The sequence below is a fragment of the Sphingorhabdus sp. genome, from assembly GCF_044239045.1.
Classification (GTDB): domain Bacteria; phylum Pseudomonadota; class Alphaproteobacteria; order Sphingomonadales; family Sphingomonadaceae; genus Sphingorhabdus_B.
This window is the reverse complement of record NZ_JBIICD010000003.1, coordinates 1-57,671: the sequence shown is the minus strand read 5'-3', so window position 1 is coordinate 57,671 and position 57,671 is coordinate 1. Positions and strand designations below refer to the sequence as shown.

The 57,671-nt window shown below is 55.6% G+C and carries 54 protein-coding genes and 3 tRNA genes (1 of these 57 running past the window's edge); 31 read left to right on the top strand and 26 right to left on the bottom strand.

Annotated features, from left to right (window positions below; translation table 11 throughout):
- A protein-coding gene (locus ACILP4_RS01985) for an MBL fold metallo-hydrolase (RefSeq protein WP_395619077.1) crosses the window boundary here: on the bottom strand, positions 1-559 show its 5' portion. The gene continues 500 nt to the left of window position 1, outside the view; 559 of the gene's 1,059 nt are visible here — the first part of the coding sequence; it begins with the start codon at positions 557-559; its stop codon lies beyond the left edge, outside the window.
- 183 nt (positions 560-742) lie between these two features.
- On the opposite strand from ACILP4_RS01985, the gene crtY reads away from it, so the two are divergent.
- The 4 genes from crtY (at position 743) to ACILP4_RS01965 (ending at position 5,036) form a co-directional block, all read left to right on the top strand.
- A complete protein-coding gene (crtY, locus tag ACILP4_RS01980; protein ID WP_395619076.1) occupies positions 743-1,909 on the top strand; it encodes a lycopene beta-cyclase CrtY in 1,167 nt (388 codons plus the stop codon).
- A 109-nt stretch (positions 1,910-2,018) separates the two neighbouring features.
- Positions 2,019-3,506: a phytoene desaturase gene (locus ACILP4_RS01975; protein WP_395619075.1), complete on the top strand. Its 1,488-nt coding sequence runs from the start codon at positions 2,019-2,021 to the stop codon at positions 3,504-3,506.
- The gene (locus ACILP4_RS01970; RefSeq protein WP_395619074.1) at positions 3,503-4,084 is read left to right on the top strand and encodes a TIGR00730 family Rossman fold protein; all 582 of its coding nucleotides are present in this window, start codon (positions 3,503-3,505) and stop codon (positions 4,082-4,084) included. Before ACILP4_RS01975 ends, ACILP4_RS01970 begins: the two co-directional genes overlap by 4 nt.
- Before the next feature lie 28 nt (positions 4,085-4,112).
- A complete protein-coding gene (locus ACILP4_RS01965) occupies positions 4,113-5,036 on the top strand; it encodes a phytoene/squalene synthase family protein (protein WP_395619073.1) in 924 nt (307 codons plus the stop codon).
- Between the two features lie 52 nt (positions 5,037-5,088).
- On the opposite strand, the gene ACILP4_RS01960 is transcribed toward ACILP4_RS01965, so the two are convergent.
- From ACILP4_RS01960 to ACILP4_RS01905, 12 genes are all read right to left on the bottom strand, one after another.
- Positions 5,089-5,889 carry a 3'(2'),5'-bisphosphate nucleotidase CysQ gene (locus tag ACILP4_RS01960; protein WP_395619072.1) on the bottom strand — a complete coding sequence of 267 codons (801 nt, stop codon included), beginning with the start codon at positions 5,887-5,889 and terminating at the stop codon, positions 5,089-5,091.
- The gene (locus ACILP4_RS01955; protein WP_395619071.1) at positions 5,882-7,228 is read right to left on the bottom strand and encodes a TldD/PmbA family protein; all 1,347 of its coding nucleotides are present in this window, start codon (positions 7,226-7,228) and stop codon (positions 5,882-5,884) included. Before ACILP4_RS01955 ends, ACILP4_RS01960 begins: the two co-directional genes overlap by 8 nt.
- 46 nt (positions 7,229-7,274) lie before the next feature.
- On the bottom strand, positions 7,275-7,622 hold the full coding sequence (locus ACILP4_RS01950; protein WP_395619070.1) for a hypothetical protein: 348 nt from the start codon (positions 7,620-7,622) through the stop codon (positions 7,275-7,277).
- 70 nt (positions 7,623-7,692) lie between these two features.
- On the bottom strand, positions 7,693-8,331 hold the full coding sequence (gene queE, locus ACILP4_RS01945; RefSeq protein ID WP_395619069.1) for a 7-carboxy-7-deazaguanine synthase: 639 nt from the start codon (positions 8,329-8,331) through the stop codon (positions 7,693-7,695).
- Positions 8,328-9,011, bottom strand: coding sequence for a 7-cyano-7-deazaguanine synthase QueC (gene queC / locus ACILP4_RS01940; RefSeq protein ID WP_395619068.1), 684 nt, complete (start codon positions 9,009-9,011; stop codon positions 8,328-8,330). Before queC ends, queE begins: the two co-directional genes overlap by 4 nt.
- A 34-nt stretch (positions 9,012-9,045) precedes the next feature.
- Positions 9,046-9,122 (bottom strand) — tRNA-Arg (locus tag ACILP4_RS01935).
- A 56-nt stretch (positions 9,123-9,178) separates the two neighbouring features.
- Positions 9,179-9,697 carry a DUF1254 domain-containing protein gene (locus tag ACILP4_RS01930; protein WP_395619067.1) on the bottom strand — a complete coding sequence of 173 codons (519 nt, stop codon included), beginning with the start codon at positions 9,695-9,697 and terminating at the stop codon, positions 9,179-9,181.
- On the bottom strand, positions 9,694-10,269 hold the full coding sequence (locus ACILP4_RS01925) for a DUF1214 domain-containing protein (RefSeq protein WP_395619066.1): 576 nt from the start codon (positions 10,267-10,269) through the stop codon (positions 9,694-9,696). Before ACILP4_RS01925 ends, ACILP4_RS01930 begins: the two co-directional genes overlap by 4 nt.
- A 35-nt stretch (positions 10,270-10,304) precedes the next feature.
- Entirely contained in the window at positions 10,305-12,965 is a 2,661-nt protein-coding gene (gene ppdK / locus ACILP4_RS01920) for a pyruvate, phosphate dikinase (RefSeq protein ID WP_395619065.1), read from the bottom strand.
- Positions 12,966-13,048: 83 nt separating this feature from the next.
- Positions 13,049-13,576 (bottom strand): cytochrome b/b6 domain-containing protein, encoded by a 528-nt coding sequence (locus ACILP4_RS01915; protein WP_395619064.1) that lies wholly within the window; start codon positions 13,574-13,576, stop codon positions 13,049-13,051.
- A gap of 111 nt (positions 13,577-13,687) precedes the next feature.
- Positions 13,688-15,796, bottom strand: a complete 2,109-nt coding sequence (gene glyS, locus ACILP4_RS01910; RefSeq protein WP_395619131.1) for a glycine--tRNA ligase subunit beta — start codon at positions 15,794-15,796, stop codon at positions 13,688-13,690.
- Positions 15,793-16,680: a glycine--tRNA ligase subunit alpha gene (locus tag ACILP4_RS01905; RefSeq protein WP_395619063.1), complete on the bottom strand. Its 888-nt coding sequence runs from the start codon at positions 16,678-16,680 to the stop codon at positions 15,793-15,795. The genes glyS and ACILP4_RS01905 overlap by 4 nt, the downstream gene beginning before the upstream one ends.
- A 155-nt stretch (positions 16,681-16,835) precedes the next feature.
- Here ACILP4_RS01905 and ACILP4_RS01900 point away from each other — a divergent pair, with 155 nt between their 5' ends.
- The 4 genes from ACILP4_RS01900 to ACILP4_RS01885 all read left to right on the top strand — a co-directional run bounded on the left by ACILP4_RS01900 (position 16,836) and on the right by ACILP4_RS01885 (position 19,498).
- Positions 16,836-17,048: a helix-turn-helix transcriptional regulator gene (locus ACILP4_RS01900; RefSeq protein WP_395619062.1), complete on the top strand. Its 213-nt coding sequence runs from the start codon at positions 16,836-16,838 to the stop codon at positions 17,046-17,048.
- Positions 17,041-17,691 (top strand): hypothetical protein, encoded by a 651-nt coding sequence (locus ACILP4_RS01895; RefSeq protein WP_395619061.1) that lies wholly within the window; start codon positions 17,041-17,043, stop codon positions 17,689-17,691. Before ACILP4_RS01900 ends, ACILP4_RS01895 begins: the two co-directional genes overlap by 8 nt.
- A gap of 55 nt (positions 17,692-17,746) precedes the next feature.
- Complete coding sequence (locus ACILP4_RS01890) at positions 17,747-18,697, top strand: TraB/GumN family protein (protein WP_395619060.1); 951 nt, start codon at positions 17,747-17,749, stop codon at positions 18,695-18,697.
- Between the two features lie 78 nt (positions 18,698-18,775).
- Positions 18,776-19,498, top strand: a complete 723-nt coding sequence (locus ACILP4_RS01885) for a lysostaphin resistance A-like protein (protein WP_395619059.1) — start codon at positions 18,776-18,778, stop codon at positions 19,496-19,498.
- Here ACILP4_RS01885 and ACILP4_RS01880 read toward each other — a convergent pair.
- Both ACILP4_RS01880 and ACILP4_RS01875 read right to left on the bottom strand, forming a co-directional pair.
- A complete protein-coding gene (locus ACILP4_RS01880; protein WP_395619130.1) occupies positions 19,495-20,541 on the bottom strand; it encodes an LD-carboxypeptidase in 1,047 nt (348 codons plus the stop codon). The genes ACILP4_RS01885 and ACILP4_RS01880 overlap by 4 nt on opposite strands.
- A 24-nt stretch (positions 20,542-20,565) precedes the next feature.
- Positions 20,566-23,574 carry a TonB-dependent receptor domain-containing protein gene (locus tag ACILP4_RS01875; protein ID WP_395619058.1) on the bottom strand — a complete coding sequence of 1,003 codons (3,009 nt, stop codon included), beginning with the start codon at positions 23,572-23,574 and terminating at the stop codon, positions 20,566-20,568.
- Positions 23,575-23,760: 186 nt separating this feature from the next.
- On the opposite strand from ACILP4_RS01875, the gene ACILP4_RS01870 reads away from it, so the two are divergent.
- The 5 genes from ACILP4_RS01870 to ychF all read left to right on the top strand — a co-directional run bounded on the left by ACILP4_RS01870 (position 23,761) and on the right by ychF (position 27,669).
- A complete protein-coding gene (locus ACILP4_RS01870; RefSeq protein ID WP_395619057.1) occupies positions 23,761-24,198 on the top strand; it encodes an RrF2 family transcriptional regulator in 438 nt (145 codons plus the stop codon).
- A 143-nt stretch (positions 24,199-24,341) separates the two neighbouring features.
- Positions 24,342-25,118 (top strand): sulfite exporter TauE/SafE family protein, encoded by a 777-nt coding sequence (locus tag ACILP4_RS01865; RefSeq protein ID WP_395619056.1) that lies wholly within the window; start codon positions 24,342-24,344, stop codon positions 25,116-25,118.
- A 109-nt stretch (positions 25,119-25,227) separates the two neighbouring features.
- Positions 25,228-25,845: a 50S ribosomal protein L25/general stress protein Ctc gene (locus ACILP4_RS01860; RefSeq protein ID WP_395619055.1), complete on the top strand. Its 618-nt coding sequence runs from the start codon at positions 25,228-25,230 to the stop codon at positions 25,843-25,845.
- Positions 25,846-25,904: 59 nt separating this feature from the next.
- Entirely contained in the window at positions 25,905-26,477 is a 573-nt protein-coding gene (gene pth / locus ACILP4_RS01855) for an aminoacyl-tRNA hydrolase (RefSeq protein WP_395619129.1), read from the top strand.
- Between the two features lie 91 nt (positions 26,478-26,568).
- A complete protein-coding gene (ychF, locus tag ACILP4_RS01850; protein WP_395619054.1) occupies positions 26,569-27,669 on the top strand; it encodes a redox-regulated ATPase YchF in 1,101 nt (366 codons plus the stop codon).
- Between the two features lie 185 nt (positions 27,670-27,854).
- On the opposite strand, the gene mutL is transcribed toward ychF, so the two are convergent.
- A complete protein-coding gene (mutL, locus tag ACILP4_RS01845) occupies positions 27,855-29,687 on the bottom strand; it encodes a DNA mismatch repair endonuclease MutL (protein WP_395619053.1) in 1,833 nt (610 codons plus the stop codon).
- A gap of 160 nt (positions 29,688-29,847) precedes the next feature.
- Between mutL and ACILP4_RS01840 the strand changes: the two genes are divergently transcribed.
- The 6 genes from ACILP4_RS01840 (at position 29,848) to ACILP4_RS01815 (ending at position 35,531) form a co-directional block, all read left to right on the top strand.
- The gene (locus tag ACILP4_RS01840; RefSeq protein ID WP_395619052.1) at positions 29,848-30,888 is read left to right on the top strand and encodes a rod shape-determining protein; all 1,041 of its coding nucleotides are present in this window, start codon (positions 29,848-29,850) and stop codon (positions 30,886-30,888) included.
- Between the two features lie 12 nt (positions 30,889-30,900).
- Positions 30,901-31,803 (top strand): rod shape-determining protein MreC, encoded by a 903-nt coding sequence (gene mreC / locus ACILP4_RS01835; protein WP_395619051.1) that lies wholly within the window; start codon positions 30,901-30,903, stop codon positions 31,801-31,803.
- On the top strand, positions 31,800-32,354 hold the full coding sequence (mreD, locus tag ACILP4_RS01830; protein WP_395619050.1) for a rod shape-determining protein MreD: 555 nt from the start codon (positions 31,800-31,802) through the stop codon (positions 32,352-32,354). Before mreC ends, mreD begins: the two co-directional genes overlap by 4 nt.
- The gene (mrdA, locus tag ACILP4_RS01825) at positions 32,351-34,258 is read left to right on the top strand and encodes a penicillin-binding protein 2 (RefSeq protein ID WP_395619049.1); all 1,908 of its coding nucleotides are present in this window, start codon (positions 32,351-32,353) and stop codon (positions 34,256-34,258) included. Before mreD ends, mrdA begins: the two co-directional genes overlap by 4 nt.
- Entirely contained in the window at positions 34,255-35,367 is a 1,113-nt protein-coding gene (gene rodA, locus ACILP4_RS01820; RefSeq protein WP_395619048.1) for a rod shape-determining protein RodA, read from the top strand. The genes mrdA and rodA overlap by 4 nt, the downstream gene beginning before the upstream one ends.
- Before the next feature lie 88 nt (positions 35,368-35,455).
- Positions 35,456-35,531 (top strand) — tRNA-Lys (locus tag ACILP4_RS01815).
- Positions 35,532-35,569: 38 nt separating this feature from the next.
- Here ACILP4_RS01815 and ACILP4_RS01810 read toward each other — a convergent pair.
- On the bottom strand, positions 35,570-36,787 hold the full coding sequence (locus ACILP4_RS01810; RefSeq protein ID WP_395619047.1) for a saccharopine dehydrogenase family protein: 1,218 nt from the start codon (positions 36,785-36,787) through the stop codon (positions 35,570-35,572).
- 211 nt (positions 36,788-36,998) lie between these two features.
- Between ACILP4_RS01810 and ACILP4_RS01805 the strand changes: the two genes are divergently transcribed.
- Positions 36,999-37,895 (top strand): homocysteine S-methyltransferase family protein, encoded by an 897-nt coding sequence (locus ACILP4_RS01805; RefSeq protein ID WP_395619046.1) that lies wholly within the window; start codon positions 36,999-37,001, stop codon positions 37,893-37,895.
- Here ACILP4_RS01805 and ACILP4_RS01800 read toward each other — a convergent pair.
- The 4 genes from ACILP4_RS01800 to ACILP4_RS01785 all read right to left on the bottom strand — a co-directional run bounded on the left by ACILP4_RS01800 (position 37,892) and on the right by ACILP4_RS01785 (position 41,352).
- Positions 37,892-38,443, bottom strand: a complete 552-nt coding sequence (locus ACILP4_RS01800) for a VOC family protein (protein WP_395619045.1) — start codon at positions 38,441-38,443, stop codon at positions 37,892-37,894. The genes ACILP4_RS01805 and ACILP4_RS01800 overlap by 4 nt on opposite strands.
- Positions 38,440-39,528: a 4-hydroxyphenylpyruvate dioxygenase gene (hppD, locus tag ACILP4_RS01795; RefSeq protein ID WP_395619044.1), complete on the bottom strand. Its 1,089-nt coding sequence runs from the start codon at positions 39,526-39,528 to the stop codon at positions 38,440-38,442. The genes ACILP4_RS01800 and hppD overlap by 4 nt, the downstream gene beginning before the upstream one ends.
- 75 nt (positions 39,529-39,603) lie before the next feature.
- Positions 39,604-40,839, bottom strand: coding sequence for an alpha/beta fold hydrolase (locus ACILP4_RS01790; RefSeq protein ID WP_395619043.1), 1,236 nt, complete (start codon positions 40,837-40,839; stop codon positions 39,604-39,606).
- A 78-nt stretch (positions 40,840-40,917) separates the two neighbouring features.
- The gene (locus ACILP4_RS01785) at positions 40,918-41,352 is read right to left on the bottom strand and encodes a hotdog fold thioesterase (RefSeq protein ID WP_395619042.1); all 435 of its coding nucleotides are present in this window, start codon (positions 41,350-41,352) and stop codon (positions 40,918-40,920) included.
- Positions 41,353-41,508: 156 nt separating this feature from the next.
- Between ACILP4_RS01785 and ACILP4_RS01780 the strand changes: the two genes are divergently transcribed.
- Both ACILP4_RS01780 and ACILP4_RS01775 read left to right on the top strand, forming a co-directional pair.
- Positions 41,509-43,707: an RNA degradosome polyphosphate kinase gene (locus ACILP4_RS01780; RefSeq protein WP_395619041.1), complete on the top strand. Its 2,199-nt coding sequence runs from the start codon at positions 41,509-41,511 to the stop codon at positions 43,705-43,707.
- Between the two features lie 5 nt (positions 43,708-43,712).
- A complete protein-coding gene (locus ACILP4_RS01775; RefSeq protein WP_395619040.1) occupies positions 43,713-45,167 on the top strand; it encodes a Ppx/GppA family phosphatase in 1,455 nt (484 codons plus the stop codon).
- Between the two features lie 157 nt (positions 45,168-45,324).
- Here ACILP4_RS01775 and ACILP4_RS01770 read toward each other — a convergent pair whose 3' ends face one another.
- Together ACILP4_RS01770 and ubiA are read right to left on the bottom strand one after the other, a co-directional pair.
- Entirely contained in the window at positions 45,325-46,344 is a 1,020-nt protein-coding gene (locus ACILP4_RS01770; protein ID WP_395619039.1) for an aldo/keto reductase, read from the bottom strand.
- 12 nt (positions 46,345-46,356) lie between these two features.
- On the bottom strand, positions 46,357-47,268 hold the full coding sequence (gene ubiA / locus ACILP4_RS01765) for a 4-hydroxybenzoate octaprenyltransferase (RefSeq protein WP_395619038.1): 912 nt from the start codon (positions 47,266-47,268) through the stop codon (positions 46,357-46,359).
- A 102-nt stretch (positions 47,269-47,370) separates the two neighbouring features.
- On the opposite strand from ubiA, the gene ACILP4_RS01760 reads away from it, so the two are divergent.
- From ACILP4_RS01760 to ACILP4_RS01750, 3 genes are all read left to right on the top strand, one after another.
- Complete coding sequence (locus ACILP4_RS01760; protein WP_395619037.1) at positions 47,371-48,114, top strand: 16S rRNA (uracil(1498)-N(3))-methyltransferase; 744 nt, start codon at positions 47,371-47,373, stop codon at positions 48,112-48,114.
- 89 nt (positions 48,115-48,203) lie between these two features.
- Entirely contained in the window at positions 48,204-49,577 is a 1,374-nt protein-coding gene (locus ACILP4_RS01755) for a glutamate--cysteine ligase (RefSeq protein WP_395619036.1), read from the top strand.
- 79 nt (positions 49,578-49,656) lie between these two features.
- Positions 49,657-49,732 (top strand) — tRNA-Trp (locus ACILP4_RS01750).
- A 37-nt stretch (positions 49,733-49,769) separates the two neighbouring features.
- On the opposite strand, the gene ACILP4_RS01745 is transcribed toward ACILP4_RS01750, so the two are convergent.
- The gene (locus ACILP4_RS01745) at positions 49,770-50,675 is read right to left on the bottom strand and encodes a DUF808 domain-containing protein (RefSeq protein ID WP_395619128.1); all 906 of its coding nucleotides are present in this window, start codon (positions 50,673-50,675) and stop codon (positions 49,770-49,772) included.
- Between the two features lie 230 nt (positions 50,676-50,905).
- Between ACILP4_RS01745 and secE the strand changes: the two genes are divergently transcribed.
- From secE to ACILP4_RS01720, 5 genes are all read left to right on the top strand, one after another.
- Positions 50,906-51,106 carry a preprotein translocase subunit SecE gene (secE, locus tag ACILP4_RS01740; protein ID WP_125229785.1) on the top strand — a complete coding sequence of 67 codons (201 nt, stop codon included), beginning with the start codon at positions 50,906-50,908 and terminating at the stop codon, positions 51,104-51,106.
- 40 nt (positions 51,107-51,146) lie between these two features.
- The gene (gene nusG, locus ACILP4_RS01735) at positions 51,147-51,683 is read left to right on the top strand and encodes a transcription termination/antitermination protein NusG (protein WP_395619035.1); all 537 of its coding nucleotides are present in this window, start codon (positions 51,147-51,149) and stop codon (positions 51,681-51,683) included.
- Positions 51,684-51,915: 232 nt separating this feature from the next.
- Positions 51,916-52,347, top strand: coding sequence for a 50S ribosomal protein L11 (rplK, locus tag ACILP4_RS01730; protein WP_395619034.1), 432 nt, complete (start codon positions 51,916-51,918; stop codon positions 52,345-52,347).
- Between the two features lie 4 nt (positions 52,348-52,351).
- Positions 52,352-53,047 carry a 50S ribosomal protein L1 gene (rplA, locus tag ACILP4_RS01725; protein ID WP_395619033.1) on the top strand — a complete coding sequence of 232 codons (696 nt, stop codon included), beginning with the start codon at positions 52,352-52,354 and terminating at the stop codon, positions 53,045-53,047.
- A 105-nt stretch (positions 53,048-53,152) separates the two neighbouring features.
- Complete coding sequence (locus tag ACILP4_RS01720) at positions 53,153-54,406, top strand: exo-beta-N-acetylmuramidase NamZ domain-containing protein (RefSeq protein WP_395619032.1); 1,254 nt, start codon at positions 53,153-53,155, stop codon at positions 54,404-54,406.
- Here the strand turns inward: ACILP4_RS01720 and ACILP4_RS01715 are convergent.
- Together ACILP4_RS01715 and ACILP4_RS01710 are read right to left on the bottom strand one after the other, a co-directional pair.
- Positions 54,369-55,931, bottom strand: a complete 1,563-nt coding sequence (locus ACILP4_RS01715) for a sodium:solute symporter (protein WP_395619031.1) — start codon at positions 55,929-55,931, stop codon at positions 54,369-54,371. The two genes, ACILP4_RS01720 and ACILP4_RS01715, sit on opposite strands and share 38 nt — an antisense overlap.
- Positions 55,932-55,986: 55 nt before the next feature.
- On the bottom strand, positions 55,987-57,348 hold the full coding sequence (locus ACILP4_RS01710) for an SRPBCC family protein (RefSeq protein WP_395619030.1): 1,362 nt from the start codon (positions 57,346-57,348) through the stop codon (positions 55,987-55,989).
- 55 nt (positions 57,349-57,403) lie between these two features.
- Between ACILP4_RS01710 and ACILP4_RS01705 the strand changes: the two genes are divergently transcribed.
- On the top strand, positions 57,404-57,671 hold a 268-nt coding region (locus ACILP4_RS01705; RefSeq protein WP_395619029.1), incomplete at its 3' end, for a DUF3237 domain-containing protein.

Here is a 57,671-nt window from a genome sequence, read left to right as displayed (position 1 = left end):
GCTCAATAGCCGCCCCTGTCATGCCAAAGCCGGACGGGGACACCACGGCTTCGCCATGATGCGCAATACGGTAGGTGGAATCAATGCGATAGGCCGCGTTCAACCCTTCTGTAATTTCGGTGACGCCAGTGGGGCCGGATACCTTCAAAGGCGTTTTGGCGCTCGTTCCAGCCCAGCGTTGTAAGGTAAATGGTCCAAGGCCTTCGAAATGGTCGCTGTGCAAATGCGTCAGCCATACGCCTTGTACTTTATCGAGCGGCATCCCCATCAGCGCCAACGTTTCGCCGGAACCTTCACCCATGTCGAACACGAACAGCTTACCGTCGGCTATAACCACAGTGCAGGCGGCAGCGCGATCGCGGCTTGGTAAAGGGGATCCCGTACCACAGAAACCGACATGCAGTTGGTCAGCGGGCAAATCCGCCATAACGTTGCGCGCCATGGCGCCATCTGCGGCACGACTAATAAGCGCCATCGCGATTGTGTCGCGCTGCGTATACACAATTGCACCAACAAGCCCGACCAACCCAAGCGCCACCAAAAGCCATTTTTTCCGCATGTTCATTCCCCCTATACAGCACATTCGCTGCGCGCTGCGGCTCAGTTCTACCCGTCTTATGCCCGAATAGCATGTAGAAAATTTGGAGCGATCCCGCTGCGGAATGAAATGATGGCTTAGAAAGCTGTGCATTACGGTGGCAGGCCCCTTTCCCTTGCAAAATGCCTGCGCTAGGGCGGTGGTGTGACTGTCAAAAACATCAAATGCGACGTTGCCATCGTTGGCGGCGGTCTTGCCGGCGGGCTGATCGCGCTGGCACTTGCCAAGATGCGACCCGAGTTAAACATTGTTCTCATCGAACGAGGTCAAAGCTTTGGTGGCAATCATATCTGGAGTTATTTCGCGAGCGACATTTTGCCGGAGCATCGCTGGCTGACTGCGCCTTTGGTCACTTATGGTTGGTCGGGTTATGACGTGAAATTTCCCGCGCACAGCCGGTCGCTTGATAATATTTACTACAGCATCGAATCTGAACGCCTGGATCAGGTCTTGCGCAAGGAGCTTCCCGCATCGTCCCTACTGCTTGGCCGTGAAGTGAAAGCCGTTTCCCCGCGCCTCGTAGTACTCGACGGCGCGCAGCGGATTAACGCTGGCGGTGTTATCGATGCCCGCGGTGCTGGCGATTTAAACCATCTCGACTGCGGTTGGCAAAAATTCACTGGGCAGTTGATGCAATTGTCCGAGCCACACAACCTCACCAAGCCAATCGTCATGGACGCCACAGTGGATCAACATGATGGCTATCGTTTCGTCTACGTCCTGCCCTTTGGCATGGACAAGCTATTTATCGAAGACACGTATTATAGCGACAAGCCGCACCTTGACCCGCGCATTTTGCGGCAACGACTTGCGGCCTATGCTGACGAAAAAGGTTGGCAAGTCGAACGCATTCTGCGGGAGGAAAATGGCGTTCTGCCGGTTGTCATGGGCGGCAATCTCGAAAGCTATTGGAATAGCGGCAGTGGCCGGACCGCAAAGGCCGGCGCGCGGGGTGCCTTTTTCCAACCCGTCACCAGCTACTCGCTGCCCGATGCCGTGCGCAACGCGATTTTCATTGCCGAGCAGCCTGATTTAGACGGCGACAAGCTGAACCTCGCGCTGCGGCAACGGGCGGAGAAACATTGGCGTAAGGGCACATTCTTCCGCATGCTGAACCGCATGCTCTTCCGCGGCGCGGATGGTGCCGAACGGTATAAGATATTGGAACGTTTCTACAGGCTTGACCCCGGTTTGATCGAACGTTTTTACGCTGGGAATACGACGATGGGGGATATGGCGCGGATCCTATCCGGCAAGCCACCCATTTCCATAAGACGAGCGATCAAAGCGATTTGGAGCAAGAAAAAGTGAACACGACTCCACCCCGTTTCGTCATCCCGAACTGGTTTCGGAATAACGCAGCAACATCGCCTGTTATCCTGAAACCATTTCAGGATAACGACTTTTTGGGGCGATGGGGATGACACAAAAAGCAGTGGTCATCGGTGCTGGGTTTGGCGGCCTGGCTCTCGCCATACGCCTCCAATCGTCCGGTATATCAACCACCATAGTCGAAGCGCGGGACAAGCCCGGTGGCCGGGCTTATTATTGGGAGAAGGATGGCTTTACCTTTGATGGTGGCCCCACCGTGATCACGGACCCACCCTGCCTCGAAGAATTATGGGCGCTGTCCGGCCATAAAATGGCGGACGACATCGAATTGATGCCCGTATTCCCTTTTTACCGCCTCAACTGGCCAGATGGCACGAATTTCGATTATTCCAACGATGCGCCAGGGCTAAAGACAGAGATCGAGAAATTAAACCCCGCTGATGTTGAGGGCTATCGCAAGTTCCTCGAATATTCGAAGGGCGTATACAAACAAGGCTATCAAAAGCTTGGCTCCGTCGCGTTTCTCGACTTTGCCTCCATGATAAAGGCCGCGCCTGCGTTAATGAAATATCAGGCATGGCGCTCGGTCTATTCGATTGTCTCGTCCTACGTCAAAGATGAAAAATTGCGCGAAGCTTTGTCGTTTCACACCTTGCTCGTCGGTGGCAACCCCATGAGCACCAGCGCAATCTATGCGCTTATCCACACAATCGAAAAAGAAGGCGGCGTATGGTTTGCCAAGGGCGGCACGAACCGCCTCGTCAATGCCATGGTAACGCATTTCGAACGGCTCGGCGGTACCGTTCGTTTGGACGATGCAGTCGAAGAAATTGAAACACGCGGTGACAAGGTCATAGGCGTACGCACGAAGTCCGGTTGGCGCATGGATTGCGACATGTGTGCATCAAATGGCGATTTGATGCACACATATAAGGACTTGTTGACTGGCAACAAGCGCGGCGAACGGGCAACCAATGCCTTGCGTCGTAAAAGCTGGTCGCCGTCTTTGTTCGTGCTGCATTTGGGCATTAAGGGCACATGGCCGGGGATCCCACACCACATGATATTGTTTGGCCCGCGCTATAAGGGGCTGCTGGACGATATCTTCAAAAACGGTGTCGTGCCAAAGGACTTCTCGCTTTATTTGCATCACCCGACCGTCACCGACCCAAGTCTTGCGCCCGAAGGTTGCTCGACCTTTTACGTGCTCGCGCCCGTCGCCCATTTGGGCAAAGCGCCGCATGATTGGGATGGCGACGTGGGTGAGGCGATGAAGGAACGGATATTGGATGAACTGGAACGTCGCCTGATTCCCGATATCCGTAGCCGAATTATGACCCAGTTTCATTATACACCCGCCGATTTTGGCCGCGACTTATCCGCGCATTTGGGTAGCGCGTTCAGTCTTGAACCCGTCCTCTGGCAATCGGCCTATTTGCGCGCGCACAACCGCGATGACGCGATTTCAAACCTGTATTTTGTTGGCGCAGGTACGCACCCCGGCGCGGGCATACCCGGTGTTGTGGGGAGCGCAAAAGCAACGGCGGCATTAATGTTAGAGGACGCAAAATCATGAAACGCCTTGCGGTCTATTGCGGGTCAGCGACGCCTGAAAACCCGATCTATATCGAAGCTGCGCGCAGCGTCGGAAAGGCGTTGGCCGAACGCGGCATTGGTGTTGTGTATGGTGGCGGACGGCTCGGCCTGATGGGTGCAGTCGCCGATAGCGCGCTGGAAACGGGCGGCGAAGTCATCGGTATCATCCCTGATGCTTTGGTTGGCGCAGAAGTCGCGCATCAGGGCTGCACCGAACTGCATGTGGTATCGGGTATGCACGAGCGTAAGCAACGCTTCACGGACTTGTCCGACGGTTTTATCACAATTCCCGGCGGCGTGGGCACGATGGATGAATTGTGGGAAGCCATTAGCTGGTCGCAACTTGGCTATCATCAAAAGCCCGTTGGCCTGTTGAACGTGGCCGGGTTTTACGACCAGTTGATCGCGTTTAACCAGAATATGATCGACGTTGGTTTCATTCGGCCGCAACATGCCGGGATTATGATCGTAGATAATAATCTGGATGGCTTGTTGGACAAGATGGCCGACTATGTGCCGCACAAAACGATTTTTCAGATGAAAGCGGACGACCTGTGACTGGCATTCGCACAAGCGGAATGGGATAATGGACCGCCCCGCACTCGTCGCCTTTGCGCAAGACAGCATCTCGCGCGGGTCGAAATCCTTTCGCTTTGCCAGCCGCTTGTTCGACAGGACAACCCGCGAACGGGTGTGGCTATTGTATGCTTGGTGCCGCAAATGTGACGACATGGCCGATGGGCAGGACCATGGCGGCGCGATGGAAGCGGTCACGGACCCGCAGGCGCGGTTGCAAGCGATCCGCGAACTGACGGCCATGGCGCTCGCTGGAACGCCCACAGGCGAACCAGCCTTTGACTGCTTGGGCGTTGTGGCGCGCGAATGTGGCCTCACGCATCGTATGGCAGAGGATGTGATCGAAGGTTTCGCCCTCGATGCCGCAGACTGGCACCCACGCCGTGAAAACGACCTGTATCAATATTGCTACCATGTCGCAGGCGCCGTTGGCGTTATGATGGCGGTGGTCATGGGCGTGCCCGCCGATGACGATGCCACGCTTGACAGGGCCTGCGACCTTGGCCTTGCGTTTCAGCTCGCCAATATCGCCCGCGACATATCGGAGGATGACGCGGCAGGCCGGTGCTATTTGCCCGACGATTGGCTCGCGATGCTCGATATCGGACCCGGCGAGCACATGAAGCCGCATAACCGCAAAAAATTGGCGCTTGCGGGCCGCTGGCTCGCCGATGAGGCGGAACAATATGAGGCATCGGCGCGCGTTGGTGCCAAACATTTGCCATTGCGTGCCCGCTGGGCGGTTTTGTCAGCCGCTGGGATTTACGGCGAAATCGCCCGCAAGGTGCGCGCCTCCGGTGCGCAGGCTTGGGACCAGCGGATTTTCACCAGCCGGCCGGAGAAATTTCGATGGGTCCGCAAGGCATTTGTCGACGCTGTCATCAACAATCCCCGAGATATGAACCGCGATGCCCTGTGGACGCGGACACGCTAGTCCTTGCGGTGTCGTTATCCTGAACTTGTTTCAGGATGACGAGCTATAGGGGTTAGGATGAAGCGAGCAGTTGTGCCGCCCGCGCCGAAAGCCTTGCAACCGCCGCTTGGTGAATCCCCGGCGCACAGCAGATTAGTCCAAAATCGAGCGGCGCAACTTTGTTATAGCGAATAGGTTGCCCCAAGGCGTCGGTGACAACACCACCTGCCTCCTGCGCCACCAGATGCGCCGCCGCGATGTCCCATTCATGACCCCATCGCAATGTCGCGACCAGATCCGCACGGTCGCAGGCGACCATCGTCATACGCATAGCGATGCTGTTGGGCTTGGTCACAGTCACCAGATCTGCATCCAGTTTTGGCAAATCATCCGCAGGCACGCGTGATCCGGTGAAGTCTAAACGGGTGCTGCCCGCAAGCCGCTCTCCATTGCACGTCACGCCTTCGCCGTGCGCCGCAACCCAGACTTTGCCTTGCGCCGGCGCGGCCATCACAGCGAATACCGGCAAGCCATCGGCCACTAAGGCCACAGATACGCACCATCCGCTGCGCCCGCGGACATAATCACGAGTGCCGTCAATGGGATCGACCAACCACAATAATCGCGCATTCAACCTTGACGGGTCATCAACGGTTTCCTCCGACAACCACGCGGCTTCAGGCAAAATGGCCCGCAACTTTGTGGTGAGAAAGGCGTCAACCGCCATATCGATGTCGCTGACGGGATTATTCTTGCCCTTGTCCCACACTTTGGTGTCGGCCGCCGCGCCTTCACGCCAACTGGCAAAGGCCAATGCCGCTGCCTCTTGCGTGGCGGCTACAACGGCGGCGCGGTCAAGCTGTCGCTCAGGCACCTGCGATCATCATGCCGTCGATACGCAATGTCGGCACGTTCATGCTGCGTATGAATTCGAGGTCATTGGCCGCCGTCATGGCTGCAAACATGTCCTTCAAATTGCCCGCAATCGTAAATTCGCTAACGGGCCCGGCAATTTCGCCGTTGATAATGAGAAAGCCCGCGGCACCCCGGCTATAATCGCCCGTGACGGGATTCACGCCCTGCCCTGCGAGCTCATGGATATACACGCCATGCTTGATATCGGCGATCAGTTCCGTGACGCTAACGCTGCCGCCCTCCAGATGCACATTGGATGGGCTGACGCCCGGGGCACCGCTAATCCCGCGACTGGCGTGGCCCGTGGGTTCCAGCCCCAATTGCCGCGCCGATGCGCTTTCCATCAACCAACCCGTCAATACGCCCTTGTCTATGATCGAACGGCGCGCGGTGGGTAGGCCTTCACCATCAAAGGCGCGTGAACCAAGGCCGCGCATCCGGTGCGGGTCATCGATAATGGAAATGCTGCTGTCTAACAATTGCGCGCCAAGCGATTCCAGCAAGAAGCTGGTCTTGCGCGCGATGGCCGATCCGCTGATACCACCGAGCAAATGGCCCACAAAGGACCCACCGACGCGCGGGTCAAACACAACGGGCATCTGGCCGCTTTTGACCGTGCCGGGGTTCAACCGTTTGACCGCGCGCTCCCCTGCGCGGGTGCCAATGTTGGATGCGTTGTCGAGGTCGGCAAGATGCCGTGCCGAATGCCAGTCATAATCGCGTTCCTTAGCATCGCCATCTCCAGACAGCACGCTGGCCGATATGCTATAGCCAGAGCCGGATTTGACGCCGGCAAAGCCATGGCTGGTGGCCAGCGCAAAAATACTGCGTCCGGCGCTAGCGCCCGCGCCTTCGCTGTTGGAGACACCCGGCACAGCGCGTGCTGCATCTTCACATTCCAACGCAGCCGCACGCAATAGGGCTGGGTCAGGGTCAAGGCCGTCATCGCCATCAAAGTCCGGGATTGCCCCCGTCAGCAAACGATCCTGCGGCGCGAGACCTGCATATTGGTCCTCCGGCGCTTCTTTGGCCATATCGATCGCGCGCGTGACCAGCCCTGCCAGAATGTCGGGGTTCATGTTGGACGATGAAATCGTAGCAGAGCGTTGGCCGACAAACACACGCAGGCCAATATCTTCGCCTTCAGAGCGGGCCACATCTTCCAAATGACCGAGCCGCACTTGGACTTCCGTAGAGGCATCGCAGACATAGACAGCGTCCGCCGCGTCAGCGCCTGCCTTCATGGCTTGGGAAACAAGATTTTGCGCACGATCAAGCGCGTGTTGTGGTGTCAGCATGATTCCCGCTTAGGCGCGGGCCGTTACAGCGTCAATCAAGCGGCCTTCAAAAAACCGTGAATAGCACCGCCAGAACAGCCGGAATGGCAATAGCAGCGACCCACAGTTTCAATCGGTCAACCGAATATTGCGTTTCCAAAACGTCGTCTGGATGAGCCGTCGCACTAAGCGCCTGCCAACGTCGCTCGAGATTTCGGCACAATGGAATGACGGCAGCAACCAAAAGGACCAAGACAAAATAAGGAAAAATAGATGTGCCAGTCGATTCAATCGTCGGCGTCACCAAAAAAATCAAAGCTAATGTGTAAACAACCAGCGCAAGGGCCACATGGTCAGACATGCGTTTCGAACAGCTTTTATAGGCGCGCAAGGGCGCTTTTTGGGCTTTTGCCATTTTCTCTCTCCTCTTCCCTGTCACAAGACTGTCACTTTCGGGAAAAGGTTTCAAGCAAATTTATATGCGCCTAAGGTAGCCCAAGAATCTTGTGGTTTTGCAAGGATAGCCGCCATTTTGGTCGCTCCATAACTAAGCGGGTTGCCTCCGCGACATGGGCGGCATTTACGCCTGCGTCGCCGGCATCCATAGGCTGAATAAGGAAATGGGCAAATTGCCATTGCTCCATGGCGTCAAGGTCACTTGTGGGTTGTGGCCAGACCAATTTCAATTCGTCGCCTGTGAGTTGGACGATGTCCGACCCGGCCTTGGGGCTGATACACACCCAATCAATACCGGGATGCACCTCTATTGTGCCATTGCTTTCAATCGCGATCTGGAAAGCTTGGGCGTGGAGCGCGTCAACAATCCCGTCATCCACCTGCAACATGGGTTCGCCGCCGGTTATCACGACATAGCGATTGTCAGTGCCATCGCCCCATAATGCAGCGACCTTCGCCGCCAGCGTCTCAGCATCATAGCGCCCGCCATTTTCGCCATCCGTGCCTACAAAGTCGGTATCGCAAAACTGGCAAATCGCACTGGCGCGGTCGACCTCTCGCCCGGTCCATAAATTGCAGCCGGAAAAGCGCAGGAACACCGCACGGCGGCCCGCATGTACGCCCTCCCCCTGCAACGTCAGGAATATCTCTTTAACCGCGTAGCTCATGCGTAAATCGTAGGGTCAGGCAGACCGGCATCGGCAAAGCCTTTTGCGCGAAGGCGGCAGGCATCGCACTGACCACAGGCTTTATTGTCCGGACTTGGGTCATAGCAGGACCAGCTCATACCCGCATCGAGGCTCAACCTTGCGGCTTCGCGCGCAATGTCCGCCTTGGTCATATGCAACAACGGCGTGTGGATAGTGAAAGGATCGCCCTCAACACCCGCCTTGGTGGCCAAATTGGCCATGCCTTCAAAGGCGCGGATGAATTCCGGGCGGCAGTCGGGATAGCCTGAATAATCAAGCGCATTCACGCCAATCCACAAATCCCGTGCGCCGCGTGCTTCGGCAAGGCCAAGGCATAAGGAGAGGAATATGGTGTTGCGCGCAGGCACATAGGTGATCGGTATGGCGTTTTCTTCAACACCCTCTTTGGGAACATCAATATCCGCCGTCAGCGCCGACCCGCCAAAGCGCGTCAGGTCCAGCGGCAACAGGATATGCTCCTTCGTCCCCAAATGCGCGGCGATTGTCGCGGCACTATCGAGCTCAATTCTGTGGCGCTGGTTATAGTCAATGGTCAGCGCGATGACGTCATAGCCCGCCTCTCGCGCCAAGCCTGCAACAACCATCGAATCGAGGCCACCGGACAACAGAACGATGGCAGATTTGGATTTTGCGGTCATTGCGAGATGTCTCTGTATTCAGAGAGAAGAAAAGTGGTGCACCCGGAGCGATTCGAACGCCCGGCCCTCAGATTCGTAGTCTGATGCTCTATCCAGCTGAGCTACGGGTGCACTGGAGCGCCGCTATTAGGGACGCTGGCAAAGTTGTGCAATAGCTAATTTGAACCTTAAAGCTGCTTGCAGGTCGATTTTCTGCGGATGGCATCAATCGTTGGAAAGTCTGCCGCGTCCGTCATCAGAATGCGAATGAGAGCTAATCCTTTATCATAACGCAACGCCACGGGTTCATAGCCCTTTGGGACAGCCATACCCTTTCGAATCAAGGCAAGGCGCGCCGATTTACCGCCGGTATCACGATCACTGCGGACAGCCGCGACATCGGTGCGGGCGTCGAATATACTGATCGACCAATAATGGTCAGGCACGGGTTCAATGTCGAGCAACACGGGGCCATTGGCCAAATCAAAAACGCATGTTGAATAGGATAAATCCGGACTGGGCCGGACGATAGGTTGATTATCGGCTGTCGAAGGCTGGGTAAAAACGAATGTGTTTACCCGCCCAGTGGCGATTTTGTCCAAAGCGGCTGACATCAGCGCATAGGGTGTCGCGACCAGAGTGCCGTGCCATGCTGCGCCGGCAGTTATTAGTCCCACTAAAATGGGAAGCAGCCAGTTTCTTTTCATGCGCAGCTCTCCTTTTTTATCGTGGGTAATGTCGCATTTGCGGGATCAGTGAGCAAATTTCCTTTTGCATGATACAACCGCAGGGTCAGATCGAAACCGTCTATGCTACCGGTCGGCAACCATACACCATTGGCTATTTTAGGCGATACGGTGAATGACCAGTTGCCATCGCTATCGCGGACTGGTTTATTTCCTGGCACCGACCAGCGGTTGGCCTCATTTTTTACGAGCCAGCCCTCGCCATGATACAGCGTTACACTCCACCAACGCGCGTCCAATGGCCCGCCACGCACGGTGTAAGTGCATTTGCCGTTGAGAGGCGCACCGTCGCTGTCCGTATTGGCGATATAATACATCGCTTCTTTTGCGGGCAGAGCCATGATTCCGTGCAATGCCACTTTGGCGCGAATCAACGCGGTCGCTTTCTCCGTCCCCTGAATGGTATTGGCGTTCCAGGGGCCATTACTGATCTGCTTAGCGGTGTAATCACCGCGCACTTGCGAAATGGCATATCCCGCGCCGCCGACTAAGCCCAATGCGATACAGATGCCGTATCGTTGCCACCTTTTCATAATGCTCTCCCTCAGTGGAGGGTTAGAACAAATGATTATGTGCTGGCAAGTGCCGCCTGCGCTGCTGCCAATCGCGCGATCGGTACGCGATAGGGGGAGGCGCTGACATAATCGAGGCCAACCTGTTCGCAGAAAGTGATCGATGCCGGGTCGCCGCCATGTTCGCCGCAAATGCCAAGCTTGATCTCGGGACGCGTTGCGCGACCTTTGTTGGCGGCAATCTCAATCAACTGGCCAACGCCTTCAACATCGAGGCTGACGAAGGGGTCGCGGGCGTAAATGCCCTTGTCGACATAATGCGTCAGGAAGCGGGCCGCGTCATCGCGGCTGACGCCCAAGGTGGTTTGCGTCAGGTCGTTGGTGCCAAAGCTGAAGAAGCTACCGACTTCAGCAATTTCATCCGCCATCAACGCCGCGCGGGGTAATTCGATCATCGTACCGACAAGATACTCAATCCGCTTGCCCTTTTCGGCAAAGACCGCTTCGGCAGCCTTGTCGACGACATCCTTCATCAATTCCAGTTCACGGCGCGTGCCGACCAGCGGGATCATGATTTCGGGCACGGGCGCTACGGCAAGGCTGCACGCGGCCTCAAAAATAGCCCGCGCCTGCATCTCGTAAATTTCGGGATAGGTCACGCCCAAACGGCATCCGCGATGGCCAAGCATCGGGTTGAATTCGTGCAATTCGGACGCGCGTTGTTTCAACACTTCAATGCCTACACCTGCCGCTTCGGCAACCTCGGCAAATTCGCTTTCCTGATGCGGTAGGAATTCATGCAAGGGCGGGTCGAGCAAGCGAATAGTAACGGGAAGGCCAGCCATCACTTCGAAAATCGCGGCAAAATCCTTACGCTGTTCGGGCAGTAATTTGTCAAGCGCGACCCGGCGGCCCTTTTCATCATCGGCCAAGATCATTTGGCGCACGGCAGTGATACGGGCGGCGTCAAAGAACATATGCTCCGTCCGGCACAGGCCAATGCCTTCTGCACCGAAATCGCGCGCAGTTTGCGCGTCGGACGGGGTTTCGGCATTGGCGCGGACCTTCATCCGGCGACCCGCATCTGCCCACACCATCAATGTCCCGAAATCACCGACCAATTCGGGCTGGATCGTCGGCACTTCCCCCGCCATTACCTCGCCGGTGGAACCATCGAGCGTAATGATATCGCCCTCTTTCAGCATACGCCCCGCGATACGCAAAACTTTGGCCGTGGCATCGATTTGCAAGCTGCCTGCGCCCGATACGCAAGGACGGCCCATGCCGCGTGCAACAACAGCAGCATGGCTGGTCATCCCGCCGCGCGCGGTCAATATGCCCTTGGCCGCGTGCATGCCGTGAATATCCTCGGGACTGGTTTCGATACGGACCAATATAACCGCTTTGCCTAATTCGTTGAACCGTTCGGCGGTATCGGCATCAAAGACAATCTCACCCGATGCCGCACCCGGTGACGCTGGCAGGCCAGAAGTCAGAACGTCGCGCGACGCTTGCGGATCAAGCGTCGGGTGCAGCAATTGATCGAGCGCCATCGGATCAATGCGCAAAACCGCCTCATCGGTTGTAATCATGCCCGCTTGCGCCATATCGACGGCAATTTTCAAGGCGGCCTTGGCGGTGCGCTTGCCCGAACGGGTTTGCAGCATCCACAATTTTTCCCGCTCAACGGTGAATTCAATATCCTGCATATCGCGATAATGTGTTTCCAGGATTTCAAACACGCGCGCCAACTCAGCATATACCGTCGGCATGGCTTCTTCCATCGACAGCGGCTTTGCGCCAGCGCGTTCGCGGGCCGCCTTGGTCAGATATTGCGGCGTGCGGATCCCTGCGACAACATCTTCACCTTGCGCGTTGATCAGATATTCGCCGTAAAAGGCGTTCTCGCCCGTTGCCGGATCACGGGTGAAGGCAACCCCTGTCGCCGACGTTTCACCCATATTGCCAAAGACCATCGCCTGCACATTGACCGCCGTGCCCCAGTCGCCCGGAATATTATTCAGGCGGCGATAGACTTTTGCCCGGTCCGATTCCCATGACCCAAACACCGCGCCGACCGCACCCCATAATTGGTCGTGCACATCTTGCGGAAATGGCTTGCCCCATTCGGCGGCGACAAGGCGCTTATATTCGGCAACCAAAGCCTTCAAATCATCGGCAGACAGCTCTGTATCGAGATAGAATCCGCGATCTTCTTTGGCGATTTCCAACGCCTCTTCAAACGCGCCATGATCGAGCTCCAGCACCACATCGGCATACATTTGGATGAAACGGCGATAGCTATCCCATGCAAAGCGGGCGTCGCCTGACGAAGCGGCAAGCCCTTCGACTGTCTGGTCATTCAGCCCCAGATTTAACACGGTATCCATCATCCCCGGCATCGACACCCGGGCGCCCGAACGCACTGACACCAGCAACGGATTGACCGGATCGCCAAAGGATTTGCCCGTTACCTGCTCAATATGCGCGAGGCCATTGGCGACTTCGGCGCGGACACTGTCAGGGAAGCTTTGGCCATTGGCATAATATGCCGTGCACATTTCGGTCGTAATCGTGAAGCCCGGGGGGACTGGCAGGCCAATCGAGGCCATGCCATCCAAATTCGCGCCTTTGCCGCCAAGAATGTTTTTATTGCCGCGAACGGTTTCGTCGCCATCCGAAACACCGCCACCGAACCGATATACATATTGGGTCATCCCGCAGCCATTCCTTTTACTTGGCTTTATTGCTTGGCCGCCGTTGTGCAGTGCAGCGCATCGGAGTCAAGTCTGGAGGGCAGTTATTTTCCGGATTTGTTGGCGAATAACATAAAGCGCGCCAAGGGCAGCTTGAAAGACAGCAGATACAAGACATGGAGCACGACAAGCGCAATCGCCAGATTTGCTAGATATTCATGCGCTTCTTCGTTAAATTCGCCGAATTCATCTTCGCGGCGCTCGCGTCCATTTTCGTCCGAGAGGGAAAAAGAACTAAGCGCGCTGGGCTGCAACGCGCGTCCCTTGTCCATCATGATACCCGTGCCCGTGGCACCAATCACCGAAAGGGCGATTCCCGCCAGCAGAACTTGGCTGATGGCCGGATGGGTCATGATACCCTTTAGATGCAAATCCTTGAACGAGGGGTGGAAACGCGCAAGCCCCAATTGCGGCGCGCCGCTCAAGGCCCAAATCAGCCGGAACAATATGAGGGCAGCGACACCATAGCCAAGCCAGGCATGAACAAGGCCCATTTCCGCCGAAAAATAAGCGGCCAATACGCTCAGCGCGAGGAAGCTGTGAAAAATACGGATTCGGTGCATGACGGCCATGGGGATGTTCCTTTGAACAGGAAACAACCCAAACGCCCATTCGGCCCCGCCAGCAATGATTTAGATCAAGCGCCGCCATGCTGAACATGTTGTTCAGCGTGCCGTCCGCCTCTATCCCTCAATCTTCGAAAAATCGGCCACGCGGCAGACCGCATCGCGGAACCGCGCAAGTAAGCTTAAACGAAACGCCCGTTTGGCCGGATCCGGATCATTGACCATCACGCCTTCAAAAAAGGCATCAATAGGCGCGCGTAAAGTCGCCAATGCCGCCATGGCACCTTCGAAATCTTCGACAGACAAAGCGGCGGTGGCCTTAGGTTCCGCGGTGTCGAGCGCAGAGCGGAGGGCGCTCTCCTCGCTACCCAAATCCCCGTCGCTCCAGCGTAGGCTGGAGCCTATCGCGTCTGTCGTTCCAGACTGAGATACGTGATGGGCCCCAGCCTGCGTTGGGGCGACGGACGATTTTTCACCACCGTCGGTCTGCTTCAATATATTCGCCGCACGCTTATACGCCGCCAACAGGTTCGCACCCTCAGCGGTCATGATATAGGCCTGCAACGCCTTCACCCGCGCTAGCAGCCGGACAAGATCATCCTCACCGCCAAGGCTAAACACCGCGTCGATGAGATCGTGCCGCACACCCGCTTCGCGTTGCTGGACTTTGAGGCGGTCTATCAAAAATTCTTCAAGCGTATCGAAGCTGGCTCCTGCTTCGCTCGCAATAAGCATGTCCTTCAGCGAACAGCGTAAATCGTTCTGAAGTAGCAGAGATAAGAACCCAATCGCAGCGCGGCGTAACGCAAACGGATCCTTCGAACCCGTAGGCGGCATTCCGGCCGCGAAAAACTGCGCCAGCGTATCCAACTTATCCGCCAAACTCACCGCAACCGTGACCGGCGCAGTGGGAACATCATCCCCCTGCCCGACGGGTTTATAATGGTCGCGGATAGCGTCGGCGACGGCCTCGCTCTCGCCTTGCGCGCGGGCGTAATAGCCGCCCATGATGCCCTGCAATTCAGGGAATTCACCCACCATGCCGGTGACAAGATCCGCCTTACACAAACGCGCCGCGCGTTCGGCTTGGTCTGCAGTCGCGCCCGTGACGATGCCTTCGGTTACCAACCAACGCGCAATCTTCGCAACCCGCTCAACCTTATCGGCAACGCTGCCCAATTTTTCATGGAATGTAATCTGCGCCAATTTCTGCGCTTGGCTATCCAGCGCAACCTTTAGGTCCTGTTCCCAGAAGAATTTCGCATCAGACAGACGCGCGGCCAATACCTTTTCATTACCCGCAACAATCGCCGCCCCTTTGTCATGCGCATCGATATTCGCGGTGCAAACAAAGGCGTTTGCCAGCTTGCCCGATGCATCATGGCAGACAAAATATTTCTGGTTCACGCGCGCGGTCAACTGAATGACCTCTTGCGGCACATCCAAAAATGCAGGGTCGAAGCGGCCAAGCATCGGTACGGGCCATTCGGTCAGACCCGCATTTTCAATCACTAGACCTTCATCTTCTACCAAATGCAGGCCAGCCGCCTCCGCTGCCGCCTTTGCGCCGTCCCGGATGATGCGGCAACGTTCGGAAAAATGGACGAGGACATGGGCCGCGCGCAGCTTTTCAATGTAATCTCCGGCATTACCGATAGTAATGGCGCCGCTGTGATGGAAACGATGCCCCATCGTCTCTGCACCGCTAACGATGCCTTCAATGTCACAGGGCACGACGTCATCGCCGAGCAACGCGACGATGCCCTGCAACGGGCGTACCCAGCGCAGGCTCTCGGTCGAGACCGAGGCCGCGCCCCAGCGTTGCGATTTCGGCCATGGGAAGGCGCGGATGATCGCGGGGATAGCCTCTGCCAAAACATCAGCCGTCTGACGCCCTGCCTTTTCAACTACCGCATAATAGACGCCATCGCGTTCGACCAACTGGTCTTGCGACAGGCCAGCTTTACGCAGAAAGCCTTCCATCGCCTGCGGCGACGCGCCGACTTTTGGGCCTTTGGTTTCTTCGGAAACCGCGTCTGTCGCCAGCGGCAGCCCCGTAGCAATCAACGCCAAGCGGCGCGGTGTGGCAAAGGTTTCAACCGAAGCCGCAGCCAGCCCGGCCTTGGCCAGCGCATCGTTGAACAAGCGCGCCAAATCTTCCTTGGCCTTCACCTGCATCCGCGCAGGGATTTCTTCGGAGCGCAATTCAAGCAGGAAGTCGGTCATGCCGTCCATCCGTTCTTTTCCATCCATGCCTGGCAACTGCCTTTGGCAAGGTCGCGGACGCGGCCCATATAGCTTGCGCGTTCCTGCACAGAAATAACGCCGCGCGCTTGCAATATGTTAAAGATATGGCTCGCCTTAATTGCTTGCTCATAAGCGGGAATGGGCAAAGCATGTTGCAGGCAGCTTTCGCATTCTGCCGTCGCTTTTTTGAAGGCGTCAAACAACATGTCGGTGTCGGCAATTTCGAAATGATAGGTGCTCATCTGCCGTTCGTTTTCGCGGAATATGTCGCCATAGGTCACCGCCGGACGATCAGCGGTGGCATTGTTGTACGCGAGGTCAAAAATGCTGTCCTTGTTCTGAATATACATCGCCAGACGTTCCAGACCATAAGTCAACTCGCCCGAAACGGGTTTGCAGTCAAAACCGCCCATCTGCTGAAAATAGGTGAACTGCGTCACCTCCATGCCGTCGCACCAGACTTCCCAGCCCAGGCCCCATGCGCCCAGCGTCGGGCTTTCCCAATCGTCTTCGACGAAACGGATGTCGTGCAACAGAGGATCAATGCCAATGGCTTTCAGCGAGCCGAGATATAGCTCCTGCAAATTGGGCGGACTTGGTTTCAAGATGACTTGATATTGATAATAAGCGCCCAGCCGGTTGGGGTTTTCGCCATAGCGGCCATCGGTTGGTCGGCGCGATGGCTGGACAAAGGCGGCGTTCCATGGGTCAGGCCCCAGCGCGCGCAAGGTTGTGGCCGTGTGGAAGGTGCCTGCGCCCATTTCCATATCATAAGGCTGCAAAATGGCGCAGCCTTGCTTTCCCCAATAATCATGAAGCGTGAGGATCAGATCCTGAAAACTAAGTGGAGCAACGTCAGACATGGCCAGCCATTGGCGGAGATAGGCGGCTAAATCAAGGTTATGAATAAGTGCGCCGGTTTTTGTCAGTGGTGCATAGCATTATGTAAGGTATAGTTGACATTATCAGCGAATCAGATTAGTAAGGTTTACATGACACAAAGACACCGAAACCTGACATGAAAAATCAGCTCAAAGTGCTGCGTGCGATGCGCAACTGGAGTCAGGCCGATTTGGGCGAGCATCTCGATGTCTCGCGCCAAGCGGTGAATGCGATTGAAACGGGCAAATATGACCCCTCGCTGCCACTGGCGTTCAAGATTTCACGGTTGTTCGACTTACCCATCGAGCAGATTTTTGATGACGAATTTGAAGGAGTGGGCGATGTTTAATGCGGATGAAGATACTGGCCGTAATGCCCTTCGAATTTTGGGGATGATATTGTGCGGCTTTGGCATAATCATGCTCTTAGGCGCCATTACGGGCTTCCTGTCTGCACATATGGAGGAAGACGGTAGCGCGCTAAATACGACTGATTATGCTATCTTAGCGGCGTTCATAAGCGTCACCCTCGTGCTTGCATTCGCCATCTGGAGATTGTTTCGCCAAATGAAGCGGAGCGACCAAAAAGTGCCGCAACGTGAAAAGGTCTACAATCGTTTCTTAATAGGCAGCTTTTTATTTGGCGGCGTCACCGGCCTTATCCTCGCAATGACCGGTAGTTTTGACGAAACAGAAGCCGGTCTGATTTCCAATGATGCCATGTCACCCATGCTCGCGATCATCCTTTCGATCGCCCTCGGCGTCATTGTCCCTGCCATCACTTTCTACTGGCATAAAAATCTTGTCGATGAACAAGAAGAGGCTGCCTACCGATTTGGCGCGCTCATCGCGATGTACGCCTTTTGGTTCATCGCGCCGGTTTGGTGGCTTCTGTGGCGCGGGGGCATGTTGCCCGAGATAGACGGCATAGCACTGTATTTTATAACAATATTTGTGGCTCTGATTGTCTGGTTCTGGAAAAAATACCTATAACGACTGGTCCATTATCGCCAAACACTTCCCTCTCTTGCGTAAAAGGAAAATATCGATGCGTATTACTTTAAAGTCCTTATTGGCCGCAACCGCGACATGCGCCTTGGCATGGGCAGCCCCCGTCGCGGCACAAAACACACCTACTGAGGCTCCGGCATCGGTGGAGGCGCTTGATCCCGTCAAGGCACCGCCTGCCGTCAAGGATGTCGATCCCGCCTTGTGGGTGATCAAGGATGAAGACACGACAATTTACCTGTTCGGCAGTGTCCATATCTTAAAGCCAGGCCTTGGTTGGTTTGATGATGGTGTAAAGACAGCTTTCGACAGTTCGGACCAATTGGTTCTGGAACTGGTCGAGCCGCCCGCAGCAGAGGCCCAAGCTTTGTTTGGCAAGCTGGCGATGGACCAGCAAGGTAAGACCCTGCGTTCCAAAATGAATGACACGGACCGTGCGGTGTATGATGCGGCGATGGGCAAGCTTGGCATTCCAGCGCCCGCTTTCGACCCGTTTGAGCCATGGGCGGCGGGGATCACCATGTCCGTGTTAGCAATGCAGAAGGCAGGCTTTGATCCCAATAGCGGCGTTGAAAAGCAACTGACCGCGGCGGCGAAGGTCAACAATAAGCCTATCGCTGGACTTGAAACCATGGAGTTTCAGCTTGGCATTTTTGATACCCTGCCAGAGGCCGATCAAATCGCCTTCTTGGTCGAAACGGCAAAAATGATTGATGATACCAACACTATGATGGATAAAATGGTCAACATGTGGGGATCGGCGGACACCGAAAGCCTTGCCCAACTTATGAACGAAGGGATGACCAGCCGGACATTATACGACGCCCTGCTGACCAAGAGGAATGCCAATTGGGCGAAATGGATTTCTGCGCAAATGAAAAAGCCGGGCGTGACGTTCATGGCGGTTGGCGCAGGGCATCTGGCCGGCACGACAAGCGTTCAGACCTTGCTTCCGGCCTATGGTCTTACCGCAACACGGGTGGCCTATTAATCTGTAATGTGTAAGATAAGCGAAGGTCGGGCCGAGAACGCCCGGCCTTCACTTTTGCGCAGGATAGATCGGGAAGACATGCAACGTGACGAACCTGCCCTTTCAGTGATTTCCGCACGATCCTTTTATCCCGGTCTGCTGACCAGCTTTGCATTCATACTGCTGTACTTCGCCCTGCAAGGGGTGTGCACGGCCGTCATTATCGCCGCGACGCAAAGCAAATCGGCCACACCAGAGCCTATTTCAATTATCTGGGGACTATTTGTATCTGCCGTCATTCAATTGTCGCTGATGGGGCACTATCTGCGCAAAGACGGGCGAGCGGCGGCATTGGGCCTGCATGATTTTGGTAAGATCCCGCTGCACAAGGCGACAGGGCTTGCTATATTATTGGTGGCCGCCGCGATGGCCTTCAACTTTGTATATGCGACTTACGTTATTCCGGGCGTAGACATGCAAGCAGACATGGCCAAAATCCTTGCCGGCATAGCCCGGACGCCGCTCAACATGGCGGCTATGTTCATTGCCATCGCCATTGCCGCGCCAGTGGTGGAGGAACTGCTGTTTCGTGGTTTGCTACAAAATGCACTGACGAAATATGTGCCCGTTTGGGGCGCGATAATATTATCTTCATTCCTGTTCGCATTGGTGCATTTGCAACCTTATGCGATCCCCGGCCTAATGTCGCTCAGCATTGCCTTTGGCTATCTATATCACCGCACGGGGTCGCTGCGCACCAACATCATCCTGCACATGGCCAACAACGCCTTTGCATTGGTGATGACGCAGTTCACGGCCTAAACGACAACAGGCTCCAACAAGCGCAGCGTCCCTGCGTCGGCATCGATTTCCGCCATGCCGCCGACAGGCAGCGTAAACTGGTCCGTAATATGCCCGAAAAACGCACCTTGATAGGCGGGGATGCCCAAGCCACCCAAATGCTGCGTCAGCACATCGTTCAACGTAAATGCGCCGTAGCTGGTGCCTTTGTTCACGCAGTCTGTGCATTGCCCAAACACAACGCCCTTCAGGTTTTTCAGCACACCCGCCTGCCCCAATTGCGTGAGCATGCGGTCAATGCGATATTCCGCCTCGTCTACATCCTCGAGGAACAGGATCGCGCCGTCAAAACAGGGCAGATAGGGCGTGCCGACCAGCGCAGTCAGCACCGTCAGGTTTCCGCCGAGTAATTTGCCCTGTGCCTTGCCCTTGCCCGAGCCCAACACCCGCGTGCGCCAGCGACGCTGCGCCATGCGGTCTTCGTCGCCTACGGGGTTCGTAAACAACGGCGTCCCTGCATCAAACGCAATCTCGCGATATATGTCCCATGATGCCTTGCCCCATGCGCTGCCCGCGTTTGGGCCGTGCAAAGTCACAAAACCGCCTTTGGCCGCAATCGCCATATGCAAGGCGGTGATATCGCTGAAACCCGTCAATAATTTGGGATTTGCGCGAATGATGTTCCAGTCGAGAAAAGGCAAAAGTCGCGCGCTGCCCCACCCGCCACGCACGGCAAAAATGGCCTTCACATCTTTGTCCGCGAACATAGCGTTGATGTCAGATGCTCGGTCTTTGTCTTGGCCAGCCAGATAGCCATAACGGTCGAGCAAATGCGCAGCGCGTTTGGGTTTGAGGCCCATGGCGACAATCGCTTCTTCGACCAATTGGATTTGAAAGGGATCGTCGCTGGCGGACGCTGGCTCAATCAAACCAACGGTATCGCCGACACGCAGCCGCGAAGGCTTCCGCGCGGCCTTATCTTCAGAGCCGCTTGCTGCGAAAAGCGGCGGGGCCGACAGCATAGCTGCCAGCCCCGCCATAATCTGACGCCGAGTTGCATTCATATCCATACCCGGCAATCCTTTAGCTTAGAACTTCGCTTCCACCGACAGCGTGAACGACCGTCCACGTGGATCAGCCACGCGTGGCTCCCAGCTTGAACCCGAACCGGTGTTGCTGTCATAAGTGATCGCAAATGGCGGATCGGTATCGAACACGTTGCGCACGCCTGCGGTCAGGCGCAGTTTATCGTTCATGTCCATAGCGGCCGACAGGTTATATGTGACATAAGCCTTTACCCGCTCATTATAATCAGGCCGGCTTGAAGACGCCGGAAGCGCATTATTCTTGTAGCCGTTGCGATAGATCTGCGAGAAGCTGAGCATCACATCATCGACAGCATAATTGATAAACGCGCTGTGCTTCCATTTCAGACCAAGATCGCCCGCATAAGTAAACACACCGATCAGGCTCGAACCAAATGGCGCAGTCGGCAAGAATTTCTCCCGCTTTTTGACCAGATATGTACCGTCAAGTCCGGCCGTGAATACGCCACCCAAGGCGTCAAGGCCGCCACGCAGCGAGACCTCAAGTCCTTGCGTGCGCCGTGAACCGATATTGTCCGCCCGCAAATCCAACTGCGTAATCACGTTGCTTGTCCGGATCACACGGTCTGGAAAGAAGGATTGGTTCGCCAATAGTTGGGCAATAGTGAGCGCACCGATGGTGTTGTCGACGGCGATGGACCAAAAATCGACAGACGCACTAAATTGTGGCGCGGGCGTGAACACAATACCGGCCGAATATTGCTCGGACGTTTCAGGCCCCAGATTCAAGTTACCGCCGCTCAATGACGTTGGCGTGATAGCACCGCAGCCTGCTGTGACATTCACAACTCCACCGGCTGGACATGTGCTTGGGTCGGTCAGGTTGTTTCCAGGATTGGGCGATTCAGTAACGCCGTTAAAAATCTGATTGAAGCTCGGGACGCGGAACCCTGTGTTATAGGACGCCCGAAGCATGACCCAGTCAGTCGGCGAAAATCTTGCTGTAAACTTTGGATTAACCGTTGATCCAAAGCCTGTATAATCGTCAAGCCGAACAGCACCGGTCAGTTCGAGCATATCCAGCACCGGCACCGACATTTCGGCATAGACCGCCTTCACATTACGGTTTTTCGGCGTCAGCGCATTCACATTGTCGAACGCGACGTTAAAAATTTCAGCCTGCCCTGTGACAGCTGCCGCGGAACCGTTGAAGCTGTAAGTTTCACGGCGATAATCCGCGCCAAGCGCGACTTGCACTGCCCCTGCCGGCAAATCAAACAAGGAACCGGAAACCGAGGCGTCAAATTGCTTCACCTCATATTGACCGCCATATAATGTCGTGCCTTCTGCCGAAATAGCATCAAGTCCGGCAAGAGCGGCATCCGATTGAGTCACCGAGAACGGGTTCAGGATACCACTGTTCAACAGACCAACAATGCCCGGACGCGTTGCGCCTGGTGCGATAGGCGCACGTGGATCAATGCCGCCACTTACCGCCCCTGCCACGCCCGACGCCGTTGCGTTGGCTGCGGAACGGAATATCCCTGCATAATGGTAGCCTGTACCGAGCACCGAGGATGCCTCGCTCTTTGCATAAGACGCACCTGCGCGGTAATCCCATGTTCCACCAAGCGGGCCTTCGGCGGTTAAGCCGCCACGGATTGTCTTGGTGTTCGTTACATATTCCCGATTACCGCCGGGGATGTTCCGCCAGCGATAGGCAATGGGCTTGCCGTAATTGCCAACGGTATCAACAGTCCGATCACCCACCGCGCCTACCGCTGGGAATGTACCTGCAATCGCGTCATACACGCTGTTATAGGTTGCCGCGGTCGTTGCGTTCAACGGATAATAAAGCGGCATGGTGGTTGCGTTGATGGAGTATTGGTTGTGTGAAAACCGCTTCTTCGAATCCGCATCCGAACCTGTAATTTCTGCTGCCAAGCGATGGTCGCCTAATGCGAGCGTCGCCTTCCCATAAAAAGTCAATGTTTGCAGCGGCTGTTGAAGCACAGCGGCACGGCCTGTATCCCATGAACAGGCAAACTTTGCGCCCGGTACGGACCAGAGCACTTCGTCATACGCCATGCCGCCATCGACAGAATCACAGCCCGCGCCACCTGCTAAATCAAGTGGGTTGATACCGCCATCGGCACGCGTCGTCGTTCCGGGGATTAGCAGTCCGGGCAAGTAAAAATTTGCTGTGCTATTCGTGGTTCCGCCAAGTAACGACCCGTTGGGTGCGAACAAGCTATTTGTGTTGGCTGGGAACGCGGTTGCAATTGGCGTACCACGGGTATCGACCGAAAGTCCGCGTTCGGGTTGGTTGCCGTTCACAAAATCGCGATCTTGACCAAGCAGGGCAGAGTTCCAGCTTTTGCTTACTGCGCCCATGATGTTGAAACCTTGCTCATCAAGGTCACCATAGCCAGCGGTCCCAGACAGGCGATAAATCGCGCTGTCATTACGTTGGGTAATGTCGGTGAAGCCGTTGATCACCACACCTTGAAAATTTGATTTCGTGATAAAGTTGATGACGCCGCCAATCGCGTCGGTACCGTAAATGGCGGACGCGCCATCTTTCAACACTTCAACACGCTCAAGCGCAGCAAACGGAACCTGGTTCACGTCAACAGCGCCACCGGTCAGGCCATGAGCTGCCACCCGGCGACCGTTCAGCAAGACGAGCGTTGCGGCCGCACCCTGGCCACGCAAGTTTGCGGCCGACAAGCCGTTCGTGCCGCGTTGCGCGCCTGTTGTTACGTCACTATTCGACGCCAGATTGTCTGCACCATTACCGTTGGTGGAAAGGAATGAAATCAACTGTTCTGGGCCATTGATGCCCTCACGCGACAAATCAGAAGGCGTAATAACCTGCAATGGCGCTGCACTTTTCGTTGGGTCCTGCTTGATACGCGATCCGGTAACGATAATCGCAGCACCTGAATCTTCAGCCGTTTCGGCAGAGGCGGGCGGCGAAGCATCTTGCGCAAACGCAGGCGCGGTCAGGCATGTAGCGAGCAACAATATCGCCGTTTTTGAAGTTTTCATAAAATTTCCCCTTCTCGTTTCGGCTCGCCCCCGAGCCTTTATGGGCGACACGCTATTCCCGCCAATCGTGCAATGCAACTGCATTTACGCCCAATGCGCAAAGAAACATGCTGAGATTGCACCTTATTCAACACTTTGTCTACTTGGCGGGTTGAAAATTGACCACATCTGGCGCAAAGGAATGCAATGCTGTCTCAGAAAACTCGCTACGCCATTCGTGCCATGCAGCATCTTGCCGACCATTATGGCAAAGGCCCGGTTCAGCTCGCCGATATCGCCCAGTCGCAGAAAATTCCGCCCAAATTTCTGACCGTTATCTTGTCCGAACTATCCCGTTCTGGCTTAGTGGCGTCGCAGCGCGGCAAAGACGGCGGCTATTGGTTAGGCGTTCCGCCTATTGATATCAGCTATGGCGACCTCATCCGGATCATGCGCGGTTCGCTGGCTTTGGTCCCCTGCGCCAGCCGCTACGCGCATGAAACGTGCAAAAATTGCGTCGAGGAAGAAAATTGCCGCACACGCGCGCTGATGCTTCAGGTTCGGGACAAGACGGCCAATCTGCTCGACGGAATCAATCTGACGGATATCGTTGACGCCGACATTTACTTGCAGGCGGCTGAATAGGCCTTTTTGCCGCGCCCGCTTCCGCCACGATGAAACCGCTTCTTTAGAGCTGCCAATAAAATACAAATGTGCATCTCTATGGCTAATCGTGTAAGGTACCATTATGCTTTTAATAGCTTAGGCCCATTCCGTGCGAGATTTGGATGATTGAATTTATTGCCAATGTCGACTGGGCGTCGGTTGCGCCATACATCGCCGTTGGCTTTGCAGCGCAGTTGGTGGATGGCGCGCTAGGCATGGCCTTTGGCGTGATTTGCAGCACTTTATTGGTCAGCGTCATGGGCGTCGCCCCTGCCCGCGCATCTGCAGGTGTCCATTTTGTCGAAATGTTCACGACCGGCGCATCGGGCATTAGCCATGTTCTGCACAAGAATATCGATTGGAATTTGTTCGCCCGTATCGCCATCCCCGGTGTCATTGGCGGCTGCACGGGTGCCTATTTATTGGCCAGTGTCCACACCGAGGCAGCACGGCCGTTCGTTATGGGATATTTGACGCTTATTGGCCTTTATCTTCTGTATAAAGCTTGGGGTTTCTCGCATGAGCATAAGCCGCGTGACCCTAAGGTGACCATGCCACTTGGCCTGATCGGCGGTTTTCTCGACGCCTCTGGCGGCGGTGGCTGGGGACCAGTAGTCACGTCCAACCTGCTGATCCAAGGCGCGGACCCACGCAAAACTATCGGCACAGTGAACACAGCGGAATTTTTCCTTACCGTTGCCGTGTCGCTGACCTTCATTCTGACTATCGGCTTGGAAGCCTTTACCGTGGTGACTGGCGGCCTGTTAATTGGTGGATTGCTCGCCGCCCCCTTTGGGGCAATGGTCGCCAAACGCATTCAACCGCGCGTATTGCTATTTGCTGTCAGTATCGTCTTGATCGCGACGAGCCTGTTCAGCCTCTACAAAGCGCTCACCTGATTCCGCTGTAAGCTTGCTTTTCGTGGGCAACCTGCATATAGGCCCGCGCTTGCCGTGCATGGTCATCCCTGGAGGCGTGGCGGCAAGGTAACTTTTTTGGAGAATCAACATGAGCGATCAGCTGACATTGTCGGCAGAGACGCGCGATCGGGCAGGCAAGGGAGCCTCCCGCGAATTGCGTCGTCAAAACCGAGTGCCCGCCGTCATTTACGGCAACAAACAAGAACCCGAACTTATCCACGTTGAGGAAAAGGCTCTCGTCAAATTGTTGATGACTGGCCATTTTTCCAACAGCGTTGTCGAGATCGAACTTGGTGGCAAAAAACAGATCACTATTCCAAAGGATGTTGCATTTCATCCTGTCAGCGATCGTCCAACTCATGTTGACTTCCTGCGCATCGTTAAGGGCGCAAAGGTCGATGTCGAAGTTCCCGTGATGTTCATCAATGAAGGCGCATCACCTGGCCTGAAACGCGGCGGTGTTTTGAACATCGTGCGTCATGAACTCGAACTGATCTGCGAAAATGACAAAATTCCTGACGACATCCAAATCGATGTTGCAGGCTTTGACATTGGCGATTCGATCCACATCAGCCACGTAAAGCTGCCCAAGGGTTCGGAAAGCAAGATCACGGACCGCGACTTCACCATTGCGACCATCGTTGCACCATCGGCGCTTAAGTCGACCGATGGCGACACGACCGTCGAAGGCGAAGCTGCTGCTTAAGTTAATCTCCGGGGTCGGGTTTCAGCCCACCCCGGATATTCCCCCAAGGGACAAGCATGATGCAATTATGGGTAGGTCTCGGTAATCCAGGCGCCACCTATGCGATGCACCGGCACAATATCGGTTTCATGGCGATTGACGCGTTGGCCGAAATTCACGAACTGCCTCTGCCCGCCAAAAAATTTCAAGGCTGGGTTCAGGAACTGCGCATTAGTTCCGAAAAAATCATCCTTCTAAAACCCGCAACGTTCATGAACGAAAGCGGCCGCAGCGTGCGCGCTGCCATGGATTTTTACAAGCTAGAGCCCAAAGATGTAACTGTCTTCTATGACGAACTCGACCTCGCCCCGTTCAAGGTGAAGGTCAAAACCGGCGGCGGTGCAGCGGGCCATAACGGCATCCGTTCAATGACCGACCATATCGGCGCAGAATTCCGCCGTGTCCGTTTGGGTATTGGCCACCCCGGCAACAAAGACCGTGTCACAGGCTATGTGCTTGGCAATTTCCACAAGAGCGAGATTGACGATCTGGCCGATTTACTGGGCGCCATCTCGGCAGAGGCCGCATGGCTTGCAAAGGGCGATGACGTCCGCTTCATGAATGACATAGCCATGCGGTTGCAGCAGGACTGAAGCCGTTTGACGATTGCGCACCGTCGCATTGGATGGACTTGCTGCCGAACCTCGCCTAGGGCCTCTTCATTCTATTATTGACGAGGACATTATGGGTTTCAAATGCGGTATTGTGGGCCTTCCCAATGTGGGCAAGTCCACCCTGTTCAATGCGTTGACCGAAACGGCAGCGGCGCAGGCGGCAAATTATCCCTTCTGCACGATTGAACCCAATATCGGCAATGTCGCCGTCCCCGACCCACGCTTGCAAACCATCGCCAAAATCGGCGGCAGTCAGAAGATTATCGAGACGCAATTGGGCTTTGTCGACATTGCGGGCCTCGTGCGCGGCGCGTCCAAGGGCGAAGGCCTTGGCAACCAGTTCCTTGGCAACATCCGCGAAGTAGACGCCATTGTCCACGTCTTGCGCTGTTTCGAAGATGACGACATTCAGCATGTCGATAACAAGATAGACCCGATTTCCGACGCCGAGACCGTCGAGACCGAACTGATGCTGTCCGACTTGGAAAGCCTCGAAAAGCGCGTCCCCAACCTCATCAAAAAAGGCACGCAGGGCGACAAGGAAGCGAAAATCAGCGCGCTTGTTTTGGGGCGTGCGCTCGACCTACTTCGCGACGGCAAGCCAGCGCGCCTGACCAAGCGCGACGATGCCGAAGAAGAGCGGCATTTCCAAATGGCGCAGCTTTTGACGGCAAAACCCGTTCTGTATGTCTGCAATGTCGAAGAGGCGAGCGCTGCCAATGGCAATGCCTTGTCCGCACGCGTGTTTGAAAAGGCAAAAGCCGAAGGCGCAGAAGCCGTCGTCGTATCCGCCGCGATTGAGGCGGAGATTTCAACAATGCCGACCGAAGACCGCGAAGTTTTCTTGGAAGATTTGGGCCTCACCGAAACTGGCCTCGCTCGCGTCATCCGTGCTGGCTATGAATTGCTCGACCTCATCACCTTCTTCACCGTCGGCCCCAAAGAAGCGCGGGCATGGACCGTGACCAAAGGCGCGACCGGGCCAAATGCGGCAGGTGCGATCCACAGCGATTTCGAAAAAGGCTTCATCCGCGCCGAAACCATGGCCTATGAGGACTATGTCCAGTTCAACGGCGAAGCGGGCGCGAAAGAAGCCGGCAAATGGCGTTCAGAAGGCAAAGAGTATCTCGTCAAAGACGGCGATATCATGCTGTTTAGGTTTAATGTTTGAGGTGATTGAAGCTGGCCTGTCGTCATCCCGAACTTGTTTCGGGATAACGCACTACCGTCGCCTGTTATCCTGAAACAAGTTCAGGATGACGAATTGGGTTTAATGTCAAAACACCCCCATCACCCTCCGTAACCCTGAACTTATTTAAGGGTCTTACTTCGGCTCCAGCATCTGACTTCCGCACTCTACTTCCGCCCAAACAGCTTCTCTACATCGCCCAAGGCCAACTTAACCCAAGTCGGGCGACCATGGTTGCACTGCCCACTATGCGGGGTGATTTCCATTTCGCGGAGCAAAGCGTTCATTTCGGTGACAGACAGCACGCGGCCCGCGCGGACGGAGCCGTGGCAGGCCATGGTGGCGGCAACATGGTCGATGCGTTCTTTTAACGATAGCGCATGGTCGTAAGCCGCAAGATCGTCGGCCAAGTCCTCTAGCAACCCCTTGGCATCGCCATCGCCGAGCACGGCTGGCGTCGCGCGCACGAGCATAGCGCCGGGGCCGAAGCGTTCGACGTCCAGACCGAAGGCGGAAAGCTCCTTTGCCCGCGCCTCAAGCCGGTCGCAGGCAGGTTCTTCCAATTCCACCACTACGGGGAGCAGCAACGCCTGGGATGGCACTGCGCCGCCTGCTGCCGCCATGGCCTTGCGCATGCGTTCGAGCACCAGCCTTTCATGCGCTGCATGTTGATCGACAATGACAAGGCCGTCTTCGGCTTCGGCCACGATATAGGTGTTGGCCACCTGCCCGCGCGCGACCCCGAGCGGGTTACGCGCGCGGTCGGGGACGGGGTCATGCGCTTCGGCTGCTCTGCCCCATAAGGGCGCAAGGTCTTCGCCCGGAACAACGCCCATGTCGGCAAAGCTGCTGCGGCTTTCATAAGCAGAAGGATACGCGGGACGCTGACCATAATTGCCTTGATACGCAGCAGATCCGGCGGATGCGGGCCGCGCAAAAATGTCGCCTTGCGCGGTTTGCATTGGCTCTTGTTGCCATGCCGCAAGCGCATCTGCGCTTGGCCGTTGCACGGCGCGAAAGCCGGATTGATCCAGTGCATGGCGTAGGCCCGATACAATCATCCCGCGAATGAGCGCAGGGTCACGAAAGCGCACTTCGGTCTTGGCCGGATGGACGTTTACATCGACTAAAGTCGGCGGCAGGTCCAGAAACAAGGCCACCACGGCATGCCTGTCCCGCGCCAGCATTTCGGCATAAGCGCCGCGCACGGCCCCGATGAGCAGCCGGTCCTTCACGGGGCGGCCATTGACGAACAAAAATTGATGGTCCGCGATACCGCGATTATAGGTCGGCAGACTGGCCACGCCGCCAAGGCGAACGCCCTCCCGTTCAAAATCGAGCGCGACGCTATTGTCGATCAGCTCATGACTGGTCAGTGCCGCCACACGTTCGGGCCGCGCTGGTGTAGGCTGCACCGCCAAGACGCGCCGCCCATCATGTTCAACCACAAAGCCAATGTCCGGCCGCGCCATTGCCAGCCGCTTCATCGTGTCGAGCGCTGCAGCATATTCGGCGCGCGCACTGCGCAGGAATTTGCGGCGAGCCGGCACATTGCCGAACAGATTTTCGACGCGCACTCTTGTGCCCTGTGGCAAGGCGGCGGGCCCTTCGCCGGTCACCACACCATGGTCCACCGTTCGGGTCCAACCCTCTGCACCTGCTGGCCGGCTTTCCAGAGTCATTTTGGACACGCTGGCAATCGACGGCAAAGCTTCCCCCCGGAAACCCAAAGTAGAGACCATTTCAATATCTTCATCAGGCAATTTGGACGTAGCATGGCGCTCCAGTGCCAATGCCATGTCCGATGGAGACATGCCGCAACCATCGTCAGTGACTTCCACCAGATCGATACCGCCTGCGCTTAGGCGCACGCTTATGTTCCGCGCACCCGAATCAATGGCGTTTTCCACCAATTCTTTCAACGCGCTGGCCGGTCTTTCTACCACTTCACCAGCGGCAATACGGTTGACCAGATTTTCGGGAAGCCTTCTTATTGACATAAGCAGGTTCCTAGCCCAAGCGGTCCGTTCAAGCGACTCCTTAATCGTTCGCAATCCAGCCAAATATCTGTTTTTTAAAACAGCAAATTCCGCTAGGACTGCCGGAGTATTTGGGCGCGCTCCAAAGGACTCGAACCAAACCGGACTGGGTGGATATTACATGATTTTTGGCAAGTTTTTCCGTTTCGCATCACAGGACATGGCGATTGACCTCGGCACCGCCAATACGGTTGTATATGTCCGCGGTCAGGGAATCGTCCTCAACGAACCGTCTGTCGTGGCGATTGAAACCATAAACGGTATCAAGCGCGTGAAGGCCGTTGGCGATGATGCAAAGCTGATGATGGGTAAGACCCCCGACAGCATTGAAGCTATTCGCCCCCTGCGCGACGGCGTGATTGCGGACATTGATGTCGCGGAACAAATGATCAAGCACTTCATCCACAAAGTGCACGGCAAGCGTCGTATGTTTAGCTATCCCGAAATCGTTATCTGCGTTCCATCGGGTTCGACCTCCGTCGAACGACGCGCGATTCGCGATGCCGCCTCGAATGCGGGCGCATCGGAAGTGTTCCTGATCGAAGAGCCGATGGCAGCTGCGATTGGCGCAGATATGCCGGTGACAGAACCCATTGGTTCAATGGTCGTCGATATTGGCGGCGGCACCACGGAAGTTGCGATCCTGTCTTTGCGGGGCCTTGCTTACACAACCTCCGTTCGTACCGGTGGTGACAAGATGGACGAGGCGATTGTGTCTTATGTTCGTCGACATCATAACCTGCTGATTGGTGAAGCGACCGCTGAGCGGATCAAAAAGGATTTTGGAACCGCCCGTCCGCCCGCCGATGGGGTTGGCGAGACGTTACACATCAAGGGCCGTGATCTTGTAAATGGTGTGCCCAAGGAAATTTCGATCAATCAGGCCCAGATTGCCGAAGCCTTATCGGAGCCGATCGGAACCATTTTGGAAGGTGTGCGCGTAGCACTCGAAAATACCGCGCCGGAACTCGCGGCCGATATCGTCGACCAGGGTATCGTTTTGACCGGTGGTGGCGCGTTGATGGCGGGCCTTGATGAATATCTGCGCGATGAAACCGGCCTTCCTGTCACCGTTGCCGAAGATCCGCTGACCTGCGTTGCCATTGGCACTGGCAGGGCCATGGAAGACCCGATCTTCCGCGGCGTCCTGCTCACCGCTTAAGGCGAGATTAGGATGGCGCCGCCGCCACATCGGCGCCCCGGATTTTCCCGGAAGGCGCAATATGGCCTGTTCGTGACTTATGTGGTTGCGATTGCAGGAACCATAGTGGCTGCGCTGCTTTTGACCATTTCGGTTGTCGACCCGGCTGGATTTTCTGCATTGCGCACCTTTGGTTCTGAAATCACTGCTCCAGTCGCGCGCGTGGTCAGTAATGCACGGCAATCCACGCAAGCGATAACGCATGATTTTTCAGCCTATATCGATGCAGCTTCGAGAAATGTAACGCTTGAAAAAGAATTGAAAGCGAACCGCATCGCATTAATCGAGGCACGCGCCCTACATGTGGAAAATGCTCGGCTTCGCGGCTTGCTAAAGATATCGGATGATGATGCACAGCAAGTGGCCATTGGCCGCCTGATCAGTTCCACTGCATCTAGCACACGGCGGGTCGCGACATTGTCTATCGGGCGTAATTTCGGGGTTGAACGCGCACAGCCTGTACGTGGGCCAGCTGGACTTATCGGCCGCGTCATAGAAACAGGTCCGACAACCGCCCGCGTGTTGTTGGTGACGGACAGCGAAAACCTTGTCCCCGTCATGCGGGCCAGCGACGGCCTTCCGGCATTTTCGTCGGGCCTTGGCAACGGGCTCGTCCTGATCAAGCCGCTGAACCTTGGCGAAAGTCCTTTCAAGGTCGGGGACATCATTATCACCTCTGGCAATGGCGGGCTGTATAGCGCGAATATCCCGTTTGCGCGGGTCATCCGCAAAACAAGTGATGGTGCGCTGGGCCTTCCCTTTGCCGATCCTGCCAACACGCCATATGCCGTTGTGTTAAAACCTTATCTGGCTGAAGCAAGAGCCGCACAGCAAGCTGTAGCCCCCGATGGCGAAACCAAAGAGGTCGCGGAGTGAAAATTCCGGTCAGCGCCATTCGACTGCCAACCCGTCCGGGCCGCGAATATGAAAGTCGTTTTGACCGCGAACAGTCGATGCTCAAAATGTTGGCGATACCGATTGCCTCCGTGATTTTGGCGTCGATGGTTACCACATTACCCATTTTTAGCTCCGGACCGCTTTTGCCGCCATTCGGACTGCTCATGTTCCTCAGTTGGCGTCTGATGCGGCCGGGGTTACTGCCGATATGGTCAGGCGTTCCATTCGGATTGATGGATGATCTTTTCAGCGGCCAACCTTTTGGTAGCGCTGGCCTGCTCTGGTCTCTAGCGATGCTCATTATCGAAATTATCGATTCTCGGGCCATATGGCGTGATTATTTGCAGGATTGGTTGATTGCCGCATTGCTTATCACGGCGGTGTTGCTGGGTGGTTGGTGGATTGCCGGACTCGCCCACGCCACGCCTGAGCCAGAGATTTTATTCCCGCAGATCCTTTTGTCCATATTGCTATATCCGCTCGTCGTGCGAATATGTGCACGGCTCGACAGCTGGCGATTGGCAACATGAAAGTCGAAAAACAGGTAACATCAGGACAGCTTGACTTCACCTTCACACGCCGCGCAGCTTTTGTGGGCGGTGTGCAGGCTGCCATTGGCCTGACCGTTGCCGCGCGCATGTCCTATATCGCTGTCGCCGATAATGAAAAATATAAGCTGTTGGCCGAAAGCAACCGCGTCAACCTGACGATCATCCCTCCGCGTAGAGGTTGGTTCATTGACCGATTTGGAAAACCTATAGCAACCAACCGAGCCGATTTTCGCGTCGACATAATTCCTGACCGGCTGGTACGGAAAGACGAGACAATTCAGACGCTAGCCGAGTTGCTGGCGCTTTCGACTGACGATGTCGACCGTATCCATCGCGAGTTGAAAAATGCACAAGGATTTCAACCGGTGCAAGTCGCCGACGGCCTGGATTATGACCGCTTCGCAGCGGTCAGCGTGCGCTTACCAGACCTTCCAGGCGTCAGCCCGCGCCAAGGCTATTCGCGCTTTTATCCCAGCGGCGCAGCGGTCGGGCATCTGATTGGTTATGTTGGCACGGTGTCGGCAGAAGAATATCAGAAGAACAAAAATCCATTGCTGATTACGCCAGGGTTTAAAGTTGGCAAGGATGGCCTCGAGAAGACGCTTGAGGATAGGCTACAGGGCGAACCCGGTGCCAAGCGGACCGAAGTTACCGCGCGCGGTAAAATCGTGCGTGAACTGACCACAAGGCCCGATACGCCGGGCAAGCCTGTTCAGCTTACCATCGATATTGATCTGCACAATTACACCGCTCGGCGGCTCGGCCTTGAATCGGGATCCGTAGTTGTGTTCGATTGCCTGACCGGTGACATCATCACCATGGCATCCATGCCCTGTTACGACCCCAACAGCTTTTCCGACGGCATTGGCCGTGTCGAATGGAAAATGCTGAACAGCGACGACCATATTCCCATGCTGAACAAAGCGCTTCAGGGGCTTTATCCACCGGGCTCGACGCTGAAACCCATGGCTGGGCTTGCCATGATGCGTCACGGCATCGATCCTGAGGAAACCGTAAATTGCAACGGCGGTTACAGGCTTGGCAATCGTGTTTTCAGATGTCTGGGGCGGCATGGTCCGGTAAACATGAGCACCGCGATCATGAAGAGCTGCAATACCTATTTCTACGCAATGGGACATCGGATTGGCTTTGATAACATTGCCCCTGTCGCGCGCGAACTAGGGCTGGGGCAAGAATTTTCCTTACCCTTCCCTTCACAGCGTTATGGCACTGTTCCAGACAGCACATGGAAAATGCGTAAATATGACCAGAAGTGGACGGATTCCGACACGCTCAATGCCGTCATTGGGCAGGGTTATATTATCGCCAGCCCGTTCCAACTGGGCCTCATGGCGGCGCGCATAGCCTCTGGATTAAGCGTTGAGCCTGAAATCCTTAAGCAGAAACGTGCTACGCCCAAGCCCTTGTCCTTTCCTACAGAACATCTCGCTATTGTGCGTGAAGGCATGAATTTGGTGGTAAACGGTGACGGGACTGCCGTGCGCAGCAGGCTGTCGCTCGAAAACATTGCCATGGCGGGAAAAACTGGGACAGCGCAAGTCCGCCGTATCGCAGGTTCGCAACGTGGACAGTCCGGCGAATGGAAATATCGCGATCATGGTCTGTTCGTCTGCTTTGCTCCAGTTGATCAGCCGCGTTATGGAGCAGCGGTCGTTATCGAACATGGCATGGGCGGCGCGCGCGCAGCGGCCCCTATTGCCAAGGATGTGCTGACATTCATCTATGACAAGGAACAAGCAATGGCGTCGCTGGAGGCGCTAGAGGCTATCTGGGGCGGCAATATTGAACAGCGCATGGCGTCTAAATACGCCGCATATCAGGGACAAGCAGCCCCGCCCCCACCATTGGATCCGACGGCATGAACCGCATTGTCCCTGCCCCCATTGCTGCCTTGCCCTGGCGGGTCATCTTTATCCTGATGGCATTGGTGGGATTTGGCTCTGCTGTGCTCTATTCCGCTGCGGGTGGGCATTTTGACCCATGGGCGGGCAAGCATATTCTCCGCTTTTTGGTACTTCTTGGTATGATCATCATCATGTCGCGGATGAAACTGGAATTCTGGAAATCGATAACTTTTCCGCTCTATCTGCTTTTATTACTCATGCTTGTGGTGGTCGAACTGCTGGGGTTCGTAGGCGGTGGCAGCCAGCGTTGGATCAACTTGGGTATTATCACCCTGCAACCATCCGAGCTGATGAAACCAGTGATGGTCCTTGCCGCAGCCTGGTTTTTCGACCGCCTGCCGCCCAACCGCATATATGGCATTGATGCTATTTGGCCGCTGGGCGCTTTGTTGCTGCTGCCAAGCATTTTGGTCATCATCCAGCCTGATTTCGACGCTGCCATTGCTTATGCCTTTGGCTTAGGCGTGGTGGGCTTTATGGCCGGGCTACCGCTAATCTATTTTTGGGGCGCGGGCGCGGGCATCGCCATATTTGCACCTTTGGTCTATTTCTTCGGCCTCAAACCGTATCAGCAAGACCGTGTTCTTATTTTCCTCAATCCCGAGAATGACCCGCTCGGGGCTGGTTACCACATAACCCAGTCGAAAATCGCCATTGGTTCGGGCGGCATATTTGGCAAGGGTTTTGGCAATGGCACGCAAAGCCATTTGGATTATCTGCCCGAAGGACACACCGACTTTGTCTTTGCCACCATGGCCGAAGAATGGGGCATTGTTGGCGGCTTCTTCATCCTATTTCTATACTTCCTGCTGATGCGCTGGGGCTTAACCGTCGCGATGGAGAGCAAGACTCGCTATGGCCAATTGGTCGCCGCGGGCCTGACCTGCACCATTTTCTTTTACATCATGATCAACCTGTTGATGGTCGTGGGCCTTGCGCCCGTTGCCGGCATACCCTTGCCGTTCGTCAGCCACGGCGGATCATCGATGCTGACGATGATGCTATGCGTCGGGATTATCATGTCGATCGAACGCCACCCCGGCGCAAAGCGCGGCCAATTCCAATAAATCCCATAAGGCCCGCTTGACAAAGCAAGCTAAACCCATCAAAGGCGGCGCTCCAAACGGGCTTGCGTATCTGGCCAGCCCGAAATGGGGACGCTTAGCTCAGTTGGTAGAGCAGCTGACTCTTAATCAGCGGGTCGTGGGTTCGAACCCCTCAGCGTCTACCATTACTTTCAGATATCACCGATTAAGCATTCATTTATGCCTAAGCTAGCTTCTCAAATGTAAGCCCCGCATGCGCCTCCAGACGCTTGATGAGCTTGTCGCCTAAAATCGTTGCTGGTGTCCAGAAGCCCCCCGGAACACCGTCAGGCACGTCTTTGGCAAGGCAGGCAGCAGCTTGAGACAGCATTTTTGCAGTTGATCCATAGCCCGGATCTCGGTCTCCCGTTACGCGGCATTGGATGGTCTCACCTTGTGCAGTTGAACCGAAGAAAACAATGTCAAACTGACCCTCAAGCTGGGCTTTCTCGCTAGGCCCCTCACCAGGTTTCGGCAAAACAGCCGTTTCAAGCAGCCAACGGATCGGCGGCACAGCCAAACCAAACATAAGGGCATTCACGCCCCAATGCGCCGCTTTAGCCTTCCGCTTGCCGGAGCTCCCTTTGCCCGTCACAACGGCTTCCTCATACTTAAATTCTAAACCGTAGCTGTTATTGCTCAAAGCGTTGGACCGATGCACGATCCGCGTATTGATACCCGCCATAATAAAAGGCGTAATCCAGCCGCCAGCGACCGCATCATATGCAATCTTCACCTCCGGCTGCGTGACCGTGAATTGATGGTTCTGCGGACATAGGCTGTAAGGGTCTTGAAGTTCGCGGCGTAGATCAGCGTCACTCACTGCTTCCTTCACCATGTTAATCATGCTGGCGATGGTGCCGCCTGAAGCCCCGCCTTTCATGCTAACCACCCGCATGTCGATCCGTGCACATGTTTGGCCGAATTGTTCCGATGCTTTACGTTGTAGGAAGTGCACGCCCAGATCGGACGGGATGCTGTCAAAGCCACAACAATGTACGATCCGCGCACCGCTTTTGATGGCGTCGGCTTCATGCCGCAATTGCATTTTACGGATCCACTGAGGCTCGCCAGTAAGATCGCAGTAATGCGTCCCGGTGGTCGCGCAGACCTCCACCAGCAAATCTCCATATAAGGCATAGGGACCGACCGTTGACATAACGACAGTGGTTTGAGCACACATTTGCCTTAAGGCACCTTCGTCAGCCGCATCAGCAACGATGATTTCAACGCCCGAAAGCCCAATCGCGTCGCTGACCTGTTGAAGCTTGCTAAGGGAGCGGCCTGCGATTGCCCAGACGATGGATCCATCTGCAAACTGCTCATGCATGTAACGCGTTATGATTTGGCCGACAAAACTGGTGGCCCCATACACGATGATATCAAATTTTTTATCGGCCATTTTATCCCCACCACGCAAAGTAATTTTGAATAACTGTACATCTCAACACATCAATGAAGCCTTGGCCGCATCGGTTAGATTTACGTTAGGCGGTACGCATGCAGTGTTGCAAGCGCCGATGTTCAAGTGTCTGCGGACAGCAGCGCGCGAATGGCTAACCAATAGATAATCTCTCTGTCCCGGCGATGCGCGTCATGCTAATCTGCTTTCTATGAGCGACACCCTTTTGATACTTGATGGCGGCACTGGCCGTGAGCTTGCGCGGCGTGGCGCGCCCTTTCGCCAGCCCGAATGGTCGGCACTAGCACTGATTGAGGGTCCGCAGTTCGTCAGCACAGTCCATCGCGCTTATGTCGATGCGGGTGCAGACATAATAACCACTAATTCTTATGCACTTGTGCCCTTTCACATCGGTGTGGAACGTTTTGCGAGCGAAGGCGCGTCGCTTGCGGCGCGCGCGGGGCAATTGGCGCGCGACGTGGCGGATGCATCGCCGCGTGAAATAAGGGTGGCTGGCTCGCTGCCGCCTGTTTGCGGCTCCTACCGCCCGGATCTTGTCGATCTAGATCGCGCGCGTCCGATACTTGAGGTTCTGATTGGCGCACTGGCTCCCCATGTGGACCATTGGCTTGCCGAAACGCTGTCCTCACTGGCGGAAGCGCGTCTTTGCGCCACGCTCACGGCTCCGACAAATAAAGCATTATGGCTTTCTTTCACGTTGGAAGACGAGGCGGCCACGGATGAACCCACCCTCCGCTCCGGCGAAAGCGTGGCTGAGGCAGTCCATCTTGCACAAGAGGTTGGCGCCGCGGCCCTGCTTTTCAATTGCAGCCAACCTGAAGTGATGGAAGCCGCCGTGCGCATCGCGCGCGCGCAGCTAGGAAAGGACGGCGCGATCCGTATCGGCGTATATGCCAATGCCTTCCCACCTATGGCCGCCGATGCCGAAGCGAATTCGGGGCTCAGCCCAATCCGCGCGGACCTAACGCCCCAAGGCTATGCCCGCTTCGCAGCCGCTTGGCATGCAGCAGGGGCCTCAATCTTGGGTGGATGCTGCGGGATTGGCCCTGAGCATATCGCTGCACTGCGTGCGGGCGTGACGGATTAGGACAATTTATCCGGATCAATATGCAGCCAATCGGCATGGCGCGGGGCCTTTTTGGTCTCGCTCCATTCCTGCAGCATCAACGGCGCAACGCGTTTCAATTCGGCAACTTGTTCCGCCGTACCGATGTTGCAGGCCAGTTCCAACCGGTGGCCGTTAAGGTCAAAGAAATAGATCGACCGGAATATGCCATGAAAGGTCGGGCCAACCACATCTATGCCCTGCGCCTCAATATGTGCCTTGGCTGCCTGCAGCGCGTCCATGTCCGTCACTTCAAACGCGATATGTTGGACCCACGCAGGGGTATTGGGGTCTTTGCCCATTTCGGGCTGGTTGGGCAGTTCGAAAAAGGCGAGGACATTGCCGCCGCCGCAATCCAAGAAGATGTGCATATAGGGGTCATATTCGCCGGTCGATGGCACATGATCCTCGGAAAAGGCGGTGGTGAATTCCATGCCCAATATTTGCGCATACCAATCCGCCGTCGCCTTTGCGTCCTTGCACCGATAGGCTACGTGATGAATGCGGTTCAGCGTGATCGGCGCGGTCATGTCGCGGTTTCCTCGACCGTCAACGCGCCACGTTCAATTTGGTCGCGCTCAATGCTTTTGAACAAAGCGGTGAAATTGCCTTCGCCAAAGCCTTCGTCCTTTTTCCGTTGGATGAACTCGAAGAACACAGGTCCAATCATGGTTTGGGAAAATATCTGCAACAACAAACGCGGGTCGCCGTCCTCGGTGGAACCATCGAGCAAGATACCGCGTGATTGGAGGGCATCGACTGGCTCACCATGGCCGGGCAAGCGTTCCTCGAGCATGTCATAATAGGCCTTGGGCGGTGGTGGCGCGAAGGGCGTGCCCATAGCCTTCAGCCGGTCCCAACACGCCGGCAAATCATCGCAGGAAAAGGCGATATGTTGAATGCCCTCCCCATTATAGGCACGCAAATATTCCTCAATCTGTCCGCCGCCAGCCTTACCCTCTTCATTCAACGGGATGCGGATTTTGCCATCGGGGGCGGTCATCGCGCGGCTGGTGAGGCCGGTATATTCGCCCTTAATGTCGAAATAGCGGATTTCACGGAAGTTGAAGACGCGCTCGTAAAAACGTCCCCAATGCGCCATGCGCCCGCCATATACATTGTGCGTCAGGTGATCGATAATCTGGAAACCCGCGCCCACCGGATTGCGGTCAACACCCGGCAGATAGTCGAAATCAATGTCATAAATGGACAGGGCATCGCCGTAACGATCCACAAGGTAAATCATCGCGCCGCCAATGCCGCGAATCGCGGGCAAGCGCAGCTCCATCGGTCCAGTGCGTGTTTCAACAGGTTCCGCCCCACGTGCAATCGCTTCTTCATACGCAATGCGCGCATTCTTCACGCGAAACGCCATGCCGCATGCCGAAGGGCCATGTTCTGCCGCGAAATAGGCGGCCGGGCTTTTGGATTCATAATTGGCGATCAGGTTAATCTCACCCTGCCGCCATAGGTCTACATCCTTCGACCGGTGGCGCGCAATGCGGCTAAAACCCATGCGTTCAAACACCGGTTCCAGCAGGCCTTTTTCCGGCGCGGAAAATTCGATGAATTCGAACCCGTCGAGCCCCAATGGGTTTTCGAACAAATCGGGCATATGCACTCCTGAGAAATTGGTTACATTTGCAACCAATTTAGGTCATCGATGACCTTGAGTCAACGCAAGCAGGTCTCAGGTAAAGTGTAAGCGCCGGTATTTGCCCCGGAAGTAGAGTAAGGGGTCACGGCGCGGTTCAAAGCTTGCTTTTTCGACACGTCCAACCAGAATGAAATGGTCACCAGCCTCATGCAAGGCGTCGCGTTTGCATTCGAATATGCCAAGCGAGCTTGGCAAAATCGGTGCGCCATATTCGCCCACTTCCCACCGCGTTCCAGCAAAACGATCCTCGCTCTTTCCTGCGAACAGGTTGGAGACGGGTTGCTGCCCGATTTGCAGAACGTTGACGGCAAAGTCGTCAATCCCGCGCAAAACCTCTGCGCTTCCGGAATTATTGGCGATGCACACCAACAATAATGGCGGATCAAGCGACACGCTAGTGAAGCTATTGGCGGTCAAGCCAACAGGGCGGCCATCAGAGGCATGCGCCGTAATGATAGTGACACCTGTCGCAAAACACCCCATCGCATCGCGCAAAGTCCGCGCGTCGGAGCCGGAACGATATTCCGGAATGAAGCGCGGTTGTTTCCGCTCCAAAAAGTCGATGAGCAGACCGTTAAATGTCTCTGCCCGTTCTGCCACGATCAACAAGCCGCCGCCATCGACGTCAATGGACTCGACATTTGGAAGGCTTTCCACAAATCCCGGCTGCGCGGCATCAAGCTCGATTTGGCCCAAGGCGCCGCGAATGACGAGCGACGGCAAGCCAATATGCGCGGCCGCTTCGGTAAGTGCTTCACCGATGTCATGGGCGTCGAACGCGGCAAATATGGCATTGTCGTAATCCGCGCGATTCAAACCTTGCCCAAGAGCTGCCGACATACGCTCTGCTGCCGCGCGCATCGATCCAGCCGCATGGTCCGCTGGCGGATCGACGAAGATCAAGCCTGATGCCAAGGTCGCGGCATCTTCGGCTAAGGCCATTGTCGCAATCCACGCGCTGTGGGATGCGGCAACAACAACGGGACGCGTCCGCATTTGGCCCAGAACGGCGCGTAAATCTTCGACATAAGCGGTAAAGTCATAGCGCGCGTCGGACGGCCATTCACTGCCGCCATGACCGCGCAGGTCAACATTGATGACATGGCGTCCAGCCTGTTCCAGGCCGATGGCCACATCTTCCCACACTTTGCGGGTCTGGCCAAAGCCATGCAGCAGGACAATGGACGGATCATCGGCGGAACCAATGTCATCGGCCTCAATCCGGATGCCTGCAAAGCCCTTAAAATCTCTTACATAACGCAGCGACATTCGCCTAAACCCCAAATTCTGTCTAACGGTGTCATATTTTGAGCACCCGTGCCCGCTTACTGTGTTTTACGCAATAATTTATGCGCGGTCGGTGGAAATAACCGCCATTGTAATGCGTGAGATACAGACCAGCTTTCCCGCTTCATCCTCTATCCGAATTGACCAGATTTGTGTAGTGCGGCCAATCGATTCCGACGTCGCCGTGGCAAAAACAAAGCCGTCCTTGACTGGCCGAATATGATTTGCGTTGATTTCCATCCCGACCGTCGCAAACTTGCTGGGGTCAACAGTCATAGCTGCGGCGGTGGAGCCAACTGTTTCCGCCAAAACCACCGATGCGCCGCCGTGAAGCCGTCCATAAGGCTGCTTCGTGCGTGCATCGACGGGCATGCGCGCCGTGATCCAATTGTCACCATAATCGACAAATTCGATGCCCACAAAACCGGGCATGCAATGCGCGCTACTCGCGGTCAACGCGGCAAGATCAAGCTTTTCGTGAAACCATATAGACATGCCATCTCCATGCGCGAAGCAACGGAAACTGTCTAGGGCAAGTTGCTGTTGGTTGACAGGTCCTTAGGTTAGCGGCTGTGACTTGTCCGCACATCCGCGATAACAAGTTGGCGACAATGCTGTTACAGTGCAAACTCCTACTGCCGTAAATATGAAATGTTTCCATGGCACCGAGCCTTAAACAAACAAAAAGGATTGATTTTCGTGAAGCCCGTGCCCGGTTCAAGCAAATTGAAAGCTCGAAAAACCCCTACAGACGCGCGCTATTTTAACCGCGAGCTGTCTTGGCTGAAATTTAATGAGCGGGTGTTGGAAGAAGCGTCGAACCCTGCCCATCCTTTATTGGAGCGCCTGCGCTTCCTGTCGATTTCGGGCACGAACCTTGATGAGTTTTTCATGGTCCGCGTGGCTGGCTTACGCGGGCAGCAGCAGCGGCAAATCGAAGAGCTGTCGATCGATGGCCGCACGCCATCCGAGCAGCTCGCCGACACCGTTGCTGCGGCGGACCGACTGATGATCCAGCAACAGAAATTGTGGCGCAAGCTGATGACGGAATTGGCGGGCAAAGGGATTAAGATCGTTCAACCGTCCGCGATGGGAAAGACCCTGCAGACGCAAGTGGGTAAATATTTCCGCGAGCAAATCTTGCCGGTCCTCACCCCACAAGCCTTAGACCCAGCGCATCCATTCCCCTTCATTCCCAACCAAGGCCTTAGCCTTATTTTCGATATGCGCCGCAAGGACAATAATGAGGTTGTCAGGCAATTGGTGCTGATCCCGCAATCGCTGGCCCGCTTTGTCCGGCTGCCCGGAGCTGGCACGCGTTTTGTGACCATTGAGGCGTTGATCAAGCATTTCGTCGGTCAAATGTTTCCGGATTATCGATTGATCGCTGCTGGCGCCTTCCGCATTATCCGCGACAGCGACATCGAGGTGGAGGAAGAAGCCGAAGACCTCGTCCGTTATTTTCGCAGCGCCATTAAACGTCGCCGTCGCGGGCGGATCATCCGACTGAAACTGGAAAAAGGCCTGCCGAGCGAACTGGCGACGTTGATCCGTTCCGAACTTGGCGCGGGCGCATCGATCGTTGTCGAAACCGTCGGATTTTTGGGCATTGGCGATTTAAACCAGTTGGTCGACGAAGACCGCCCATCGTTAAAATTCCCGCCTTATTCGGCGCGCTTCCCCGAACGCATATTGGAACATGACGGCGATTGTTTTTCGGCGATCAGTCAAAAAGACATCGTTATTCACCACCCATATGAAAGCTTCGACGTGGTGCTTGCCTTCCTGCAACAGGCTGCGCTGGATCCCGACGTTGTCGCCATTAAGCAAACGCTGTATCGTGCTGGTAAGCAGTCCGCCGTCATTCGTGCCTTATGCGAGGCGGCAGAGGCCGGGAAATCCGTCACGGCCATTGTTGAGCTGAAGGCGCGGTTTGACGAAGAGCAAAATCTCCATTGGGCGTCGCAGTTAGAAAATTCCGGCGTTCAGGTGGTCTACGGCTTTGTCGACATGAAAACGCACGCCAAAATTTCGTTGGTAGTCCGGCGTGAGGCCGACGGCTTCCGCACTTATTGCCACTTAGGTACGGGCAATTATCACCCCATCACCGCCAAAGTATATACCGACATCAGCTTCTTTACCGCAGACCCGCGCGTCGGCCATGATGCCGGTCAGATTTTCAATTATATCACGGGTTATATTCCGCCAACCGAGCTCAAGCTGTTGACGATGAGCCCGCTTGGCTTGCGCGAAAAAATCATGTCGTTGATTGACGATGAAATCGCCCATGTTGCCGCTGGGCGGCCGGGCGCGGTATGGGCAAAGCTGAACTCGCTGGTGGATAAGGCGGTCATCGACAAATTATATGAGGCAAGCGAAGCCGGTGTAGAAATCGACCTTGTGGTCCGCGGCATTTGTTGTTTGCGACCCGGTGTGAAGGGCATTTCGTCGCGGATACGGGTAAAATCAGTTGTCGGACGTTTTCTGGAGCATAGCCGCATCTGGGCCATGGGCAATGGCGCGGATCTGCCCAATCGGGAGGCAAGGGTGTTCATCTCCTCGGCCGACTGGATGTCGCGCAATTTCGACCGCCGCGTCGAATATATGCTGCCAATTGAGAACCCGACGGTGCATGATCAGATCTTGGATCAGGTTATGGTTGCAAACCTGCTCGACAACCAGCAAAGCTGGATGCTCCGTTCCGACGGTCGCTATGAAAGGGTAAAAGCGGGTAGCATGCCATTTAATCTGCATCATTATTTCATGACAAATGCGTCGCTTTCGGGACGCGGAGGCGCGCTCGCAGATGACAAGAAGGTTCCAACTTTGAGCCTTGTCCGACAAAGATGAGGGCGGTGCGTCAGGCCGTCATTGATATTGGCTCCAACACTGTCCGGCTCGTGGTTTATGCAGGGTCGCCGCGCGCGCCTTTGCCCATTTACAATGAAAAAAGCCGCGTAAAACTAGGTGCCTGCCTTGCGGGCGACGGCGAAATTGACAAGGCAACGATGAAAAAAGCGTTGGCCGCATTGGCCCGCTTTGAAACGCTTGCACGCACGATGCAGGTCGACAGCCTACGGGTGGTTGCGACAGCCGCGACACGTGAGGCGAAGAACGGGCAGGAGTTGGTCGAAAAGGCTGCTGCACTTGGCATAAATGTCGATGTGCTCGACGGCGATGCCGAAGCCACCGCGGCGGGATATGGCGTGCTCAGCGACAATCCCTTTGCTAATGGCTATGTCGGCGATCTGGGCGGCGGCAGCCTTGAGCTTATCCGCATATCCGATGGCAAATTAGGCGCGCGCGTGTCGCTGCCGCTGGGGACATTGCGGCATGACATATTGGCGGGCAAAACGCCCAAGCAAATCACGCAGATGCTGCGCAATGACATTTTCCAGACGATGGGTAAGGGCACCTTTCCAATGGAAACTGGCCTGCCCTTTTACATGATCGGCGGTTCTTGGCGGACATTTGCACGTCTGCACATGCATGCAACGGGCTATCCACTGACCATATTATCAAATTATGAGATGCCGCCTGAAGCGCCGGAATTTCTCGCGTCGTTTGTGCAAGACCGCGACGCACTCACGCAGTCCAATGTCGTCGCTGCGGGCCGTATTTCGGAGCTGCCGGGGGCGGCGGCATTATTGGGTGGCATTGTGGGTCTATTAAAGCCCAGAAAGCTTGTAACGAGCATCTATGGCCTACGTGAAGGCTTGTTATACGAACAACTGACTCCGACTGAGCGAAAGCAAGACCCGTTAATTGCCTCGGCGCGTTTTGAAGGCGAAAGGCTGGGGCGTTTTCCCTTTCATGGTGATGCCTTGGCCGATTGGATTGCGCCAGTATTCGCCGGGCAAAGCGACCATGATGCACGATTGTGCCGGGCGGCATGTTTGCTATCCGACAGCGTGTGGAACGTGAACCCCGAATATCGCGCCGACCATGCGCTTGATCTTGCGCTTGACGGCAGTTGGCCCGGTGTCAGCGCCAGCGACCGCGCTGTCATCGCGGCGGCGCTATGGACGGTACATGCAGGAAAGCGTACGTTGCCCGAAATGCTGCCAGCTTTGGCCAAGCCGGGCGCGCTGGCGCAAGCCGTGATCTGGGGCCTCGCTATCCGCCTGGCACACCGCCTCGACGGCGGCACGGGGGGTGCATTACCCGACAGCCGCATCGACGGCGACGGCGCGACGTTACGGCTACACCTGAGCGGCTCTGCCATTCGCTTGCAGTCGAACAGCGTCCAGCGTCGTTTGCAAGCTTTGGGCGAAGCGCTGGGTTACGCGCAGTCGGAGATTATGGGTTGAAGGTGGAGGCAAAGGATTTCGCGCCCCATTATTCCCTAAACCAACACGTTCAGCAAAAACCACCGTCGCACCAGCGAAGGCTGGTGCCCATCACGTGTGCCTGGGCAGGCCGACAGGCGCGATAGGCCCCAGCCTGCGCTGGGGCGACCATCCCCCCTCATCCCATCGGGTATAATATCTCTTTCGTCACCTTGTGCACCGCGGTCATCACTTCAGCGCTCAACTTCAGGTCGATTGCGGCGAAGATATCGTCGAGTTGATCTTCCTTGCTTACGCCCACAATCGTGGATGCCACAAAATCATGCTGCTTCGACCAAGCCGTTGCCAGCGTCACGGGCGACATGCCAGCTTCCTTGGCAATTTCGACGATCCGCATCGTGCTTTCGAGCGCGCGGGGCCCGGCAAAACGTTGTGCCATTTCGACCTGACGTGATCCGGCCATTTCCAGATAACGCGAGAAACGCGCGCCTTCAGGACGGGCGCCGTCGAGATATTTGCCCGACAACACGCCGCCGCCCAAAGGCGAATAAGGCAGTAACGACACGCCTTCCTGACGGCAGACTTGTTTCAGCTCATCTTCAAAGCGGCGGTTGTTGATCGAAAAATTATTCTGGATGCTTTCGTAACGTGCCACGCCAAGCCGTTCCGATGTCGCCAGCGACTTCATCAGGCCATAGCTTGTTTCATTTGAGCAACCCAAGACGCGGACTTTGCCGGAGCGCACCAGTTCGTCGAGCACTTCCATCGTCTCATCATAGGCAAGGCCGTGGTCTGGCCAATGCGTCTGGTACAGGTCGATATAGTCGGTCTGCAAACGGCGCAGGCTTTCTTCGACCGCAGTGATGATATTGTGCCGGTCAAGTGTGGTCATGCCGCCGCGCTTGGGGGATTTGAACCAAGTATGGCTTGGCCCCGAAACCTTTGTCGCCATGATGATGGCGTCGCGGTTCTTACCCTTCATCCAGCGGCCGACAATATCCTCTGTCCTGCCAACCCATTTAATGTCGGGTGGCACGGGATAGCCTTCTGCTGTGTCAAAAAAGTTGATGCCCGCGTCCAGACATTTGTCAAGAATGCGGTGCGCCTCCGCTTCATCGGTTTGCGACCCAAAGGTCATGGTGCCCATACAGATGTCGGACACGTAAATGGCGCTTTTGCCGATGCGACGATGCTCCATATTTTACTCTCCCTAATATTGTCCGGCCGCGCCAACGACCAAAAATGCGAGCGCAGCAATTAAGCCCGCCACGCGGTTTGAACGGAAATGACCAAGCGCGTTGCTGCCATCGGATTTTAGCGACACGAACTGCATCCCCAAATGAAAGGCCACCGGAAGAAGCGCAACTAAGGCCTGCTTTTCGGGCCGAACGCTCCAGATCGCCATGCCCCAGCCAAGAATCGTCAAGACATAAAATGCCGCCACGCCAAGCCGGACGCTGCCGCCGAGCCGCAAGGCGCTCGATTTAATACCAACCAACGCATCATCCTCGCGGTCCTGCATCGCGTACATCGTGTCATAGCCGACGACCCAGAATATCGTACCCGCATAGAGCCAGAACATCGCCGCATTTGCCTGCCCGGTGATCGCGATCCAACCGACCAATGCACCCCAGCTAAACACCAGACCAAGCCACAATTGCGGCCACCATGTGATGCGTTTCATAAACGGATATGCGGCGACCAGAAGGATGCTGCTTAAGGCGACAATCTGCGCCTCCCACCGAAGCTGGAACAGCACCAGCAGGCCAAGCGCGCATAAGCCAAGCAGAAAAGCCCATGCGCCACGCACGCTTACATCACCGCGCGGCAAGGGCCGCGATGCCGTGCGCGCGACTTGCGCGTCCAGATTGCGGTCGACAATATCATTGTAGACGCACCCTGCCCCGCGCATCACAATCGCGCCGAGCAGCATCCACAAGGCAAGGTCCCAACGCGGAACAAGCCCGCCCGAAAGCGCCAAGCCAAATACACAGGGCCAGAACAAGAGCCACCAGCCAATGGGACGGTCCAACCGCGCCAAAAGCACCAACGCGCGCAGCTTAACTGGCAGCAGGGCAATGATGCCCGTATATTCGCTGTCAGGTACAATTTTTGAAGTCATAGCTGTGGCCCTGCCAAAAATTATCCGGCGCGTCATCTGCGAAGTTTAGGGCGCTCAACTTGATAGATGACGCCGCCCGCTTTTGCGGTTAGACACGGGTCCATGCCCGCAACACCCGCCTGGCCCCCAAAATCAACGCCGCGGTTGTTTGTGGAACAGCCGCTGGAACTTGGCGCTTCCCTGAACATCTCTGGCAATAGCGCACATTATTTGTTGGGCGTGATGCGTCTGAAAGAAGGCGCGCCGGTCAAATTGTTCGATGACATTTCGGGCGAATATCTCGCGACCGTTTCGCGCATCAGCAAACGTGATCTTGATCTTACGGTTGAATCAAAATTGCGTGCGCGCGAAACCACACCCGATCTATGGATCGCCCAAGCGCTGATCAAAAAGGACCGCTTTGACTGGATCGCAGAAAAAGCATGCGAATTGGGCGTCGCGCGCTTTGTGCCCGTGCTAACCGCCCGCTGCGTCGTGGATAAGGTTAAAGATGACCGCCTGCGTGCCCATATGATTGAAGCCGCCGAGCAATGTGAACGCACCGCTTTGCCACAGATTGCGCCGTTGACGAAACTTGAGGCGCTGTTGAAGGATTGGCCAGCCGAGCGGACATTGTATTTCTGCGACGAACGCGGTGGGGAACCGTTTCTGGAAGCCATAAAAGATGGGCCAGCCGCGATATTGATTGGCCCAGAAGGCGGCTTCACCGATAGCGAAAATGCCTGTATTCGCGCGCATCCGAATGCCCGCCCCGTTTCGCTTGGTCCAAGAATATTGCGGGCTGACACGGCCGCCATATCAGCGATTTCTATTTGGATGGCAAAGAATGGCGATTGGTCCGCTTAGCCGACGCCGCGACAGACCCGTTCAATACTGCATAACGGGATAACATTAATCTACTGGCAATATCGCCACGACATTTCTAAACCCCCGCGATGAGCACAAAAACCGTTTCAAACCGCATAGATCCCGTGATCGAAACGCGCGACCAAATGGTCGCCGCCATTGCCAAGGGCGAAAAGCCCAAGGATCGCTGGCGCATTGGCACCGAGCACGAAAAATTCGTGTATAATCGCGCCGACCATCATGCCCCGTCTTATGATGAACCGGGCGGTATCCATGACCTGTTGATGGCGCTGACCGAATTCGGTTGGGAACCGATATACGAAAACGGCAAGGTTATCGCGATGAGCGGCGCCGACGGCACCGTTAGCCTCGAACCTGCTGGGCAACTTGAACTGTCCGGCGCGCCTTTGGAAAATCTGCACCAAACATGCGCCGAAACCGGACGACATTTGAAACAGGTAAAGGCCATTGGCGACAAGACCGGCACTGGTTTTCTAGGCCTTGGGCTATGGCCCGATAAGACGCGGGCTGAACTGCCGATCATGCCTAAGGGCCGATATGACATCATGCTGCGCCATATGCCGCGCGTCGGCAGCATGGGTCTCGACATGATGCTGCGCACCTGCACGATTCAGGTCAATCTCGATTATTCGAGCGAAGCCGACATGGCGCATAAGTTCCGGACATCGCTTGCGCTGCAGCCGCTTGCAACGGCGCTATTCGCCAATTCACCGTTCTTGGAAGGCAAGCCAAACGGATTTTTGTCTTACCGTAGCCATATCTGGTCCGACACCGATCCGCAGCGCACGGGCATGTTGCCTTTCGTGTTCGATGCCAATTTTGGTTATGAACAATATGTCGATTATATGCTCAAGGTGCCGATGTATTTCGTCTATCGCGACGGCAAATATATCGATGCTTCGGGCCTTGATTTCCGCGACTTCCTAAGAGGCGAACTCTCGGTGCTACCCGGCGAAAAGCCTACGGTGAGCGACTGGGAAGACCATATGTCCACCGCCTTTCCCGAAGTGCGGTTGAAAAGCTTCTTGGAAATGCGCGGTGCCGATGGCGGCCCATGGAACCGCATCTGCGCATTGCCCGCTTTCTGGGTCGGCTTGCTCTATGATCAAGGTGCCTTGGATGCCGCATGGGACGAGGTAAAGCATTGGACGATGGAACAGCGCGAGGCGTTGCGTAACGCCGTCCCTGCGCAGGGCCTGAACGCCGCGATACCGGGCGGCGGTAAGCTGCTGGATTTGGCCGGACGCATCCTCGACATATCGTCATCGGGCTTGGCCGCGCGCAATTGCCTGAACGCCAGCGGTGACAATGAAACCGGCTATCTCGACCCGTTGCGCGAAATCGTCGCCAGCGGCAAAACCGTCTCGGAAGTTTTGCTTGAGAAATATCACGGCGAATGGGCCGGCGATGTATCGCGCGTCTATGACGAGATGAGTTTCTAGCGCGATATTGTCGAAAGCAGACTTGCCCCGTTCGCATATCGGGGTTAAGGGCATCCTTCCTCGCTGAAAAGCGAGGTGCAGGAGTTTAGCTCAGTTGGTAGAGCATCGGTCTCCAAAACCGAGGGTCGTGGGTTCGAGTCCCCCAACTCCTGCCATTTTCTTACATCGTTAGAAATGGTGACTGGGTAGGCCTCAATGCGCCTTACGCTTGGTAACCATGTGATACACCCACACAATCACCGCGCCGATGGCAAGACCGACGACGCCGCTCATCGCTGCATCTGCGACCCACGCCAGCGCACCTTCGTAGAGGCCGAAAAACTCCGCCGGATGGATGCCGAAGCCATGGACGATGATCTGCCCGCCCACCCACAGCATGGCCGCTGTGCCGATGGTCGACAAGGCGGCGAGTAATTTGGGCATGCCCTTGACCAAGCCCCGACCAATAGCTTGTGAAGCGCCATTTTCGCGCCCAGCCAACTTTAATCCGATATCGTCCATTTTCACAATCAGGCCAACGACGCCATAGACCCCGATGGTGACGGCGATAGCGACAAAGGCCAATGTCCCTGCCTCCAACCAAATAGATGTCGCCGCAAGGCTTTTCACTTCATTGAGGGCAATCGCCATGATTTCGGCGGACAAGATGAAATCAGTGCGTACGGCGCCTTTCACCATCGCCGTTTCATGTTCGGTGCTGGTCAACTCCGCCAGTTCCTCCAGCAGATTCTCTTCTTCATGTGGGGCGATTTTTTCCCACACTTTTTCCGCGCCTTCGAAACACAGATACGCGCCGCCCAGCATCAGAATCGGCGTAATTGCCCATGGCAGGAACAGGCTGAGCAACAAGGCGACCGGCAATATGATCACCAGCTTGTTGAAGAATGAACCTTTGGCGATACGCCAGATAATCGGCAATTCGCGGTCAGGGGTAAAGCCCGTGACATATTGCGGCGTCACCGCTGTATCGTCAATGACAACCCCTGCGGCCTTGCTGCCTGCCTTACCCGCTGCGGCCGCGACATCATCGACAGAAGCGGCTGCCACCTTTGCAATGGTGGCGATATCGTCGAGTAAAGCAGCAAGACCGGATGGCATTTGGGGTGGTTCCTTGGCAAGATTGAGCTTGAGGGAGATAACCCAAAAGCCCGATAGTTCAAGGCACTTCAACATCGTTCATGTGGCCAACCGGCTTTCCTAAACATACTTGCCTCAGGCCGAATCCATCGCTAAAGGCCTAGTCTTTCCGAAATAGGAACCTATATCGCTCTCGACCCGCCGGTCGGAGCGCTGGCGGCTATCCTCGGGATCGAACAGAAAGAAACGACATGGCAAAGAATAGCCCCGGTGAATTCATCCGTCAGGTGCGGACCGAAATCGGCAAGGTAGTATGGCCTACAAGGCAGGAAACCGTGCAGACCGCTATCATGGTGTTAATCATGACGATCATCCTTGCCATCTTCTTTTTAGGCGTCGACGCGGTATTTGCCGCAATCGTAAAGGGACTGCTCGCGCTCGCCGAAGGCTAAAAACAGCCCCTTCAAAGAGTTTTTGGGAAAAGAAATAATTATGGCACGCTGGTACATCATTCACGCTTATTCGGGCTTTGAAAACAAGGTTCGCGACCAGATTCTGGCAGAGGCGGAGCGCATCGGTCTCTCGCAATTGGTCGAAGCTGTAGAGGTTCCGACCGAACAGGTTACCGAAGTGCGTCGCGGCAAGAAGATCAAAGCTGAACGCAAATTTTTCCCTGGCTATGTTCTGGCAAAGCTGAACATGAACGATGATGTGTATCACTTGGTCAAGAACACGCCAAAGGTCACTGGATTTCTGGGCGCCGGCAATAAGCCGCAACCGATCACCGAATCCGAAGCCGCCCGCATCCTCAATACTAAGCAGGAACTCGAAGCCGCACCCAAGAAGCGCGTTTCGGTCGACTACGAAATTGGCGATCAGGTCAAGGTACTTGGCGGCCCATTTGCAAGCTTCAACGGCTTGGTCGAAGAACTCGACTTCGACAAGAACCGCGTCAAGGTATCGGTCAGCATCTTTGGCCGTGCAACACCGGTCGAGTTGGACTTTGAAGAAGTTGAATTGATGAAGTGATGGTCTCACCCACCGTCACACTTCGACTACCCTCACCCTGAACTTGTTCTAGGGTGACGAGTGTGTTGATTTAAGCGTCGCGTTAGACTATTTGCGCCCCTCTGCTGATGAGAATCAGAAGAACCCGTGCGGGAGGTTGTTGCCAAGGCTATTTGGACACGACTGTTTGACCGCTTAATTTGACCCGTTGTTATTCCGGCAATTTCGGGGAAAGAATGAAAGGACGCCATATATGGCAAAGAAAATTGACGGCTATATCGGCCTGCAAGTCCCTGCAGGTTCAGCCACACCATCCCCGCCAATCGGCCCTGCTTTGGGTCAGCGCGGCGTGAACATCATGGAATTCTGCAAGCAGTTCAATGCGGCGACCGCCGACATGGAAAAAGGCACGCCCATTCCAACGAAGATCACGGTATTTGCTGATAAGAGCTTTACCTTCGTCATGAAGTCACCGCCAGCGACCTTTCTGATCAAGAAGGTTCTCGGTTTGAAGTCCGGTTCGAAAGAGCCAGGCAAGGTGTCGGCTGGTAAGATTACCCGCAAGCAACTGGAAGAAGTCGCGACCCTTAAAATGGCCGACCTCAATGCGAACGACATGGACGCAGCAGTAAAAATCATCGCAGGCTCGGCTACCGCCATGGGCCTCGAAGTCGTGGAGGGTTGAGAACATGGCCAAGCTAACCAAAAAAGCAAAGTCGCTCGCACATCTCGATGCTGATAAGCTGTACAGCGTTGATGAAGCGCTGAAGACCATCAAGGAATTGGCGACCGCCAAATTTGACGAAACCATCGAAGTCGCGATGAACTTGGGCGTTGACCCACGTCATGCTGACCAAATGGTGCGCGGCATGGTTTCGCTTCCTGCTGGTACCGGTAAGGAAATGAAGGTTGCCGTGTTCGCACGTGGCGACAAGGCGACTGCAGCAACGGCTGCTGGTGCTGACAAGGTCGGCGCTGAAGACCTGATGGAAGATATGCTGGCTGGCAATCTCGATTATGACCGCGTGATTGCAACGCCGGACATGATGGGCATCGTTGGCCGCTTGGGTAAGACTTTGGGTCCAAAGGGCCTGATGCCTAACCCGAAGCTTGGAACGGTCACCATGGACGTCGCTGAAGCCGTTAAGGCGGCAAAGGCCGGTCAGGTTGAGTTCCGCGTTGAAAAGCAAGGCATCATCCACAGCGGCATCGGTAAGAAAAGCTTCACCGATTCCGACCTGCGCAAGAATTTCGACGCATTGGTCGATGCTGTCATCAAGAACAAGCCAAGCGGATCAAAGGGCAAATATGTCCGCCGCGTGGCGATCAGCTCGTCCATGGGCCCAGGCCTTAAGATTGATCTGGCAGACGTCGCTGGCGTATAACGCACTGCTTTACACCAAACAAAAAAGGGGCTGGAGGGAAACCTCCGGCCCTTTTTCTTTGCGGTCCATGCCGTTCTCCAATAGCTTTTCATGATGCGAATTTTATTGGCCTTTTTTATTGCGCTGCTTCCATTGGCCGCCGTTGCGGCTGAACCGGTCCAGCCAAAAGCCCCCAAACCCGTCATATCGCGCGCCGTTCCAATCAGGGATATCACCCCCGGGATCGAAGTTTTGCTTTCCGACCGATTGGAGTTGCTCGCGGGAAAACGGGTCGCATTGTTGACCAACCAGACCGGCGTTGATCGCAAAGGCGTCCGCAACGTCGATCTGCTGCGCGCGCATCCTGCTATCAATCTTGTCGCGCTTTTTAGCCCGGAACATGGTGTGCGCGGCGTGGCACAAGCGGGAGAGAAAGTGGCTTCGGGCATTGATTCCAAATCCGGCTTGCCCGTCTACAGCCTCTACGGCGAAACCAAGATGCCGACTGACAAGATGATGCAAGGCATTGATATTGTGCTGGTCGATCTGCAGGACGTCGGTACGCGTTTTTATACATATTCCTCCACGCTTTTGTACATGTTGCGCGCTGCAGAGACATCGGGGGCCGAGGTAATCGTGCTGGACCGTCCCAATCCGCAAGGCGGTGTAATGATCGAGGGACCGGTGCTCGAACCTGCATTTGCCTCTTTCGTTGGAAGCTTTGCCATGCCGGTACGTCACGCTATGACCTTCGGCGAGCTCGCGCAGATGTTCGTCGGCGAGGATAAGCTGCGCACGCGCCTTCATATCATTCCCATGCGCGGCTGGTATCGGGACTTGGCACCCTATTTCGCTTGGAATTTACCTTGGGTGCCGCCCTCACCCAATATGCGGTCACCCCAAACCGCAGCAGTTTATCCCGGCACGGCATTGTTTGAAGGCACCAACATCTCCGAAGGACGGGGCAGCGAAAAACCCTTCGAATATATCGGTTCGCCTTTCATCGATGGCGCGGCACTGGCGGAACGATTGAATCTAATCGGATTGCCCGGTGTCGAATTCAAGCCTGTTTCCTTTACACCAAATTTTTCCAAATATGCCGGACAGCTGTGTCACGGCGTGTGGGTCATCCCCACCAACCGTGCAACATTCCAGCCATTCCGCACCGGCATCGCTTTGGTGAAGACGGTTCATGAGTTGTATCCGGGCAAATTTCAATTCCAACCCGGTGACCCGAGCTTTTTCGACCAGCTGGCAGGAACCGACATGGTCCGTAAAAGCATTCTCGACGGAAAATCAGTCAGCGATATCGAACGTCAATCGCAACCAGGGCTTGACGCCTTCATGAAGGTACGGGCGCGGTATCTAATCTATCCTTGATATCGCAACCTAAGCAGCAAACCCCAAATGCGACCGCCGTCCCGATGCATAATTGCCATGGGAAGGCCAGAGCCTTCCACGCCATTGGCAGGCCAAGACTGTCCACGACATAATGCTGTTGCAGCAGGATTGTGATAAAACCAGCCAGCAGCGCGGCAATTACCGACCATGTCGCTCCGCGTTTCGTAAACACAACGGTAGCATAGACACCCAGCAAGCCGGAATAGGCAAAGACCATGACGCCAAGCACGAATTCGAGCAAAGGCGTATCGCTATAACGCTGCCAGTAGAAACACAGTATCGACATCGCAAATAGCGCACATGCGAGCAATATAATCGCCGCGCGTCCTGCGTTGACTATATGCTGCTCGCTTGAAGCTGCGCCGCGCCGTTCCAGCCAAGGCCGGTAAAAATCGTTCACGACCACTGCGGACATCGAGATAAGGCCTGAATTGATGGCTGCCGCTGCAATGACGCCTACGGTGACCAGCCCGCGCAGGCCGGGCGGGATTTCGGACAGGATGAAAGACATGAAGACCGTGATTTTTTCGCCTGCGAACGCGTTGGTCGCACCAACGCTAACGCCCATCAGGTCGGGGCGGTTGTAGAAAATGTGGAGCAGCGACCCTATCGCCATGAATAACGCCACCACAGGGATTGCCGCCCACATGCTTGCATACAGCGCACGTTTGCCCGATTGGGCGTTTTCACATGCGAGAAAGCGCTGCGTCGTGTCCTGATCAAGGCCCGCATTGCCGATATTGAGCAGCACCAATCCGGTCAGGATTGCCCAAATAGTAAACGGCTTGCTAAGGTCGAACGACCAGTCAAACAAACGGAGCTTGTCCATTCCGTCCGGTGCATATTTAAGCGCTTCCCAGATTTCAGGCGCGGGTGCGGGAATTTTCACCAGCAAAAAGATGAACACCAGCACCGCGCCGCCGAGGTAGAGCACGACCTGTACCAAGTCGCTCCAGATAACGGCATTCAGCCCGCCGAACAGTGTGAAAACAACCCCGAAGACAACAAGCACCGCCGACGCGATAATGATATGTTGTGGCTCGACATCAAGGAAGATGATCATCGAAACCGCAATAGCGGCAAGATATAGCCGCGCGCCGCTCGCCAAGATCCGACCGACAAGATACATCCCCGCTGCTGCGCGTCTCGCGGTCGCGTCGAACCGTGTTTCCAGCAATTCATAAACTGTGGTCGCACCGATTGCGTAGAATCGCGGGATTAGGAAACGGGCGACGACAAAGGCAGCGATGATCGCGGCGAAGTTGCTTGTGAGATAACTGTAATCGCCGCGGTAGCTGTTATCGGGGGCACCGAGAAATGTTGCCGCCGACTGCATCGTCGACAGAACGGACACTGCAACCAACCAGACCGGCGCATGATGGCCGGCAAGGAAATAGTCATCCGCAGTTTTGGTCCGCCGTGTCGCCTGATAGCCGGAAAATGCTAGCAATACGACATAAGCAAACAATATGCCCCAGTCATAAATGGTGAATGCTAATGGCATGAACGCTCCCTTAAGGCGCAGCCTCTAAAGGAACACACCTGTTTGTTCAAATACGCTACCGCGCCATATATGCATCCAACGTTTCGTGGTAATGGCGGATGCGGCTTTCCTGATAGCGCGCAAGGGTCACGCCCGGCTTTTTCGAAGCCCGAAGCCCGCGCTGAATGCGCATCAGATTATCGGTGTCCTGATCAGCAACCATTGCGGCCGAGCCAAGCTCCGGTGCATCAGCCCATTTTTGATCAAGCCCAAGCATCGTCATTTTCGCAGGTTCCGGATGCGATCCGTCGGGTGCTTTGGAAAACAAGAACATGATTTCCATGATCGAGCTTTCCGGATCGTCGCCATTTGGACGGAAGCGATAAGTAATCGGTAACGCCTGCCCGCCCCAGGGCACCATATTGGGGAACAGCATATACTCAATCAGGTCCAGCGATTCCGAGTCCGATAGAGCTGACATGTCGCGGCCAATCGAGCGCGAAATCTTCTCTCGTGCACGTTCGGCCAGCTTGCCCCGCGCCGTTTCACCTTCGCCCACTTCAATGGGTTTGCCCGCAAAAAAGGGCACGTCGCGGCGCATTTCTTCGATCGTCTGTTCGGGCGTCGTCGCTGGTTTCGACGGACTGGCGACGCCTTGCACGCTGATCATCCGGCTGACATGACGCACAGCTGGCCAAATGTCATATTGGGTGTTGCTGTCGCCATAATAGCTCAGCACCTGTCCATGCGCGAACGGTACATGGTACGCTTCGACAAAAGCCTCCATCGCCAGTTTCCAGTTGCAGGGCATAATCTTGGCAACATGCGCCGCGACATAGCGGTCTTCCAGATTGAACGACGCAAAATGCGCGGGCAAATTTTCGAGATAGGTTTCAAGCGGCTCGGCATCGGCATCAAAATTGATGAAAACAAAGCCCCCCCATAGGCCAACTCGCGCTTCGGGAAGGTTCATCTTGTCTTTGTCGACATGGGGGAAATCCCATTGCCCCGGAATGACGGATAACGCGCCATCCAACTTCCACGTCCAGCCATGAAATGGGCACCGAAATTGCTTCACACATCCGCCTTCAGTGCGCAGCATCGTGCCACGATGCAGGCACGAGTTGATATAAGCCTTAATCTCGTCCGGCCCCGTGCGCACGACAATCAAGGAGTCATGGACGATATCATAAACAACATGATCGCCGACATTGGGGATATGCTCCAACCGGCACGCAAGTTGCCATGTCTTGCGCCAAACTTGTTCCACTTCGCGATCATGCCAGTCTTTAGAAAAATACCGGTCAATCGACACATCTGCGCTGCTTTGCCCGATGGCAGGCGATTCCACGCGCATGATGTCCGGCGCGGCGTTCCTATCGCTATCCAATATCTCCTGCACTGATGGGCCGGGACGGCGCGCAATGATGTTGTCCAACTCACTCTCCCCAATATGTCTTGCACCATCCTGCCGCCATGGTAGCAACTGCGCAATGACCAATTTACAGCATCGCCACCTCATTCAAATGACCCTAACCGTTGATTTTGCCGGCATGGTCAGCATCGGCCAGACCCCAGCTGGCATGCGCCGCATCGCGCCTGTCACCGGCGGTCATTTCAGAGGCGAACGGTTGAACGGCACGGTGCTGCCCGGCGGCAATGATTGGGTGATTAACCGGAATGACGGTGTCATGGTTGTCGACGTTCGTCTGACACTCCAAACCGATGACGGCGCGCTTATCTATCTGACCTATCAAGGGC

Coding starts and splice junctions, on each gene's coding strand:
- ACILP4_RS01975 (WP_395619075.1), top strand. CDS start 2,019: ATGACACAAAAAGCAGTGGTCATCGGTGCTGGGTTTGGCGGCCTGGCT.
- ACILP4_RS01970 (WP_395619074.1), top strand. CDS start 3,503: ATGAAACGCCTTGCGGTCTATTGCGGGTCAGCGACGCCTGAAAACCCG.
- ACILP4_RS01965 (WP_395619073.1), top strand. CDS start 4,113: ATGGACCGCCCCGCACTCGTCGCCTTTGCGCAAGACAGCATCTCGCGC.
- ACILP4_RS01955 (WP_395619071.1), bottom strand. CDS start 7,228: ATGCTGACACCACAACACGCGCTTGATCGTGCGCAAAATCTTGTTTCC.
- ACILP4_RS01950 (WP_395619070.1), bottom strand. CDS start 7,622: ATGGCAAAAGCCCAAAAAGCGCCCTTGCGCGCCTATAAAAGCTGTTCG.
- queE (WP_395619069.1), bottom strand. CDS start 8,331: ATGAGCTACGCGGTTAAAGAGATATTCCTGACGTTGCAGGGGGAGGGC.
- queC (WP_395619068.1), bottom strand. CDS start 9,011: ATGACCGCAAAATCCAAATCTGCCATCGTTCTGTTGTCCGGTGGCCTC.
- ACILP4_RS01930 (WP_395619067.1), bottom strand. CDS start 9,697: ATGAAAAGAAACTGGCTGCTTCCCATTTTAGTGGGACTAATAACTGCC.
- ACILP4_RS01925 (WP_395619066.1), bottom strand. CDS start 10,269: ATGAAAAGGTGGCAACGATACGGCATCTGTATCGCATTGGGCTTAGTC.
- ppdK (WP_395619065.1), bottom strand. CDS start 12,965: ATGACCCAATATGTATATCGGTTCGGTGGCGGTGTTTCGGATGGCGAC.
- ACILP4_RS01915 (WP_395619064.1), bottom strand. CDS start 13,576: ATGGCCGTCATGCACCGAATCCGTATTTTTCACAGCTTCCTCGCGCTG.
- glyS (WP_395619131.1), bottom strand. CDS start 15,796: ATGACCGACTTCCTGCTTGAATTGCGCTCCGAAGAAATCCCTGCGCGG.
- ACILP4_RS01905 (WP_395619063.1), bottom strand. CDS start 16,680: ATGTCTGACGTTGCTCCACTTAGTTTTCAGGATCTGATCCTCACGCTT.
- ACILP4_RS01900 (WP_395619062.1), top strand. CDS start 16,836: ATGAAAAATCAGCTCAAAGTGCTGCGTGCGATGCGCAACTGGAGTCAG.
- ACILP4_RS01895 (WP_395619061.1), top strand. CDS start 17,041: ATGTTTAATGCGGATGAAGATACTGGCCGTAATGCCCTTCGAATTTTG.
- ACILP4_RS01890 (WP_395619060.1), top strand. CDS start 17,747: ATGCGTATTACTTTAAAGTCCTTATTGGCCGCAACCGCGACATGCGCC.
- ACILP4_RS01885 (WP_395619059.1), top strand. CDS start 18,776: ATGCAACGTGACGAACCTGCCCTTTCAGTGATTTCCGCACGATCCTTT.
- ACILP4_RS01880 (WP_395619130.1), bottom strand. CDS start 20,541: ATGAATGCAACTCGGCGTCAGATTATGGCGGGGCTGGCAGCTATGCTG.
- ACILP4_RS01875 (WP_395619058.1), bottom strand. CDS start 23,574: ATGAAAACTTCAAAAACGGCGATATTGTTGCTCGCTACATGCCTGACC.
- ACILP4_RS01870 (WP_395619057.1), top strand. CDS start 23,761: ATGCTGTCTCAGAAAACTCGCTACGCCATTCGTGCCATGCAGCATCTT.
- ACILP4_RS01865 (WP_395619056.1), top strand. CDS start 24,342: ATGATTGAATTTATTGCCAATGTCGACTGGGCGTCGGTTGCGCCATAC.
- ACILP4_RS01860 (WP_395619055.1), top strand. CDS start 25,228: ATGAGCGATCAGCTGACATTGTCGGCAGAGACGCGCGATCGGGCAGGC.
- pth (WP_395619129.1), top strand. CDS start 25,905: ATGCAATTATGGGTAGGTCTCGGTAATCCAGGCGCCACCTATGCGATG.
- ychF (WP_395619054.1), top strand. CDS start 26,569: ATGGGTTTCAAATGCGGTATTGTGGGCCTTCCCAATGTGGGCAAGTCC.
- mutL (WP_395619053.1), bottom strand. CDS start 29,687: ATGTCAATAAGAAGGCTTCCCGAAAATCTGGTCAACCGTATTGCCGCT.
- ACILP4_RS01840 (WP_395619052.1), top strand. CDS start 29,848: ATGATTTTTGGCAAGTTTTTCCGTTTCGCATCACAGGACATGGCGATT.
- mreC (WP_395619051.1), top strand. CDS start 30,901: ATGGCGCCGCCGCCACATCGGCGCCCCGGATTTTCCCGGAAGGCGCAA.
- mrdA (WP_395619049.1), top strand. CDS start 32,351: ATGAAAGTCGAAAAACAGGTAACATCAGGACAGCTTGACTTCACCTTC.
- rodA (WP_395619048.1), top strand. CDS start 34,255: ATGAACCGCATTGTCCCTGCCCCCATTGCTGCCTTGCCCTGGCGGGTC.
- ACILP4_RS01810 (WP_395619047.1), bottom strand. CDS start 36,787: ATGGCCGATAAAAAATTTGATATCATCGTGTATGGGGCCACCAGTTTT.
- ACILP4_RS01805 (WP_395619046.1), top strand. CDS start 36,999: ATGAGCGACACCCTTTTGATACTTGATGGCGGCACTGGCCGTGAGCTT.
- ACILP4_RS01800 (WP_395619045.1), bottom strand. CDS start 38,443: ATGACCGCGCCGATCACGCTGAACCGCATTCATCACGTAGCCTATCGG.
- hppD (WP_395619044.1), bottom strand. CDS start 39,528: ATGCCCGATTTGTTCGAAAACCCATTGGGGCTCGACGGGTTCGAATTC.
- ACILP4_RS01790 (WP_395619043.1), bottom strand. CDS start 40,839: ATGTCGCTGCGTTATGTAAGAGATTTTAAGGGCTTTGCAGGCATCCGG.
- ACILP4_RS01785 (WP_395619042.1), bottom strand. CDS start 41,352: ATGTCTATATGGTTTCACGAAAAGCTTGATCTTGCCGCGTTGACCGCG.
- ACILP4_RS01780 (WP_395619041.1), top strand. CDS start 41,509: ATGTTTCCATGGCACCGAGCCTTAAACAAACAAAAAGGATTGATTTTC.
- ACILP4_RS01770 (WP_395619039.1), bottom strand. CDS start 46,344: ATGGAGCATCGTCGCATCGGCAAAAGCGCCATTTACGTGTCCGACATC.
- ubiA (WP_395619038.1), bottom strand. CDS start 47,268: ATGACTTCAAAAATTGTACCTGACAGCGAATATACGGGCATCATTGCC.
- ACILP4_RS01760 (WP_395619037.1), top strand. CDS start 47,371: ATGCCCGCAACACCCGCCTGGCCCCCAAAATCAACGCCGCGGTTGTTT.
- ACILP4_RS01755 (WP_395619036.1), top strand. CDS start 48,204: ATGAGCACAAAAACCGTTTCAAACCGCATAGATCCCGTGATCGAAACG.
- ACILP4_RS01745 (WP_395619128.1), bottom strand. CDS start 50,675: ATGCCATCCGGTCTTGCTGCTTTACTCGACGATATCGCCACCATTGCA.
- secE (WP_125229785.1), top strand. CDS start 50,906: ATGGCAAAGAATAGCCCCGGTGAATTCATCCGTCAGGTGCGGACCGAA.
- nusG (WP_395619035.1), top strand. CDS start 51,147: ATGGCACGCTGGTACATCATTCACGCTTATTCGGGCTTTGAAAACAAG.
- rplK (WP_395619034.1), top strand. CDS start 51,916: ATGGCAAAGAAAATTGACGGCTATATCGGCCTGCAAGTCCCTGCAGGT.
- rplA (WP_395619033.1), top strand. CDS start 52,352: ATGGCCAAGCTAACCAAAAAAGCAAAGTCGCTCGCACATCTCGATGCT.
- ACILP4_RS01715 (WP_395619031.1), bottom strand. CDS start 55,931: ATGCCATTAGCATTCACCATTTATGACTGGGGCATATTGTTTGCTTAT.